This window comes from Methylobacterium sp. A52T (assembly GCF_053346095.1).
In genome coordinates this window covers 1-45,461 of the sequence record NZ_JBKFBI010000034.1, presented here as the reverse complement: position 1 = coordinate 45,461, position 45,461 = coordinate 1, and the positions used below count along the sequence as shown (strand labels likewise).

Here is a 45,461-nt window from a genome sequence, read left to right as displayed (position 1 = left end):
GAGCCCGTGCCGAACGAGGCGCGGGTCCCCTCTCCCGTGCGGGAGAGGGACAGGGTGAGGGATGAGAACAGTCCGGAAGAGTCGCGGCCTGTACGCGCATCGGCGGCCTGTTCAGTCCTGATCCTTCTCGACCCTCACCCCAACCCTCTCCCGCACGGGAGAGGGGGCCTGGCGCGGCTGGCGAGACCGGGCTCGCCGTCCTTCCCGACCGTTGCAACAGGGTCGGATACGGCTCTAGGCCGGCCGACGGCGCGCTCACGCGTCACCCTCGCGCGTCACCCTCGCGCGTCACCCGCGCAGGTTCGGCGCGGCCAGGATCAGGTCGCGCAGGTGCGTGCGGGCCGTGAAGCTGCGGCGCATCAGGTCGACGAAGGTGGCGGCCGGTCCGTCCCAGTCGTGGCGCGCCGCGTGGGCCCGCGCGGCGCAGGCGTCGAAGGGCAGCCGCCCCTCGACCGCCGCGCCCATCAGCTCCGCGAGACGGTCGACCCGGTCGGGCGCGTCCGGGTCGAAGTAGCTCGCCGCGCTGCCGCCGGCTTCCGGGATGGCCGTCAGGCTCGAGGCGATGACGGGGGTTCCCCGGGCGAGGCTGTCGAGCACCGGGATGCCCCAGCCCTCGCCGCGGCTCGGGAAGACCAGGGCGGCGGCCCGGGCGTAGAGGTCGGACAGGCCCCGGTCGTCGATGCCGGCGATGTGCACCGCGTCCGGCGTCCGGGCGAGGCGGTCGAGGGTCTCGGGCCGCTCGCCGTCGCCCTTGCCGACCACGATCAGCCGGGCCGCGCCCTGCGGCAGCCGCGCGAAGGCGTCGAGGACGAGGCCGAGATTCTTCCGCGGCTCCAGCCGGCCGACCATCAGCAGGTAGGGGCGCCCGTCGGCGAGCGGCGTCCGCTCCGTGACCGCCTGCGGCGGCGTGGAGCCGCAGCGCACCTCGGCGATGCGCTCCCGCGCGATGCCGTAGACGTTGGCGATGGAGTCGCGGCTGTAGTCGGAGATGGTCAGGACCAGCTTGGCGCGCCGCGCCGAGAGCCGGGTCAGGATCCTGTTCCGCCAGCGCATCGACCAGGGAAAGAACTCGGGATGCGTCTCGAACAGGATGTCGTGGACCACGACCACCTGCCGGTCGCCCGGCACCAGCGGCGGGGCGATGTAGGTGGTCAGCAGCGTGTCCAGCCGGTCGCGCAGGAACAGCCACGGCCAGACCAGGGTCAGCCGCACGGTCGCGGGCACGCGCGGCAGCCGTTGGTGCTCGATGTTGTCGCCCGAGACGATGCGGGCGCAGGCCTCCGGGTCGCCGGAATAGACCACGTAGGTGGCGTCCGGGTGGCGGGCGGCGGCCCGCCCGATGATGTTCACGAGCCAGGTCCGGCTGCCCTGCGGCTTGCCGGTGAGCACGTGCGCGTCGATGCCGATGCGAAGCATGTTACGGGCTCCTGTAGGCGCCGAAGGTCGGGGCCTCGCCGGGGGCGTAGGCCTGGCCGGCGATGTCGCGGGTGGCGCCGAGCGGGATGCCGGCGCGGGCCGGGGGCGCCGTCAGGGCGAGCCCGCCGGCCATGGGGTTGGCGGGATCGCGGAAGGCGGGCGTGCCGGTGAGGTCGGGACCCTGGCCGTTGAGCGGCAGGCTCGCCCCGTCGCCGGTGGCCTGCGTACCCCAGCGGTAGAGCGGGGCGCCGACGGCGCTGCCGAGGAAGTTCGGCCCGATCGCGTTGTTGTTGTCGGTGGTGGTCGCCTCGACCACGATCGCGGCCACGTTCGGCCGGGTCGCGTAGGCGATGTTGTTGAGCACCCGGTTGTTCGACGTGCGGTCGACCCGCTTGGTGTAGTCGGAGGCCAGCACGATCTCGCCGCGGTAGACGTGCTTGCCGCCGGAATCGCGCATGTTGCCGGTGGTCGTGTTGTTGACCACCGTGTTGGAGCCGGCGTCGAACAGGTTGATCCCGGCGCCGTCATTGTCGGCCGCGACGTTGAACGCGACGATGTTGCCGTCGCACCACTGGTCGATCTGGATGCCGTTGCCGTCCTGGCCGGTGGTCTCCTTCTGGCCGGTGACGATGTTGTACCGGATCGTGTTGCGGTCGCCGGCGTCCTGGGCGGCGTCCTTGGCGTAGACGTGGATGCCCGAGGTGCCCGACATCCCCACGCCGTTGCCCGAGACGCGGTTGCCCTCCACGACGTAGCCGGAGCCGTTGATCTCCATCCCGTGGATGCCGTTGCCGGTCACGGTGTTGTCGAGGATGTAGCTCGGATCCTCCGCGGGCGCGTTGATCACGTCGACGGCCACGCCGTGGGTCTGGTTGTCGGCGAGGGTGTTGCCGGTGATGCGGTGACCCGCCCCGGCGCCGTCGCCGATCCAGATCCCCAGGCCGGAGCGGGACACGGTCGAGCCCGCGACCGTGACGTGGCTCGATCCCCGGCGGATGATGAAGCCGGAATTCACCGCGCCCTGGACGGTGAGGCCCGTAACCGCGACGTAGGCGGCGTTCTCGAACACCACGGAGTTGGACAGGCGCGGCTGCGTGCCGGGTTCTGCCGCCACCGTCACGGGTGCCGCCGCGGTCCCGCGGGACCCGACGAACACGACGTCGCCGTAGCTGCCGCCCCGGACCAGCACGCTCGATCCGGGACCGAGACTGGCGAAGGGCACGTCGGCGAGCCGCGCCACCGTGGTGTAGCCGGGCTTCGCGCCGCCGGCGGGATCGACCAGGATGTTCTGCTGCACCTGCGCGTCGGCCGGCCCGCAGGCGGACAGGACCGGCAGGAGCAGGGCCGACAGGGCGCCGCCGAGGATCGTGCGGGGCCACCTCATGCCGCGAGCGCCCGGGCGATGGCGAGGCGCTTGCGCCGCTGGAACAGCCGCCGCCACACGCTGCGGCCGGCCTCGGGGCTGATCCGCGTCAGCGCGCGCGCCGCCATCTGCCAGCCGGGCAGGAGCGCCTGCGGCATGGCGAGGTCGGCGACCCGGTGGCGCGCCGCCGCGCCGAGCGGCGGCGGCCCGACGAGGCCGAGCCGGCCGAGATCCGCCACGAGGTCCGGGCGCTTGCGGTACCACAGTACCAGGGCCGCGCCCTCGCGCTCGGCGATCCGCAGGTAGGCCGCCTCGTCCAGGAGGTGGTGGTGGTAGCCCAGCGCCTCGGGCGCGTAGAACAGGCGCATGCCGCGCCGGGCCAGCCGCTCGCCGAGCTCGATGTCCTCGTGCCAGAACAGCTTCGGGTCGAAGCCGCCCGCCTCCTCCAGGAAGCGCCGGTCGACACTGACGTTGCAGGTCAGGAACGCGTCCCAGCCGACCTCGTCGCGGCCCGCCAGGGCGTCGTAGGAGGCGTCGTGGTGGAGCGCCGAGAAGGGCGAGAAGGGCAGGGCGGGGTCGATGGTCATCCGGCCGAGGATCGCTGTCTCACGACCGCCCCGCCGGGCGTGGGCGAGCCGGTGCGCCTCGACGAGGCTCGGGACCGGGATCGTGTCGTCGTTGACGATCAGGAGGCGCGCCCCCCGCGCCGCCGCGATGGCGCGGTTGCGGGCGGCGTTCGCCCCGGCATTCTCCTGGCGCAGGTGCACCACGGGGATCCGGGCCGTGGCGACGGCGCGGCTGACGACCGTCCCGGTGTGGTCGGTGGAGCCGTCGTCGCAGACGACGATCTCGAAGGGCGCGTCCGTCTCCTGCCGGTCGAAGGCCCTCAGGCACAGGCGCAGCGTGTCGGCGCGGTTGTAGGTCGGGATGATGACCGAGAGCACGGGTCGATCGCTCATGAGGAGGCTTCCGGGAGCGGGAGGTCGAGGGGATCGGTCGGGGCGCGGCGCAGGCACAGCCACCCCGCGAGGGCGGCCGAGAGGGCCGCGGCGGCGGGCACCGCCGCGGGCGCCAGGGCGGCGGGACCGGCGGCCCAGGCGAGGGCGGTGAGGAGGGCCGGCGCGACGAGGATCGGCACGTCGGCCAGGGCGAGGGGCGGTCCGGCCTCCCGCCAGAAGGCCTGGGCCAGGACGCCGAGCATCGCCGCCTCGGCGAGCAGCGCGGCGATGCCCGCGCCGAGGAGCGGATCCCAGGGGATCAGCAGCGTGCAGGCGAAGAGGTTCGTGGCGCAGGCCGCCGCGCTCCCGCGCACCGCGAAGCCGGTCCGGCCCAGCGGGACGAGGCCCGCGAACAGGATCGTGGCGGCGATCAGCAGGACGCTCATCCCGGTGGCGATGCGCAGCACCGGGACGGCGCGGCCGAAATCCGGGCCGAAGGCGAGCCGCACCAGGGGCTCCGCGAGGGCGCAGGTCGCCACCGCTCCGGCGCAGGACGCGGCGAGGATCGGGACCAGCGCGCCGCGGACCCGCGCGCGCAGGGCGGTCGTGCCGGCGCGCGACCGTCCGTCGACCAGGGGCCCGACGGCGCGCCCGAAGACCGGCACCAGCGGGGCGCACAGGGTGATCGCCACCGCGGCGCCCAGCTCGAAGAACCGGAAGCCGGCCGTGAACTGGCCGAGCTCGGCCGCGCCCGCGAAGGCGGCCAGCATCATCAGGCTGATCCGGCCGTTGAGCGAGCCGAGGGCGTTCGAGACGCCCACCCCCGCCGCGGCCCGGATCGTCGCGAGCGCGTGCGGCAGCGAGGCGGGGCGGGCGGGCACGAGGCGCAGCGCCAGCGCCAGCCCGACCGCGCCGTACGCGATGCCGGCGGCCACCGCCACGAGGCTGAGCGCCGCCTCCGGAAGCTGCAGCCAGAGCGCGAGTGCCGTCCCGCCGATCAGCAGGGCGGCGTTGGCGAGCGACGGCCAGACGGACCAGCCCGGCCGCCCGCAGACCTGGAACAGGGCGTCGAGGAAGCGAGCGGCCGCGAGCGGCATCAGCAGGGCGGCGAGCGCCAGCCCGGGCCGGATCGCGTCCGGCAGCACCGGCAGGACGCCGAGGAGCGCGGCACCCGTCCCGAGGCCGAGGACGAGGCGCGCCGACAGCATCCGGCCGAACTCGGCCGCCCGCATCTCCGGCCCGACCGCGCCGAGCCGCGCCCCGAAGGTCAGCGTGGTGCCGAAGTCCGCCGCGATCAGCGCGACCGCGAGGATCGCCAGGGCGAGGCCGTAGCGGCCCAGCGCCGCCGGGCCGGCGAAATGGCCGACCATCACGAAGGCCGCGAAGCCGGCCGCGAGGTAGACGCCGCGCCCGGCCGCCTGACCGAGCAGGTTCGCGCCGTAGCGCAGCCCGCCGGCGCGCCTCCGTCCCGACAATCGGTTTACCAAGCGAAGCATCTCTCGGTGAAGCCTGACTGAAAACTGCGACCTACGATTGCATCGTGGCAGGCTGCGTATGGCTTGCAACCGCGAGCTCAATTTATGGTTGCAGAGTTGTCGCGTTGGGAAAAACCGGAGGACTGCGTATGTCCGAGACAGCCGCTGGACCGGATCTGCGTCTCTCGCGCGGAGCCGACGCGGAGGCGGGCCGTCTCCGGTGGGTCGAGGTGCGGGCTGCCCTGTCCGCCGACCGCGATCACTGGCGCCGCCGCGGCGGCGGGCCGGCCCGCCTGCGCCGGGGCTACCACGCGGTCTGGCTCTACCGCCTGTCCCGCTACGCCCACGAGCGCGGCTGGCGGATGGCGGCGTGGCTGCTGTGGCTGGTGAACGGCTGGTGGACGGGCGCCGACATCCCGCCCTCCAGCCGCATCGCCGGCGGCCTGTTCCTGCCGCAGCCCTACGGGACGGTCATCGCCGGCGCCGTGGGCCGCGACGCCGCCTTCGGGATCCAGGCCTCCATCGGCGGCCTGCTGAAGGAGCCCGACCAGGACATCGGCGGCGGCCCCGGCCTGCCGGTGCTGGGCGACGACGTCGTCCTGGAGGCGGGCGCCATCGTGCTCGGCGCCGTGCCGATCGGTGACCGGGCCCGGATCGGCCCGCGGACGATCATCCTCAAGCCCGTCCAGGCCGACGAGGAGGTGATGCCGCAGCCCTGGCGGCCGCTTCCCGGCCGGGGGGTCGCGGCGTGAGCGGCCCGATGACCGACCACGTCACCCTGCCGGGCCTGCGGCGCCTCCTGGCGGCCGACTTCGCCCGCGTCCTGCGCCAGACGACGGGCGGCAAGCCGACCTCGCGGCTGCGGCGCGCGATGCACCTGACGCTGCCGGCCATGCAGGTGGCGATCCTCCACCGGACCGCGCACCTGCTGCACGGCCGGGGCTGGCGCCGCTGCGCCGCCCTGGTGGCGGACCTGTCCCTGCGGCTGACCGGCGCCTGCCTGCATCCGGGCTCGCGCCTCGGGCCCGGCCTGTTCGTGCCGCACCCGGCGCGGGTCGCGTTCTGCGGCACCGGGGGCGCCGACCTGACGCTCCTGCCCGGAACCCTGGTCGGGCCGCGGGACTGGGTCTTCCCGAGCCAGCCGTTCCCCGCCGACGGCCCCCATCTCGGCGACGGCGCCGTGGTCGGCGCGCACGCCGCCGTCCAGGGGGCGGTCGCCATCGGCGCGGGCGCGACGATCGGGATCGGGGTCTGCAGCCTCCGGGACGTCCCGGCCGGCACCGTGACGATGCTGGTCCAGCGGCAGCTCCGCAGCGGCGGGCGCGGCCCGGAGGCGGGCCGTGGGCGCTAGATCCGGACGCGCCCGGCCGGCGCCCGCCTCACGCGCGCCCGTGCTCCCGCCGGACGGCCGGCCGCGACTCCCGGCCCTCCCGCCTGGGCGCGAGCTGGCGGCGCAGGACGCGCTCGTAGGCGTCGAAGATGCCGCGCCACGTGAACGCCTCGCCGTGGCGGCGACGGGACGCCTCGCCCATGACCTCGAGGCGGCGCGGCCCGGCCCGCACCAGGCCGAGGATGCCCCGCCGCAGCTCGGTCTCGTCACCGAAATACAGCGCCTGCGGCCCCGCCACCCAGCGGTTGAACGGGTTGTCGTGGGCGAGGATCGGCGAGCCCGCCCCCAGCGCCTCGACCAGCGACGGGTTGGTCCCGCCCACGGTGTGGCCGTGGATGTGGAAGCGGGCGTGGAAGCGGAGCGTGGCCACGCGCTCGGCCTCGTAGATCGCGCCGGCGAAGATCACGTCCGGCCCGCCCGCCGCCCGGACGGCGCGGTGGTAGGGGTCGGACTCCGCGAGCTTGCCCAGCACGAGCAGCGGCAGGCCCGGCCGGACCTCGCTCCAGGCCCGGACGATCTGGAGCACGAGGTTCTCGGGCACCACCCGGGCGATCAGCAGGCCGTAATCCCGCGGGCGCAGGCCGAACTTCGCCAGCGGCTCGGTCGCGGCCTCCAGCACCGGGTCGGCGCCGTACGCGATGGTGGTGATCCGGGCGGCCGAGGTCCTGCGGGCGAGGTGCCGGGCGATCTCCGGGTGGTCCGCCACGAGGTGGGTCGAGAACAGGCTGCCGAGCCGCTCGTTCAGCCAGAACCAGGCCTTGGCGGGCTTCGACCAGCGGTCGCGCTTCCACTCGATGCCGTCCATGTTCATCACGCTGCGCTTGGCCGTCAGCCGGTAGAGCAGCGAGAACACCGCGGTGTTGTAGCCGAGCACGAGGGGCAGGGCCGGCCGGAAGGCCGCCCGCAGGGTGCATTTCAGGTCGAACACGATCGTCGAGACGGCGCCGTCGCCCCGGACGGCGACCGGGATCAGCAGGATCCCGCGCCAGACCATCGGCGGCGCCGGCTCGCGCACCTGGCAATAGACCTCGACCCGCCAGCCGCGCGCCACGAGCTCCAGCGCGAGGCGCTCCGCCAGCGTCTCGAACCCCCCGTGCGCCGCCGGCACCCCGCGGGTGCCGAGGATCGCCACCGCCGGGCGCCCGCCCGAGCCCCCGGATTTCACATGCGCCGTCGGCGCAGCACGTTCAGAGGAGCCTGAGGCATGGTCACGGTCGAACAGCGTCTGTTCCGGGAGATGGGAGCCGGGGGCTATTCCCGGCACGACCACCGGATGGAGTACATCGTGCGCGTCAACGCGCTGCTCCGGTCCGACATGCGGGTCATGGAGTTCGGCGCGGGGCGCGGCAAGTGGAGCGATGACCCGGTCCCACTGCGGCGGCACCTCGGCGACTTCCGGGGGCGCTGCGCCCAGGTCGTCGCCTGCGACGTCGACGAGGCGGTCCTCGGCAACCGGTCGGCCGACGAGGTCCGGCTGATCGGTCACGACGGGGTGCTGCCATTCCCGGACGGGAGCTTCGACCTGATCTCGGCCTTCTCGGTCCTCGAGCATATCGAGCACCCCGAGGTCACCGCGGCGGAGCTCGGCCGGGTGCTCGCCCCGGGCGGCTGGCTCTGCGCCTGGACGCCGAACCGCTGGGGCTATGTCGGGATCGGGGCGCGGCTCGTGCCGAAGCGGCTGCACGCCCGGGTGCTGCGCCTCGTCGAGCCGCGGCGGGTCGAGATCGACTCGTTCGTGCCGCTCTACACGATGAACACGGAGGCGGCGCGGAAGCGGCTTTTCCCAACTAACCGGTTCGAGCACTTCACCTACAGTTTCGACGGGCAGCCGTTCTATCATGGCGAGAACATCGTCCTGGGCAAGTTCTGGGAGCTGCTGTTCCGGCTCACGCCGGGTCCCTTCAAGGGCTACCACATGGTGTTCATCCGCAAGCGGCCGTGACGGTTCACCTCGGTCGGAGACGAACACTGCGCAGGTGCCCGGAGAACCTGCGCATGTCCTCGGCCTTGCGGGCGAGGTCCGGCTGCCGGCGCAGCCGGGCCGCGACTCCGTAGGCCACGGCCCGCAGGGTGAAGCCGAGCCGGAGCGGTCCGGAGAAGAAGGCGGGCGACGACAGGAGCCGCCCGGCATTGCGTAGGCTGTAGATGGCCGCCAAGCCGTCGAGCCAGCGGGCCGAGCGGGCGCTTCCCGAGCCGCCCTGGAGATGGGTGACGGCGATGTCCGGGCGGTAGGCGACCCGCAGGCCGGCATCGCGCAGGCGGCAGCCCCAGTCCACGTCCTCGCCGTAGAGAAACATCGGGCTCTCCAGGCCGCCGATCGCGGCGATCGCCGAGCGGCGCAGGAGCAGGCAGGCCCCGCAGATCCAGTCGACGTCGAGGGCCCGCGCCCCCCTGGCCTGGCGGCCGGCGAGGTAGAGGCCGCGCAGCCCGAGGCGGCCCGACAGGCCGGCGGCGTGCACCAGGATCGAGAGCGGGCGCGGCTCGTAGCCGGCGTCGCCGACCTGATGCGTCCCGTCCGGGAAGGTCAGGCGCGGGCCGACCGCCCCGACATCCGGATGCCCGTCGAGATGGTCCAGGAGGCCCGCGAGCGCGTCCGGGTCGTGCAGGAACGCGTCGGGGTTGAGGAGCAGGATCGCGGTGCCGCGCGCGTGCTCCAGCGCGCGCGCGTTGCCGCCCGCGAAGCCGTGATTGGTCGGTTCGGCGATGACCCGCACCCAGGGAAACGCCCGCGCGACGCGCTCCGGCGTCCCGTCGGTCGAGGCGTTGTCGACGAGGATCACCTCGTAGGAGCGTCTCACCCGGCTCGCCGCCAGCAGGTCCAGGCAGGTCTCGATGTCCCGGCCGGCATTGTAGGTGACGATCAGGACGCTGAGGCTGACGGCGCTCACGGACGGTCTCCGTACGCTGCGAGGGATGGGCGACGCCCGGACGGCGAGGGGATCCGCTCCGGTGGGGCGCCCGCCGCGCCGATCGGGCCCGTCGACGCCACCGCCCGGGACGCTGCGACGGCCCTGCGCCGCTGCGCCGCCCGCACCCCGGCGATCAGCCCGAGGCCGGTGTAGAGCAGCTCGGCGATGCCGAGATTCAGGCGGAAGCCCGGATCGACCAGCCCGTGCAGCAGGTGCGCGATCAGGCCGACCGCGCAGGCGGCCGCGATCGCCGCGAGCGGATCGCCCACCGGCGCGCGGCGGGCGGCGCGGAAGCCCCGGGCGATGCCGATGCCGAAGACCAGTGCGAAGGCCGTGTAGCCGACGATCCCGACCTCGGTGAGGATCAGGATGTGCAGGTTGTGCACCACGTGGTTCGACCGGTCGAACAGTCCGGCGAGCCGGGACAGGCCGGTCCTGTCGAGGACCGCGAACTGGTTGCCGAAGTTGTTCAGGCCGACGCCGAAGATCGGGAACTGCCCGAACAGGGCGAGGGCCGCGGCGTTCAGCGGGCCGCGCTGGGCGGCCGAGCCGCCGTCGTCGGCGGTGAGCCGCTCCCAGATCAGCGGGCCGGCGTAGAGCGCCGCGACGGCGCCGACGACCGTCAGCAGGCCGAAGACGATCAGGCTCGTCCGGGAGAACAGGCGGTCGCGGTAGACCAGCAGGATCAGGAGGGCGGCCGAGATCGGGAAGGTCAGCCAGGACGCGCGCGACAGGGTCAGGACCACGCCGACCAGGGCCGAGGCGGCGCCCGCCGCCCCCGCGAGGCGCAGGAGGAGCGGGCCGCGCGACAGCGCCAGCGCCAGGGCGAGCGGCCAGACGAACTCGTAGTAGTAGCCGAGGATGTTGGGGTGAACCTTCAGTCCGCCGGCGCGGCGCTGGGCCGAGAAGTTGATGTTCTCCTCGACGATCTGTTCCTCGCCCAGCACCGACAGGCCGAGTTCCGAGCCCGAGACGTATTGCAGGCCCGCCACCGCGGTCTGGACGAGGCAGAGGGCGCAGATCGCCAGTGCCAGGGTCCGGATGTCGGATTCGGACAGGTTCGAGACCGCGACCGAGACCAGGAGGAGTCCGGCGAAGCGCCACGTGTCGAACCAGAGATAGGCCGGGTCGGTGGCGTTGGAGAGCGAGAGCAGCCCCGCGATCAGGAAGCCGAGCTGCGTCAGCACGAGGGGCCGGTCGAGCCGCAGGCCCGGGGCGTCCTCCCCGAGGCCGGTGAGCTTGGCGACGATCAGCGCCACGGCCACCAGCAAGGCGACGCTCACCGTCAGGCCGGCGCCGCCGCCGATGCTCGGCAGGTACTGCCCGACGGCCTCGAAATGCTGGAGGAAGCTGACGTCGAGCTTGACCGTCAGCCCGACCGCGAGGGCGACGAGCAGGAGCGGCGTGAGGCGATAGAGCCGCCCGACGATCAGGGCGCCGACCCCGCCGAAGGCCGCCGCGAGGCCGACGACGGCGAATTTGAGCGGCGCCGCGCTCAGGGCGATCGCCGCGGCCGCGGCCGCGAAGCCGATCCCGGCGAGCGGCAGGACCCGCAGCGCGCGGACGGGCGCCGCGCTCATCCGAGCCACCGGTAGAGCCATCGCGGGATCGGCCGCCGCGTGCGGTTGAGGACGACGCCGAGCGGCGCCCCGCCGGCGGCCTTGAGGTCGGCGAGCGCGCGCTGCGCCACGGCCCGACGGGTGCGCTCGGCGCCGATCACCACGATGAAGCCGTCCACGAAGGGGGAGAGCGCGGCGGCGTCGCCGATCTCGGTGATCGGCTCGCAATCCACGATCGCGAGCTCGAAGCGGTCGTCGACGAGCGCCAGGAAATCCTCCACGCGGCCGTCGTCCAGGGTCGCCTGGCGGATGGCCGACGGGCTGCCCGCGGGCACGACGCTGAGGTTGTCGGCGACCGGGTGGACGCCGCGGCTCGGGGCGACCGTGCCGGCGACGATGTCGGCGAAGCCCGGCTGGCCGGTCAGGCCGTAGGCCTCGGCCAGCGACGGGCGGGACCAGTTCGCCTCGATCAGCACGGCGCTGCGGCCTCGCCGGGCGTAGGCGCCGGCGAGTTCGCGCGCGAGGGTGCTCACGCCCTCGCCGGGCTGGACCGCGGTGAGGCCGACCCGGCGCACGCGCGCCTCGTGCCGGGTGAGCTGGACGAGGGCCGGCTCCAGGATCGCCGGATCGATCTTCGGCGCGATGGCGGCGGCCATCATGCGGCGGCTCCCGTCTGCAGCGGCACCGCGGCCAGCACCGGCACCCGCAGCGAGCGGGCGACCTCCGACGCGCTGCGGTAGGTCTGGGCCAGGATCTCCGCGAGGGCGACGTAGGCCAGCGCGGCGAGCAGGCCGAGACCGGCCGCGAGCCCGAGGATCAGCGGCCGGTTCGGGCCGGAGGGCAGCCGCGGCGGCACGGCGCGCGCCACGAGGGCCGAGGAGGTGACGGCCTGCGCGTCGAGACCGGTGCCGGTCTTCAGCGCGTCGATCCGCTTCTGGGTCTCGGTGATCTCGTCGGTGAGCAGGCCCTTCTGCTGGGTCAGCCGGCCGTAGGCCAGGGCGGCGTCGCTCTGGCCGATGGCGGCCCGGCGGCGACTCTGCTCGATCCCCGTGATGCTCTGGATCTTCTCGGCGAGGATGGCGAGCTTCGCCGTGTCGGCGGCGAGGAGCGCCTGATACTTCTGCCGGGCCAGGGCGGCGAGGTCCCGATCGAGGCTCACGAACTCGGGGGCGGTCGGCCGGAACCGCACCGCCAGCTCGGCGCGCTTCGTCCGCAGGTCCGCCCAGCGCTGGTCGAAGGCCGTGACCGTCGGGTCCGCGTCGGGCGGCGTCGGCTGCCAGCGGTCGGGGCCGGCCTCGCGGGTGCGCTTGAGCCGGGTCTCGACCACCTCGCGCTCGATCTGCGCCGCCGATTTCTGCTTGGCGAGGTCGGCCAGGGTGCCGAGGTCGTTCTGCTGCTCGATCTCGAAGCTCGCGGTGTTGTTGCCCTTGAGGTAGGTCGAGAGCTGCGCGTCGATGGCGGCGAGGTCGGCCCGGGCGCGCTCCAGCTTGCTCTGGTAGAACGAGGCGGGAGTCTCGTCGGCGTAGACCTCCACGTGGCGGCGCTTGTAGGCGTCGAGCAGCCGGTTCAGCGCCTGGGCGGCGAAGTGCGGGTCCGTCCAGGTGAAGCCCGTGAGGATCACGTCCGTCTCCTTCACGAAGACGACCTTGAACGCCGCGAGGTACGCCTCGTAGAGCTTCTCGTCCGGGGTCAGGTGGCGCAGCAGGCCCACCGCCTCGAACGGGATCCGCACCGTGTCGACGATCCAGGTCTTGACCGCCTTCGCGCTCCGCACGGCCTGACGGCCCTGGTAGATCAGCCAGTCGGTCCAGTCCGCCGGGGGCGGCCCGAGGTCGCCGGTCGGGGTGATCGCCTTCAGCGTCGCGAACTCGTCGCGCACGATGCTGGGATCGCGCAGGATCTCGATCTCGTTGTTCACGTTCTGCGCGCGCTCCGAGAACATGTAGTTCTGGTTCGCGCCGCCCTGGAGCGGGGCGCCCGCCTTCTCGCGGCCGAGACGGATGATCAGCTTGGCGTCGGCCGTGTACTCGGCCGGCGTCAGCAGGAGGTAGATCCCGGCGCCGAGGATCGCCGCGACCAGGATCAGCAGCGCCGGCCGGATGTGCCGGAACAGGGCCGCGAGGGCGTCGCGGAGGTCGAAGGCCGGGCCCTCGACCGCGTCGGCGGCGGTCAGGTCGCTCTGCCTCACGTGCCGGACCTCACGGTAGCGCTGGTGGAGGTGCTGGCGGACGGGCCGGTGATGTAGTTCACGCCGAAACCGGTCCCGTTGAAGAGCAGGATCTGGCGCACCACGAGGTCCACCGCGCGGGCGGTCTTGGCCAGCAGCGAGGGCGGCACGTAGACGGTGGCGTTGGGCGGCACCACGATCGAGTCCGCCAAGCCCGGCTGGCCGATGTCGACGATGCGCACGCTGCCGGCCGCCTCCGCATCGAAGCGGATGATCCGCACGGCCTCGCCGGCCGCGGTCGGCAGGACGCCGCCGGCCGAGCCCAGGACCTGCGCCAGCGTCCGCGGCCCCTGCAGGGTAACGGGACCCGGGGCGCGGACCTCGCCGAACACCATGGTGTTGGCCGGGACGAGGCTCGCGAGCCGGACGCTGGTCGTCACCGAGGCCAGCTGGTGCTTGTAGGCGGCGTTCAGGCTGCCCATGACTTCGTGGACGGTCCGGCCCGCCGCCTGCACCGGGGGCACCATCGGCAGGTTGATCTTGCCGTCCGGCTCGATCGCCAGGACCTTCACGCGGCCCATGTCGGCCCGCTGGGTGAGGTCGCGGAAATCGTCGGTCACGGTGCGGAACCGGCGCAGCATCAGGGTGACGACCGGGTCGATCAGCACGTCGTCGTAGGTGCTCTTGATCAGCGCGGCGGCCGCCTCCGGCGACAGGCCCGCGACCTTGATGCCGTTCTTGCCCGGCAGCGAGATCCGGCCGTCCGGCCGGACGATCACCGTGCGGTTGTATTCCGGGTGCGTGCGGAAATCGACGTCGAACTCGTCGTTCGGGTTCAGGCGGTAGGTCGGCTGGACCACGCTGGAATCGATCAGGAACGAGACTTCCAGGTTGTCGCCGACGTTGAGCCGGTAGTTCGCCAGCCCGAGGCGCATGGTCCGCCCGACCTCCTCCTGGGCGGCCGCGACCAGCGCGGCCGGGAGGCCCTCGGTGACCGAGCCGGTCTGAGCCACGTCGAGGCCGGAGCGCGCCGCGCTCTGCGGGCGGCCGGAACTGCAGCCGGCGAGCAGCGGCGCGCAGGCGAGGAGCGCGAGCGCGACCGCCGCGGCGCCGGATGGCCGGCCGGGGCGCCGGCGCGCGACGCCGAGGAACGCAGACAGGGTAAACGCCATCGACCTTCAGCCGCATCCTGCTCGAGTGCGCTCGTCCCATCACAACTCGTGATCGAACCGCGCACCGCGATACAATCGCCAAGCTTGGTTAACGAGGCTTGAACCCGGCTATCGGCAACTCTATCAGAAGTTGTGTCTGGCAAGCCGTGGCAAAGTGCTGAGGCGCGGCCCGGCCCGCAGAGGGGGGCCGGGTTCCGGCGCAGGCCGAGCCGGCGCGCGCGGCCGGGGCGCCGTCGATCCCGCCGCCGGCGGGTCGGCGCGCGGATCCCGAGGCGGCGGTGCCGTCTCCCGACAAGTCCCGCGCACCCTCCCGCCGATCTAAACCTGTAAATCGAGGGATGCTTGCCGGGATTTAAGAACGTGATCTATAGTTCGACGGTATGGAGCCGTACCGAGTAGGGGCGAGAGTTCGGCGAGCCGGCGCGGGGCGCCAGTATCCGGCGCGGCGGAGGCGCGTCACATGTCGGGCGTGAGGCCGGATCTCTTCGCCCGCCTGCACGACGACCTGGAGTCCGGCTTCCGCGAGGACCTCGAGGAGGCCGTGATCGATCCCGCGCGCTGGCCCGACTTGGCCGAGCGCGTCGTGCGGGCTTCCGGCAGCGAAGGCGCCCTGCTGCTGCGCTCCGACCGGACCGGCCTCGAATCGCTCTGCACCGCCTCCCTCGCCGACGCCTCGCGCCGCTACTTCGACGAGGGCTGGCACCGCGACGACCATCGCCTCCGCGGCGTCCCGCTCATGCGGACGCGCGGCATCGCGGTCGATCAGGACTTCACCACGCCGGAGGAGATCGCGCGCCTGCCCTTCTACCAGGACCTGCTGGCCTCCCGCGGCCTGCGCTGGTTCGCCGGGATCGGCTTCTCCGTGAAGGGACGCCTGTGGTGCCTCTCCCTGCAGCGGACCGTGGAGCAGGGACCGTACGAGCCGCACGAGCAGCGGCGCCTCGCGACCCTGTCGCCGCTCCTGCAGCGCGCGGGCCTGCTGACGTCGATGGTCGAGCGGGCCCGGCTCGCGGGGCTGACGCAGGCCTTCGAGCTGATCGACCGCGCCGCCCTGATCCTCGACGCCGACGGACGGGCGCTCCGCTGGAACGACGCGTTCGGCGCCCTCCTCGGGCGCGACCTGAAGCTCTCCGGCGGCCGCCTCACCGCGGAGGATCCGGATGCCGCGCGGCAGCTCGAAGCCCTGGCGCGGCCCTCCGGCCGGCCGCCGATCTCGGCGGTCGTCGCGGCGCGACGGGACGGGCCGCCGCTCGTGATCCACGTCGTGCCGCTGGTCGGGCCGAGCCGCGGCCTCTTCGCCGGGGCGAGCACGCTGCTCCTCGGGAGCGTGCCCGGGGCCCCGGCGCCGCCCGCGACCGCGATCCTCCAGGCGGCCTATCGGCTGACCCCGGCGGAGGCGCGCCTCGCCCAGGCGCTGTCGAGCGGGATCTCGCTGGCCGAAGCCGCTTCGCGGTTCGCGATCACCGCGGCGACCGCCCGCTCGCAGCTGAAGGCGATCTTCGCCAAGACCGGAGCGACGCGCCAGTCGGATCTCGTGCGGCTCGTGGCCGGGCTCGCGCGCTGACGGGTCACGGTCCCGAGAGGTGGGCGGCCCTGTCGGGTCGGCGCCGGAACGGGTCGGGCCGGCCGCCCGTTGCAGCAGGAACGACAGGAGAAGCCTCGATGACGAATCGGATCGCACTCGTTTCCGCCCTGGCCGTCGCGGGCCTGCTGGCCGGCGCGCCCGCACAGGCGAAGGGCTGCCTCAAGGGCGCCGTGGTCGGCGGCGTCGCCGGGCACATGGCCGGACACGGCAAGATGGGCGCGGCCGCGGGCTGCGCGATCGGTCACCACAACGCCAACAAGAAGGCCAAGCAGGGCTGACCGTTCCGACGCCGTCTACTTTGACGGCGATCGGATCGACCAGAGGGTGATGACCAAGTCATCGCCGCTTCTCCGAAGCCGGATTCCCAGCGGAATCCGGCTTCGCTGCGTTCTGGGCCATGGCGCCAGCGAGATCGGTTCGCGCGGCACCTGACCTTCTCACCCAGATGACGGGACCGTCGGCGCGGCGCCCGCCGACCCGGACCGCCCGCGCGTCCACGTCTCCAGTCGCCCTCGCTCCACCCTTTCGCACCGCGTCGCGCTCGGCCCCCCGCCCGCAAGCCCCGCGCAAGCCGGCCGTTGACCTTACTTTCGAGCTATTCTAATTAAGAACTGTGGAGGGCGCGCTGCCGAGGCGGTCCCCTCCCTCCGAGATACCCGATGGAGAGACCCGATGGCCGGTTCCGCGAATGCCGCTTGCGAAAGCTGCCGCTTCTTCGACGATCACAAGCTCAACGGTGCCCAGGCGAAGGGTGACGAGGGCCTCTGCCGCTTCAATCCGCCGGTCAGCCAGCCGGCCCCCGAGTCGAAGGGTCTCTGGCCGGTCGTGGCCTCGAAGGACTGGTGCGGCCACTTCACGGCCGAGATGTCCGCCGCCGAGTAAGTCATCGCATCCTCGCGCCTCGGCGGGATCTGCGCCGAGGCGCCGGTCCCGCCGAGGCTCCGCCACCGTCCGCGGGATCGAGCCGCGCCCGGCTCGTGCGGGGCAGATTGCCGGAGCCGCGCCGCCTCGCGTAACCTGCGGCCGTGACAGACGTGATACGCCCGGCCACGGAGGCCGACCTTCCCGCCATCGCGGCGATCTACGGCGACGCCGTCGCCTCCAGCACGGCCAGCTTCGAGACGGAGCCGCCGACGCTGGCCGAGATGACGCGCCGCTTCGAGGTGCTGCGCGCGGGCGGCTTTCCCTACCTCGTGGCCGAACGGGACGGCGCGGTCGCGGGCTACGCCTATGCCGGCCCCTATCACCAGCGCGCCGCCTATCGCTCGACCCTCGAGGATTCGATCTACGTCGCCCGGACGGCCCGCGGCGGGGGGGTCGGCCGGCGCCTGCTCGCCGCCCTGATCGCGGCGAGCGAGCAGATCGACTGCCGGACCCTGGTCGCCATCATCGCCGAGAGCGGCTCACCCGCCTCGATCGCGCTCCACACGAGCCTCGGCTTCACGCCCGTCGGAACGCTCGCGGGAGTCGGCCACAAGCACGGGCGTTGGCTCGACGTGACGCTCATGCAGCGCAGCCTCGGACCCGGCCGCAGCCTTCCGCCGACCCGGATCTGACCGTCCAACGCGCGCCGATCCCAGTATCGCCGGGTCGATTCCCGTCCAGAGCCCCGGCTGAGTTGTCATGATGCGGACAACTTCGCGCGGGAGAGGGCGGGCATGACGCGCACGCCGTCCGGTTCTCGGCGCGGGCGCGATGACGCGGAGGGAGCGATCCTTCCTGCGCGGAAGCGGCACACGCGAGGACGGGCGGTCAAGGCTCCATCACGACTCGCGAGGGATGGGAGTTCGGGTATGCGGTTTACATCGATCGGTCGCCGGGTTGCGCCGCTCGCGATCCTGGCGCTCTCGGCGCTGGCGGGCACGGCCCAGGCCAAGACGCCGACCGATCCCAGCGGCACCTATCTCACCGAGGACGGCCGCGCGCGCGTGCGCCTCGAGAAGTGCGGGACCGCGGGTGACCGGCTCTGCGGATACGTGGTCTGGCTGAAGGTCCCGCTGAACGACAAGGGCGAGCCGCGGATCGACTTCAAGAACCCCGATCCCAAGAAGCAGGCCCGGCCGTCCCTCGGACACCAGCTGATCCTGGGCCTGAAGCCCAATGCCGACGCCCATTACGAGGGCAAGATCTACAATTCCGAGGACGGCAAGTCCTACGACGTCACCATCTGGACCGAGACGGCCGGCGAGCTGACGGTGCGCGGCTGCCTGATCGCGTTCCTGTGCAAGTCGCAGACCTGGACCAAGGTGACCGATCTCGCGCCGGGCCAGCTCCCCGGCCCGACCAACGGTGCGAACGGTCCGCGCAGCGATCCCGAATACGCCACCGCCGCCCCGAAGCCGACCGCCAAGGCCGGCGCGAAGCCGGCCCAGAAGCCGGCCGCCGAGGCGCCCAAGGAGGAGTGACCGGCGCGGACCCGCGCGTGGCCGGCCCTCAGTCGGCCAGGGCCGCGTAGGTCAGGACGCGCAGCTCGCGCCGGATCGGCAGGGCCGAGGACGGGACGAGCTGCGTCATGAGCACCACCGACAGGTCCTCGGCCGGGTCGATCCAGAACGCCGTCGAGGCGAGGCCGCCCCAGGCGACCTCGCCGGGCGTGCCGAGGATCTGGGCCCGGGCGGGGTCGAGCATCACCGAGAAGCCCAGGCCGAAGCCGATGCCGGTGTAGGCGGTCTCGGCGAAGCGCGGCGTGCCCATCGCCGCGAGGTCGCCCGGCAGGTGGTTCGCCAGCATCAGGTCGACCGTCTTGCGGCCCAGCAGGCGCGCGCCGTCGAGGGTGCCCCGGTTGAGGATCATCCGGCAGAAGCGCTGATAGTCCGCCGCCGTCGATACGAGGCCGCCGCCGCCCGACGCGATGGCGGGCGGGCGCGCGAAGGCCGTGTCCACGGAATCGTCGAACAGGCGCAGCTGCCGCGCGCGGTCGTACGCGTAGGTGGCGCAGAAGCGCGGCATCAGCTCGGACCGCACGTGGAAGTCGGTATCGACCATGCCGAGGGGCCCGATCACCGCCTCGCGGAGGTGGTCGGCGAACGGGCGGCCGGTCAGGGCGGCCACGTACTGGCCGAGCACGTCGGTGGCGACGCTGTAGTTCCAGGCGCTGCCCGGCTGGGCGAGGAGCGGCAGCTTCGCGACCCGCGCGGTCATCTCGGCGAGGGTGCCCTCGCGCGCCAGGAAGTCGACGCCCTGCTCGCGGTACTGCGCGTCGACCAGGGTCGCCTCCATGAAGCCGTAGGTCAGCCCGGCCGTGTGGGTCAGCAGGTCCCGCACGGTGATCGCCCGGCGGGCCGGGTCGGTCTCGAGCTTCGCCCGGTTGCCGCCCGCGGCGACGCGCATCTCGGCGAACTCGGGCAGGACCCGGGAGATCGGATCGTCGAGCTGGAACAGGCCCTGCTCGTAGAGCTGCATTACCGCCACCGAGGTCAGCGGCTTGGTCATCGAGTAGATCCGGGTGACCGTGTCGAGGGTGAACGGCGTTGCCCGGGCGAGGTCGGCTTGCCCGCAGGCGCGCGCGAAGGCGATGCGCCCGCGCCGCGCCACGGTGACCGACAGGCCGGCCAGCCGGCCGTCGCCGACGAGGCGGTCCATCCACGGCACGATCCGGGCGAGCCCCTCCGGGCTGAACCCGGCGCCGGTCGGATCGGTCTCGGTCAGCGCGCTCATGCGGTCTCCTCGTCGTGGCTTTCCGCGAACGTAGAAGGGGCGGGGGACGAAATCACCAGCCCATCGTCCCGGGACCGCCCTTGAACGGACCGACGATGCCGGGCGTGATCCAGCCGCCGTAGAAGTTTCCCGGTTGCGGCATCACCGGCTCCGCCCCGACGAAGCAGGCGTCCATCGGGCCGGCGTAGAACGCGACGTAGCCGGCGATCGCGCGGAAATCCGGGGTCGGATCCGGGTAGGCCCAGGCCGCCCCGGGCACGAGACAGTCGCCGCCGTGCACGTCGAACAGGACCGCCTGTCCCTTCCACTCGCAGATCCCGCCGCGCCGCCGGTTCACGAGCGTCCCGTCCGCGATGTCGGCGGGCGGCAGGTAGTAGGTCGGCGGGTGCGAGGTCTCGAGCACCCGGAACCCGGAGCCCGTCTCGGCGATGACGCGGCCGCCGAGCACGACCCGCAGCCGGTCCGGGACGGATTCGAGCCGGGGCGGCCGCGGATAGTCCCAGACGCTCTCCTCGCCCGGTCCGATGGGATCGGGAACGGGCCGAAAGGGCGATCCGCGCATGGAGAACCTCGTGCTGTGCCGGTGCGGATCCAGATAGGGCACTGCGGCCGGCGTTTGTCGTCCGGCGCGCCCGTGCTAGCCCGTCGCCGAAACTCGAGCCCGGGATCGCCCGCGATGGACATCGCCCTCTTCCTCGACTTCGACGGCACGCTCGCCGAGATCGCGCCGCGTCCGGACGCCGTGCGGGTCGAGCCCGGTCTCGTGGAGGATCTGGAGCGGCTCCGGGCGCGCCTCGACGGCGCCCTCGCCATCGTCACCGGCCGGCCGGTCACGGTGATCGACGGCTTCCTGGCGCCGTCCCGGTTGGATGCGGCCGGTCTCCACGGCGTCGAGCGCCGGGTCGCCGGCGCGCTCACGGGCGGCCGCGCCGAGGACCATCCGGATCTGCGCCGGCAGGTCGCGCGCCTGCAGGCCGAGACCGCCGCGCTGGCGCAGGTCCTGATCGAGGACAAGGGCGCCTCGGTGGCGGTCCACTGGCGGCTCGCGAACCCGGACGATGCCCTGCGGGCCGAGACACTGGTGAAGGGCGCGGCCGAGGCGCTCGGCGCCGAATACCGCCTGCAACTCGGCAAGGCGGTCGGCGAGATCGTCCCGGCGCAGGCCACCAAGGCCCACGCGATCCGCGCCTTCATGGCGCAGGCACCCTACGCCGGACGGGTCCCCGTCTTCTTCGGCGACGACCGCACCGACGAGATCGCCTTCGCGTCGATCAACGAGGACGGCGGCGTCGCGGTGCGCGTCGGTGACGGCGAGACCGTCGCCCGGCGGCGCCTGCCCGACCCCGCCGCCGTCCGTGCCCTGCTCAGCAACTGGGCCGCCGGTGGCGCGATCGACCCGGACGCGCTGCCGCCGGCCTGACGCGCCGCGCTGTATAAGGGGAGGTCGCGATGTCGGGGCGTTCCGTCACGGGCTGGCCGCGCCTGCTGCTGCGGCTGGAGGGGGGCTGCATCCTGGTCGCTGCCCTGCTCGCCTACGGTTGGCTCGGGCCGTCGTGGTGGCTCTTCGCGGCGCTGCTCTTCGTCCCCGACCTGAGCATGCTGGGCTACGCGGCCGGTCCCGTGGTCGGCGCCGTGCTCTACAACGCGGCCCACACGCTCGCGCTGCCGCTCGTCGGCCTGTCCCTGGCGATCGCTTCAGGCCGTCCCGAGGCCGTCGGGCCGGTGCTCATCTGGCTGGCCCATATCGGCCTCGACCGCGCCCTCGGATACGGTCTCAAATACGGCAGCGGCTTCGGCGATACCCATCTCGGCGTGATCGGCCGGCCGCGTGACAAGACGATCGCGCAATCCTGAGCGGCGGACGCCGCCGATTGGGACTTGCCCGCGCGGGGTCGCGCGGCCGATGAATCGCCGGAGCCGTGCTGGACGCGAGTCCCGTCGCGGCGGGTCAGAGAGCAGAGGCAAGTTGCGATGTTCGAGTTTCCGGTTCTGGTCGGCGACATCGGCGGGACGAACGCGCGGTTCGGTCTGATCGAGAAGTCCGGCGACCAGCCCCGCCTCCTCGCGCACGAGGCGACCGCCGACCATCCCGATCCGTCGAGCGCCATCAAGGCGTCGCTGACCAAGGGCGGCGGCCCGGCACCGCGCTCGGCGATCCTGGCGATCGCCGGCCGGGTCGACGGGCCGGAGATCCAGCTGACGAACGCGCACTGGAAGATCGCGGGCCAGCGCATCGCCGAGGATTTCGGGCTCTCCTCGGCGACGGTGGTCAACGACTACGTGCCGGTGGCGGCCGGCGCCGCCGATATCGAGCCCCACGACCTGACGCCGGTCGGGCCCTGTCCCCCCGTGCCCGGCGGCGCCCGCGTGGTGCTGGGCCCCGGGACCGGCTTCGGCGCGGCCGCGCTGGTCCCCTATGCGGCGCATCTCGCCATCGTCTCCACCGAGGTCGGCCACACCGATATCGGTCCGGCCGACGCCTTCGAGGAGAAGGTCTGGCACGCGCTGGAGCGGGTCGAGGACCGGATCACCGTGGAGACGGTGCTGTCGGGACCGGGCCTGTCGCGGCTCCACGCGGCCGTCGCCCATGTCCGGACCGGGCAGCCGCACGAGAAGATCGAGCCGGCCGCGGTCACCGAGGCCGGTCTGAACGCCACCGATCCGCACGCCGCGGAGACGCTCGCGCTGTTCGGCCGGGTGCTCGGACGCGTCTGCGGCGACCTCGCGCTGACCTTCCTGGCGACGAGCGGGGTCTATATCGGCGGCGGGATCGCGCCCCGGATCCTCAAGGTGCTCGAGGAGAGCGGCTTCCGCGACGCCTTCGAGAAGAAGGCGCCCTTCGCCGCCATGATGCGCCGGATCCCGACCAGCGTGATCACGGTCCACGACCCCGCTTTCCGGGGCCTGGCGGCCCTGGCGAACGAGGGCGCCAAGTTCGTCTACCACGGGCAGGTGTGGCGGAAGGGGGCGTGAGCGCCCGCGGCGGCGTCGGCCGGGTGCGGAGCGAGGCCGGACGGCTCCGCTCCGCGCGCGTCCCGCTGTCGCCGCGGGCCCGCCTTCAGGCCGCCGCCAGCGGCTTCGAGACCTCCTCGAGGGACTTGCCCTCCGCGGCGGTGCCCCAGATGCCTCCCACGACCGCCGCGATGAGCATCAGCACCGCGCCGAGGCCGTAGCCGAACAGCACCCAGTCGCGCGAGCCGGTCTCGACCAGCGTGCCGAACAGGAGCGGGCCCGAGACGCCGCCGATGCCGGTGCCGACCGCGTAGAAGGCCGCGATGGCGAGCGCCCGGATCTCCAGCGGGAAGGTCTCGGAGACCGTGAGATAGGCCGAGCTCGCCGCCGCCGAGGCGAAGAAGAACACCACCATCCAGGCCGCGGTCTGGCCGACCGGCCCGAGGATCTCGAGGCGGAACAGCAGCCCGACGCCGGCGAGAAGCAGCGCCGAGATGCCGTACGTGAAGGCGATCATCTTGCGCCGACCGATCGTGTCGAACAGCCGCCCGAGCAGCAGCGGGCCGAGGAACGAGCCGAGCGCGAAGGGCAGCAGGTACCAGCCGACGTGGTTGCCGGGCACCTGATAGAAGCGCTCCAGCACCAGCGCGTAGGTGAAGAACAGCGCGTTGTAGAAGAAGGCCTGCGCGATCATCAGCGCGAGGCCGACCATGGTCTCCTTGCGGCTCGTCACGAACAGCGCCTTGAACACCTCGGAGAGCGGGGTGTGGTCGCGGGTGCGGACCTTCATGCGCTTGCTCTCGTCCACCGGCGGCAGGGTCACGCCCTCGTCGGTGAAGCGCTTCTCGATGCCGGTGACGACGCGGTCGGCCTCCGCCGCGTAGCCGTGGGTCGCGAGCCAGCGCGGGCTCTCGGGGATCCAGGTGCGCAGGAGCAGGATCACGAGGCCGATGGCGCCGCCGGTGAAGAAGGCGACGCGCCAGCCCCAGGCCGGGTCGATCACCTCCGGCTTCAGGAGCACGATCGACATGAACGAGCCGAGCGCCGCGCCGATCCAGAACGAGCCGTTGATGACGAGGTTGGTCCAGCCGCGGACCCGGGCCGGGACCAACTCCTGGATGGTCGAGTTGATCGCGGTGTACTCGCCGCCGATCCCCGCGCCCGTGAGGAAGCGGAAGAAGCAGAAGCTCCAGATGTTCCACGACAGGCCGGTGGCCGCCGTGGCGACGAGGTAGAGGGCCAGCGTGATGAAGAACAGCTTCTTCCGGCCGATCCGGTCGGTGAGCCAGCCGAAGCCGATCGCGCCGGTCACGGCGCCCACGAGGTAGCAGGAGGCGGCGAGCCCGACGTCGAACTCCGAGAACGACATCGGCGGCTGGCGCAGCGCGCCCACGAGGGAACCGGCGAGCGTCACCTCGAGGCCGTCCAGCACCCAGGTGATGCCGAGCGCCACGATCACGAGGACGTGGAAGCGGCCCCAGGGCAGCCGGTCCAGGCGCGCGGAGATGTCGGTGTCGATCACGCGGCCGATCTCCGCGCGCTCCGGCGTCCCGGATCCCCCCTCGACCTTGCTCGCCATGTCCGCGTGTCCTCCCGATTCACCTGTTTAACCGTGCCTGGACAGCGGGCATTTACCGCGACTGTAGGCAGGTGTTGGGAACGGGTTGGAAATCGATTCGGTTCGATTTCGTCTTCACGGGCGCGGCGCAGAACAGGGAGGTTCACGCGGTGCCCCTCCCATGCTCTCCTGCTCCACCCGGTCTCGCCGATCCTGGCCCCGCTACGCCCTGCTGGCCGCGATGACGCTCGGCGGGCTCGCGACCGCCCCCACCGAGGGCGCGGACCGGCACCTCGAACGGCCCAAGCCCCGCGTCGCCATCCAGGCGGCCGAGCGCTGGCGCCTGCGGCCGACCGAGCCCGTCGTGGCGGCGACGACCGGCAGCATCCGCAAGCGGCCGGAGACCGCGATCCCCGAGGACCGGCGCAACGTCCGCCTCGTCTACCCGGCGCTGATCGAGGCGCGCTGACCGCGCCGGCGCCCGACCCATCTCGACGATCCGGATCCCGTCAGGCACAGCGCCTGCTTCGCCCGCGCGTGGACGGGCGGAGCGGTACGGTGCGGAGGACGCGGATGGCGGAGGCGATCGGCCTGGTCGGGTGCAAGGGGCCGGCTCAGGAGGCGGAGTACCTGCGGATCCTCGCGGCAGCCATGCCCGAGGAGCGCCTGATCCCGTTCCGGGCGATGGACGAGGCGGCCCGGGCGGCCGCGCGGGTCGCCGTCGTGGCCAACCCCGATCCGGCCGAGGTCGCGGCGCTGCCGGGTCTCGTCTGGGTGCAGAGCCTGTGGGCCGGGGTGGAGAAGCTCGTCGGCGCCTTCGACCGGCCGCTGCCGATCGTCCGCTTGGTCGACCGCGAGATGGCCCGCACCATGGCCGAGGCCGTGCTGGCCTGGACCTACTATCTCCAGCGCGACATGCCGGCCTACGCCCGCCAGCAGCGGGACCGGGTCTGGCGCCCGCACGCCTACCGCAAGCCGACCGACACCACGGTCGGCCTGCTCGGCCTCGGGGCGCTCGGGACCGCCGCGGCAGAGCGGCTCACCGGGGCGGGCTTCCGCGTCGTCGGGTGGAGCCGCAGCCCCAAGGCGGTGCCGGGCCTCGAGGCGGTCCACGGCGCCGACGGTCTCCCGGCGATGCTCGGCCGGTGCGACATCCTCGTCTGCCTCGTGCCGCTCACGCCGGAGACGCGGGGGCTCGTGAACGCCGAGCGCCTCGCCGCCCTGAAGCCCGGCGCCGCGCTGATCAACTTCGCTCGCGGACCGATCGTCGTCACCGAGGATCTGATCGCCGCCCTGGACAAGGGCCACCTCGCCCACGCCGTGCTCGACGTCTTCGCGGTCGAGCCCCTGCCGGCGGAATCGCCGCTGTGGTCGCATCCCGGCGTGACGGTGCTGCCGCACGTCTCGGGGCCGACCGACATGGATTCGGCGGCCGCCACGGTGGCGGCCAACCTGCGGGCCTATCGGCGGACCGGTCAGGTGCCGGACGGCGTCGACGCGGCGCGCGGATACTAAGGCGCGCGCCTCACAGCTTCGGGAATGTCGCCGCGAGGTGGTCGATCAGCACCCGCACGGCCGGCGGCAGCCCGCGCCGGGTCGTGAAGACGATGTGCACGATCCCGGGCTGACCCTGCCAGTCCGGGTAGACCGGCGCGAGCCGGCCGGCCGCGATCGCGTCGGTGCAGGCATGGTCGGGCAGGAACGCGACCCCGAGGCCGTCGGCCGCCGCGTCGCAGAGCGCGGCGAAGTCGCCGCAGGTCAGGCGCGGCTCGTGGCGCAGGGTGAAGATCGTGCCGTCCCGGTGCTCCAGCCGCCACTCCGCCTCGCCGGGATCGTCGCGGGTGCCGAGGGTCGGGACCGCGCCGAGCGCGGCGATGTCGGAGCCGAGGCCGCGCGCGACCCGCGGCGCGGCGACCAGGATCCAGCGCGAGGTTCCGAGCGTGCGCATCGTCAGCGACGCGTCGCTCGTCAGGTCTTGTCGGACCCGCAGCGCCACGTCGATCCGCTCCTCGATCAGGTCGACGGGCCGGTCGGTCACGACCAGCTGCAGCCGCACCTTGGGGTATCGGACGAGGAAGCCGCGGACGCGCGCCGCGACGATGTCGGTGAGGCCCGTGGGACAGCTCATGCGGATCCGCCCGTGCGGCTCGGTCTGCGCCTCCGCGACGAGCGCCTCGGCCCGGTCCGCCTCCAGCATCATCGCCCGGCAGCGCTCGTAGAAGCCCTGGCCGACCTCGGTCACGCGGAAGCGCCGGCTCGACCGCTCGATCAGGCGGGCGCCCAGGCGCGCCTCCAGGGCCGCGATGCGGCGGCTCAGCTTCGATTTCGGCTGGTGCAGCGCCCGGCCCGCCGCCGCGAAGCCGCCGTGTGCGACGACCTCGGCGAAGTAGACATAGTCGTTGAGGTCGGCGCGGATCATCGTTCCTCCTGTCGAACGCTGAGTGCCACATCCGCCGACTACCGGCATCATCGTTCCGGCGGCATGTCTCCAACCAGCGGCGCACACGGTGCCGAACAGCGGAGAACGACGATGACCGGCAGGTTTCAGGACAAGGTCGTGGTGGTGACCGGCGGCACAAGCGGCATCGGCCTCGCGGCCGCCCAGGCCTTCGTGGCCGAGGGGGCGTCGGTGTTCATCACCGGCCGCCGGCAGGAGGCGCTCGACGCGGCGGTGAGGCAGATCGGCGGCCGGATCACCGGCGTGCGCGGCGACATGGCGAACCTCGCCGACATCGACCGCCTGTACGACGCGGTCCAGCAGAAGCACGCGCAGATCGACGTCGTCTTCGCCAATGCCGGCGGCGGCAGCTTCGCGCCGCTCGGGGCGATCACCGAGGCGCACTACCAGAGCATCTTCGACACCAACGTGAAGGGCGTGCTCTTCACCGTCCAGAAGGCGCTGCCGCTCCTGCGGGACGGCGCCGCGATCGTGCTCACCGGATCGACCACCGGCAGTTCGGGCACGCCCGCTTTCAGCGTCTACTCGGCGACCAAGGCGGCGGTGCGCAACTTCGCCCGGAACTGGATCCTCGACCTGAAGGACCGGCGCATCCGGGTGAACACGATCAGCCCGGGCGTGACCGAGACCGCCGGCCTCGACGAGCTCTTCGGCGGCGGCGATCAGGCGGCGGCCACCAAGGACTATCTCGCGGGTCAGATCCCGGCCGGCCGCGTCGGCCGGCCCGAGGAGATCGCTCAGGCGGTGCTGTTTCTCGCTTCCGATGCGGCGAGCTTCGTCAACGGCGTCGAGCTGTTCGCCGACGGCGGGCAGGTCCAGATCTGAGGATCCGCGCCGGCCGGGACGCGACACCCGGTCCCGGCCGGCGGGGTGAACCCTGGCTTTATCCGCCGGTTAAAGGCCTGGCCCTCCGGTCCCGCGCTCCGCGGGCGGGCGCCGGGAAGGACGCTCGGGTTTCATGGGTTGGCCGCGCCGCATCCTGATCACCGCCGGGCTGGCGACCGTCGCGGCCGGCGTCGCCCTGGGCGTCGGCCGCTTCAGCTACGCGCCGATGCCCGACCGGGCGGACCTGCTCAACCCAGACCGCTACCCGATCGAGACCGCCTTCGACATCCTCGGACGCCGCGTCTCGCGTGCCGAGGCCGACCGGCTCGGCGGCACCGAGGCCGGACGGAAGGAGCTCTCGCCGAAGAGCGGTGCGGTCGCGATCGATCCCGCCATGGTCGAGCGCGGCCGGCAGGCCTTCTATCAGGAGACGTTCGGCAACGAGGTCTTCCTCACCGACGTCATGGGCATGCTCGACGGCGGCCTGACTCCCACGCAGGTCGCCCTGGCGGTGGCCAAGCTCGGCGGCCAGGGCACCACCGATCTCAAAGTTGCCATGGCCAGGGACGTGCGCGTCGGCGACCGCGTCTACCGGGCGGGCGAGCTGGTCCCGACCGGGCTCGACGTGCCGAAGGGCGGCGCCTTCATCATCGGGATCAAGACCTTCTACGACCGTGGCCACCTGCGGATGGGGATCACCTGCGCCCTGTGCCACGCGGCGGTCGATCCCGGCACCGGCAAGGTCGTGGAGGGCGCGCCCAACACCGACCTCAATGCCGGGCTGCTGATGGCGCTCGCGAAGAACTCCTCGGCCTACTTCATGCACGCCAGCGTGCCGGAGGCCGATGCCAAGCCGCCCGCCGATCCGCAGCATACCGGCTCGACCGGCACGGGGCCGGCGCTCCCGGACGCTGCTACCGTCGAGGCGGCCACGAAGGTTCAGGTGGCGAGCTGGCCGCCGGGCAGCTTCGACTCGTCCGCCGACCGGGTCACCAACCCGACCTCGATCCCGTCGAGCTTCTCGGCCCACGGCGAGCCCTACAGCTGGAGCGGGCGCGAGGCGATCGGGCCCTTCGCGGGCCTGTCCTCGCTCAACAACAACGTCCACGCGGCCAATTCCGACACGACCCAGCTCGCCGCCGCCGCGTCCTGGCTGTTCGGCATGGATCCCGAGACGTATCTCGGGATCGTGCTGCGCGGCGCGGCCACGGAGGCGTTCCGCTACAGGCCCGACGGTGGCCGGAGCCCGTCGGAGGTGCTGCGCAGCGTCGATCCGACCCCGGCCTCGCCGGGCCTGAACAGCTACGCGGTCCTGCCGACCTATCCGGCGACCAACTACGTCACCGACAACGGCCTGTTCACGTCCGTGCCCGGGGAGCCGGTCAACCACGCCAACAACGCCATGTCGGCCTTCCAGAACCTGCTGCACCCGCCGGCCGCCGGGCAGGATCCCGACCGCGTCCGCGCCGGCCGCGCGGTGTTCGAGAAGGCCGGCTGCGGCAGCTGCCATTCCGGCCCGGCGCTCACCAACCACCGGGTCGTCCCGGAGGCCGAGATCGGCACCGAGCCGACGCGGGCGCGGGCGGGCGCCAAGATGGAGGCGCGCCTGTCGGCGCCGGCGATGTTCGCCGCCGACACGCCATTCCCGGTCCCGGCCGATCCGGTGATCGTCCCGGTGCCGCTCGCGGGCGACGCCCTCGCCCAGGTGCAACTCGCCTGGGGGCAGGGGGGCACGGAGGGCGGCTACAAGGTGCCGAACCTCGTGGGCCTCGCCTGGACGGCGCCGTACCTGCACGATTCCGGCGTGGCGGTCGGCCGCGACGCGGATACGCAGCTCGGCGTGCCCGGCACCCTGTACAAGGGCATCGCTCCCGATCCGGCCAACAGCCTGCGCGCCCTGGTCGACCGGGACCTGCGGGCGAAGGTCATCGCCGCCAACGCGGCCTCGGATACAGCGCGCACCGCCCGCGTTACCGCCAGAGGGCACGCCTTCTGGGCGGATGCGGGCTCGGGCGTCTCCCCGGAGGAGCAGACGGCGCTGATCGCCTACCTTCTCTCGATCGATCGCCTGACCGAGCCGGCCGCGACGCCCTGACCCCGCCGCGCGAGTTCAGGATCTCCCATGACGCAGAACAGCAATCCGGTCTGGTTCATCACCGGCTGCTCCACCGGCTTCGGCCGGGAGCTCGCCCGGCTCGTCATCGGGCGCGGCTGGCGGGCGGCTGTGACGGCCCGCGACCGCGCCAAGGTTGCCGACCTGGCCGAGGGCGCCGAGGACCGGGTCCTGGCCCTGTCCCTGGACGTGACCGAGGCCGGTCAGATCGCCCGATCCGTCAGGGCCGCGGCGGACACGTTCGGGCGGATCGACGTGCTCGTGAACAATGCCGGCTACGGCTACCAATCCGCCATTGAGGAGGGCGAGGAGGAAAAGATCCGCGCCCAGTTCGACGCCAACGTCTTCGGCCTGTTCGCGCTGACCCGCGCCGTGCTGCCGGTCATGCGGGCGCAGCGCTCCGGCCACATCCTCAACATCACCTCGGTGGCGGGCTTCGTCGGCTTCCCGGCCTCGGGCTATTACGCGGCCACCAAGCACGCCGTCGAAGGGTTCTCGGATTCCCTCGCCGCCGAGGTGGCACCGCTCGGGATCCGCGTGACCTGCATCGAGCCGGGCCCGTTCCGCACCGACTGGGCCGGGCGCTCCCTGATCCAGACGCCGAACGCGATTCCCGACTACGCCGAGACCGCCGGCGCGCGACTCAAGGCCACGTCGGAGAAGAGCGGCACCCAGGCGGGCGATCCGGTGCGGGCCGGCGAGGCGATGATCCGGGTGATCGAGATGGACAACCCGCCGCGCCACCTCGTCCTCGGCGCCTGGGGCTACGACGCAGTCACGAGCCGGCTGAAGCAGCGTCTCGCCGAGATCGAGGCATGGCGCGAGACCAGCCTCGGAGCCGATTACCCGCAGGCTTAGGGGTTTTGGCAGGCGCCATGCCGTCTTTGCGAGCGGAGCGAAGCAATCCAGGAACGCTACATACTCAGATGTACTGCTGCCCTGGTGCTTCACTGCGTTCGCAAAGACGCGGCTCTGATCACCGCCTCGATCAGGCCGCGCCGCTTGGCCTCCTCGGCCTCGAGGTACCAGTTCGACGGTGCCTTCTCGAGCACCTCGTCGAGGGTGACGTCCGAGCCCGCGACGAGGTTGGCAAACCCCTCGTTCTGGATCTCGATCGAGCACAGGATCTCGTTGAGCGTCGCCTTCACGGAGGCGATGCAGGTGGTGAGCGGTCCCTCGACCTGGAGCTGCTTGTTCATCTTGCGCTCGTGGATCATCAGCCGCGTCCCGCAGGTCAGATACCGGTTGGGCCGGGCGAAGAAGCTCATGAAGGTCGTGCCGGCCGAGTAGATCGCGGCCTTGCCGAGGAAGACGAACCGCCGGTTCGGGTCCATCGCGCTGTTGAAGCGGATGTCCTCGCCCATCATCCGGGCGACCTCCGGGTCGCCGCCGAGCGTCGTCAGCTCGACGACGACGAGGTCGCGGTCCCCCGCCGCGTCGAGCTGGCGGCGGAAGTCCTTGTACATGTCGTAGTCGACCGGCCCCGAGAGCAGGACGGCCGGGGCCCGGAAGGCGGTGGGGCCGAGGGGAGTCGTGTCCATGGTCCTCCTCATCGATAGAGCGGCCCAGACCCACTCCTCCCGCGGCTCCGGCCCGGCGATCAGCGCGCCGGGTCGGGCGCACCCTGGCCCTTGCCCACGAAGGGGATGCCCTCGATCGGGCATTCCTCCGTGCCGACGCTCTGACGGGTAATGGCCCGGACGGCGTCGCGGGTCCCGTCGGGATCCTCGATCCAGCGCCGGTAGAAGTCGTAGGGGCATTCCGACATCCCGTGCCGGTTCTCCTTCGAGTTGATCATGCCCGTGTAGCCGCGGTGCAGCAGCTTGAAGAGGTGGTTCTCCGACTGGCCGTGGGCGCGGAAATCCCGGATCAGGAACTTCGACAGGGCGGCGTACTGGATGCCCATCTCCTCCTCGCCGCACTCGCCGAGCGTGCGGCCGTCGAAGCCGATGATCGCGGAGTGGCCGAAATAGGTGTAGACGCCGTCGAAGCCGGCCGCGTTGGCGACCGCCACGTAGGTGTTGTTGGCGAAGGCCATCGCCTTCGAGATGACGACCTGCTGCTCCTTCGCCGGGTACATGTAGCCCTGGCAGCGGATGATCAGCTCGGCGCCCCGCATGGCGCAGTCGCGCCAGATCTCCGGGTAGTTGCCGTCGTCGCAGATGATCAGGCTGATCTTCAGCCCCTTCGGCCCGTCCGACACGTAGGTGCGGTCGCCCGGGTACCAGCCCTCGATCGGGGTCCAGGGCATGATCTTGCGGTACTTCTGGACGATCTCGCCCCGGTCGTTCATCAGGATCAGGGTGTTGTAAGGCGCCTTGTGCGGGTGCTCCTCGTGGCGCTCGCCGGTGAGCGAGAACACGCCCCAGACCTTGGCTTCCCGGCAGGCGGCGGCGAACACCTCGGTCTCCGCGCCCGGGACCGTCGAGGCGGTCTCGTACATCTCGGCGGCGTCGTACATGATGCCGTGGGTCGAGTATTCGGGAAAGATCACGAGGTCGAGGCCGGGCAGGCCGGTCTTCATGCCGACGATCATCTTGCTGATCGCCTTGGCGTTCTCCAGCACCTCGGCGCGGGTGTGCAGGCGCGGCATCTTGTAGTTTACGACGGCGACGCCGACGCTGTCCTGGCTGGACGAGATGTCTCCGTGCATCATGGCGTGATGTCCTCCTGACCTTGATCGTCCCCCGGTTGAGCGCGGCTCAGTGGCTGATCATCCAGGGCCGCGCCTTCGGGAAGCTCTTGGCGGCGGCCGGGGCGGCGGCCTTCTTGGGTGAGCAGCAGCCGCAGCCGGCCCCGTGACTGCCCGAGCGCCTGGGCGCGTGGCGGCTGCGCTCGTTGGTGGCGTGGGCAGTCCTGAGGCCCGCATCCATGCCGGCGATGCGCGGCGCGGTGAGGAAGGCGCGCGGGCTCGCGCCGCCGCAATCCGGGCAGGCATGCGGCTCGCGGAACTCCGCCATCGGCCGCATCACCGTGAAGGGGCCGCAGGCCTCGCAGGCGTAGTCGTAGACGGGCATGGGGTGCTTCCAGAAAGGCTGCCGGATCAAGCGCGTGTCCCCTCTCCCGGACGGGAGAGGGAGCAGGTCGCGTCCGGTCAGACCGGACGCGCCCAACAATCAATTACAGATCCGGCGAGAGCGGCATCTGGATCGAGCCGTCGAGGAACTTGGTCGGTCCGTCGGCGCCCGGGTTGATGTCGAACTCGAAGATCTTGGTCGGTATCCAGAGCGTCGCGCAGGCGTTCGGGATGTCGACGACGCCCGAGATGTGGCCCTGGACCGGCGCCGTGCCGAGGATCGAGTAGGCCTGCGCGCCCGAGTAGCCGAACTTCTTCAGGTACTCGATCGCGTTCAGGCAGGCCTGCCGGTAGGCGATATGGACGTCGAGGTAGTGCTGGCCGCCGCTCTCGTCGACCGAGATGCCTTCGAAGATCAGGTGATCGTCGTATTTCGGCGTGATCGGCGACGGCTTGAAGATCGGATTCTTGATCCCGTACTTGGCCATGCCGTCCTTGATCAGCTCGACCTTGAGATGCACCCAGCCGGCCATCTCGATGGCGCCGCAGAAGGTGATCTCGCCGTCGCCCTGGCTGAAATGCAGGTCGCCCATGGAGAGGCCGGCGCCGGGGACGTAGACCGGGAAGTAGATCTTCGAGCCGCGCGACAGGTCCTTGATGTCGCAATTGCCGCCGTGCTCGCGCGGCGGGACCGTGCGGGCGCCGGTGGCGGCGGCCGCGTCCTTCGCGTCGCCCTTCAGGCGGCCCATATGGGCGGTCGGCCCGAAGGGCAGGGTGGCGAGCGCCGGCACGCGCTCCGGGTCGGTGTCGTAGAGCGCCTTCTCGCGGGTGTTCCAAGTCTCCAGCATCTTGGGATCGGGCAGGCAGCCGATCAGGCCGGGATGGATCAGGCCGGGGAAGCGCACGCCCGGGACGTGGCGCGACTTGGTGAACATCCCCTCGAAGTCCCAGATCGATTTCTGGGCCTGCGGGAAGTGCTCGGTGAGGAAGCCGCCGCCGTTCTTCTTTGAGAAGAAGCCGTTGAAGCCCCACTGGCTCTCGGGCTTGGCGCCGATGTCGAGGAGGTCGACCACCAGCAGGTCGCCGGGCTCGGCGCCCTCGACGCCGATCGGACCCGAGAGGAAGTGCACGATCGACAGGTCGATGTCGCGCACGTCGTCGGCGGAATCGTTGTTCTTGATGAAGCCGCCGGTCCAGTCGTAGGTCTCGACGATGAAGTCCGCGCCCGGCTTCACGTACGCCACCATCGGGATGTCGGGGTGCCAGCGGTTGTGCACCATGTCGTTGTCGTAGGCCGATTGCGTGAGATCGACCTTGATCAGCGTCTCGGGCATCTCGTGTCTCCAGCTCCCTGACTTAACCGGGGCAGGCCCCGTCCGCGCGCCGTTGCGCGTCTCTCACCCGCTCGCGAGCAGCTCTTTCAGCGCGTCGTCGAGGACCTTGATGTCATCCGGGCTGGTGCCGGGCCCGCCCGCGAAGTGGCCCCACCACGTGTCGATCACGCGCAGCTCCGCGTTCGGCATGGCGGCCGCCTCGATGGCGTTGTCCTCGGGCGGGAAATACAGGTCGGTCGAGGCGGGCATCAGGATCGCCTTGGCGCGGATGGCGCCGAGCGCGGCCTTGAAGTCGCCCTTGAAGGTGTCGTTGGCGCTAATGTCGCCGTGCTGCCACGTCCACAGCATGGCGAGCAGGTTGTTGGCGTCGCGCTCGTAGAACAGGCCTTCCCAGAACCCGATCAGGAAATCCTCCAGCGAGGCGTAGCCCATGTGGGTGATGTCGGCCTCGAGCCGGTAGAAGGTCTGCGACAGGCCCCAGCCGGCGTAGACCCGGCCGAAGGCGCGCAGGCCCCGCGTCGGCGGGCTCGTGTACCAGCCCTCGGCCCAGGCGGCGTCGGCCTGCAGCGCCGCCTTGGCGCCCTCCAGGAAGACGTAATTGTGCCGGGAGCACTTGGCCGAGCCCTGAAACGGCAGGATCCTCGGCACCATGTCGGGGTACATCGACGCCCAGTGGTAGGTCTGGAGCGCCCCCATCGACCAGCCGGTGACCAGGACCAGCTTCTCGATGCCGAAATGCTCGGTGACGAGGCGGTGCTGGGCGCGGACGTTGTCGTAGGCTGTGACGTTGGGGAAGCGCGGCCCGTTCCAGGGCGCGGGCGTGTTGCTCGGCGAGGACGACAGCCCGTTGCCGAACATGTTCGGGATGATGATGAAGTACTTGGCCGGGTCGAGCGCCTTGCCGGGGCCGATCAGCCACTCATTCTCTGTGTGCTGGCCCGAGTACCACGTCGGATAGACGATGGCGTTGTCCTTGGCTGGGCTCAAAGTCCCGAACGTCTTGAAGGCGAGCTTGGCCGCGCGCAGCGTCATGCCGCACTGGAGCACGAAGTCGCCGAGTTCGAAGATCTCGTGATCGGCCATGCTGTGCTCCTAGACCGACAGGAACCGGGCCACCGCCGCCTCGTCGATCCCGTCGCGCGGGGCTTCGTGGACGATGGCGCCGTTCTCCAGCACGATCACCCGGTCGGCGACGTCGAGGGCGAAGCTCAGGACCTGCTCGGACACGACGATGGAGAGGCCGCGCGCGTCGCGGATCGCCTTCAGTGTCCGGCCCATCTCGCGGATGATCGAGGGCTGGATGCCCTCGGTCGGCTCGTCGAGGAGCAGGACCGTCGGCCGGCTCGCCAGGGCCCGGGCGATGGCGAGCTGCTGCTGCTGCCCGCCCGAGAGGTTGCCGCCGCGCCTGCCCTTCATCTCCAGGAGCACCGGGAACATGTCGTAGAGGTCCTGCGGGACCTTGCGGGCGCCCGTGACCGTCAGGCCGGTCTCGATGTTCTCCTGGACCGTCATGGTCGAGAAGATCATCCGTCCCTGCGGAACGTAGGCGAGGCCCTTGGCGACCCGGGCGTGGCTCTTGAGGCCGGCGACATCAGCACCCTCGACCTGGATCGACCCGGCCTTGACGGGCACGAGGCCCATCAGGGTCTTCATGAGCGTGGTCTTGCCCATGCCGTTGCGGCCCATCACGGCGACGATCTCGCCGGGGGCCACCGAGAAGGTCAGCCCGTGCAGGACCTCGCTCTGTCCGTAGGCGGCGTGCAGGTCGTCGACGCCAAGGGCCGGCGTCGCGGACGGGGCCGCGGTCAGCGGGGGCGCCTGGACGCCGGGGATGTGCGCAGTCTGGAGCGACGCCATCGTCAATGTCCCAGGTACACTTCGATGACCTTCGGGTCGTTCTTGACCCGCTCCATCGAACCTTCGGAGAGCACCTTGCCCTGGTGCAGGACGGTCACCCGGTGGGCGATGTCCTCGACGAACTTCATGTCGTGCTCGATCACCAGCACCGAGCGGCCCTTGATGATCTGGTTGAGCAGTTCGGCGGTCTTGATCCGCTCGCCGACGCTCATTCCGGCCACCGGCTCGTCGAGCATCAGCAGCTCCGGGTCCTGGATCAGCAGCATGCCGATCTCCAGCCACTGCTTCTGGCCGTGGCTCAGGAACTCGGCCCGCTCCCTGAGCTGGTCCTTCAGGAAGATCGTCTCGGCGATGGCGTGGATGCGGTCGCGGACCTCCGCGTCCCGCTTGAACGTGAGGGCGCCGAACACCGAACGGCCGCGGGGGAACGAGATCTCCAGGTTCTCGAACACCGTCAGGTCGTCGTAGATCGACGGCGTCTGGAACTTGCGGCCGACGCCGGCCTGCACGATCGCGCTCTCGGAGAGCTTGGTCAGCTCCTGGCCCTTGTACTTGATCGAGCCGGCGCTGGCCTTGGTACGCCCGCAGATCAGGTCGAGGACCGTGGTCTTGCCGGCGCCGTTCGGGCCGATGATCACCCGGATCTCGTCCGGATCGACGTAGAACGACACGTCGTTCACCGCCGTGAACCCGTCGAACGAGACCGTGAGCGCCTCGACGGCGAGGAGGTAATCGGGCGGGGCGGACTCGGCGCCGACCACGGGGGAGGAGAGGATCGCGGCGTTCATGGCATGCTCACTCGGCCGGGGCGCCGTGGGGCGGGGCGATGGCGGGCGCGGGCGCCTGCAGGCTCTTGGCGCGGCGGGTGAGGCGGGGCTCGATGTGCTCGCGCCAGATGCCCGCGAGACCGTTGGGGAAGGCCAGCACCACCGCGATGAACAGGGCGCCGAGGCCGAACAGCCAGAGGTCGGGGAAGCTCTCCGAGAAGCTGGTCTTGGCCCAGTTGACGAGCAGCGTGCCCCAGACGGCGCCGAACAGCGACAGGCGCCCGCCGACCGCGGCGTAGATCACCATCTCGATCGAGGGGACGATGCCCACGAAGGAGGGCGACATGAACCCGACCTGCAGGGTGAACATCGCGCCGCCGATCGCCGCCAGTCCGGCGGCGAAGCAGAAGGCGAAGACCTTGAAGCCCGCCACCGAGTAGCCGGAGAACCGGACCCGGTCCTCCTTGTCGCGCATGGCGACGAGGATGCGACCGAGCTTCGACTTCTTCACGTACTGCGCCGCCAGGATGCAGGCGATCAGCAGGCCGCCGTTGACGAAGTACAGGATGAACTTCGCCGAGTCGGTGCGGATGTCCCAGCCGTGGAGGGTGCGCAGGTCGGTGATGCCGTTGATGCCGCCGGTGTAGCCCTGCTGGCCGACGATCAGGATTGTCAGGATCGCGGCGATCGCCTGGGTGATGATGGCGAAGTAGGTGCCGCCGACCCGGCGCTTGAACATCGCGAAGGAGATCAGCATCGCGAACAGGACCGGGACGGCCACCGCCAGGATCAGTGTCAGCGGCAGGCTCTTGAACGGCTGCCAGAACCAGGGGAGCGCGGTGATCTGGTTCCAGTCCATGAAGTCCGGGATGCCGGGCGTGGACTGGATCTTCGTATTCTCGATGCTCGAAGCTTCCAGCTTCAAGTACATCGCCATGCAGTAGCCGCCCAATCCGAAAAAGACGCCCTGGCCGAGGGAGAGGATGCCCGCGTAGCCCCAGCAGATCACCAGTCCGAGGGCGACGAACGCGTAGGTGAGGTACTTGCCGACGAGGTTGAGGCGGAAGCTGTCGAGCACCAGCGGCAGGACGACCAGGATCACCCCGGCCAGGAGGAAGAGGCTCAGCCACTCCACCGGCTTCATGAACGGGTTGTCGTTGACGGAGACGGATTTGGTGAGGGTCTGGACCGGGTTCGTCATGGTCGAAAATCCTCAGCGCCGGACCTTGAGGGTGAAGAGGCCCTGCGGCCTCAGCATCAGGATGCCGACCACCGCGAGCAGGGTGATGACCTTGGCCATCGAGCCGGAGAGGAAGAACTCCAGGGTCGACTGCGTCTGGGAGATCGAGAAGGCCGACGCGATGGTGCCGAGCAGGCTCGCGGCGCCGCCGAACACGACGATCAGGAAGGTGTCGACGATGTAGAGCTGGCCCGAGGTCGGCCCGGTCGAGCCGATCATCGTGAAGGCGGAGCCGGCGATGCCCGCGATGCCGCAGCCGAGGCCGAACGTGTAGCGATCGACCTTCTCGGTATCGATGCCGACTGCCCCCGCCATGGCGCGGTTCGACATCACGGCGCGGACCTGCTGGCCGAAGCGCGAGCGGAAGATCAGCAGCGCGACGCTGACCGTGATCAGGATGGTGACGGCCATGACGAACAGGCCGTTGATCGGGATCTCGATCGTGTCGGTGACCTGCACCGAGCCGATCAGCCAGGACGGCAATTCGACGCCGACCTCGCGGGCGCCGAAGATCGACCGGTAGGCCTGCTGGAGGATCAGCGACAGGCCCCAGGTGGCGAGCAAGGTGTCGAGCGGGCGCTTATAGAGGAACCGGATCAGGCCCCATTCCACCAGCATGCCCAGAGCGCCGGAGGCGAGGAACGCCAATCCCATCGCGATGAAGAAGTAGATCGGGAAGAGCGCCGGCAGGTAGGTCTGGAAGAAGGTCGAGCAGAGATAGGTGACGTAGGCGCCGAGGATCATGAACTCCCCGTGGGCCATGTTGATCACGCCCATCTGGCCGAAGATGATCGCGAGCCCAAGCGCCATCAGCAGGTAGACGGAGAACAGGATCAGGCCGGCGAAGCCCTGCATGGCGAAGATCGCGCCGAGGTCGCCGAGGGAGTAGTCGCCGAGCATGTCTTGGTCTTCCGCAAAGCGAGTTCGATTGGTGCCGGCTCGTCACGGCCTTCGGGCCGGGCCGTCTTCGCGAGCGGAGCGAAGCGAGCCAGGGACGCGCGACGTCTCGGTAAGTCCCGCTGCCCTGGGTCGCTTCGCTTCGCTCGCGATGACGGGGAGGGGTGATTTCACCCCTCCGGACAACGGATTACTGGTACCCCTTGGGGAACGGATCCGGCTTGATCAGCTCGGGACTGGTGTAGACGATCTCGAATTGGCCGTCGGGCTTGGCCCGGCCGACTCGCGTCTTCGACCAGAGGTGGTGGTTCTCGTCGATCTTCACGTAGCCTTCCGGCGCGCCCTTGAACTCGATCCCGGGCGAGGCCGCCACGACCTTGTCGACGTCGAACGAGCCGGCCTTCTCGCAGGCCATCTTCCACAGGAACGGGCCGAGATAGGCCGCCTGGGTCACGTCGCCGATGACCGTCTTCTCGCCCCACATCTTCTTGAACGCGGCCACGAACGCCTTGTTGTTCTCGTTCTGGATCGACTCGAAGTACTTCATGCAGGCGTAGGCCCCGGCGATGTTCTCGCCGCCGATGCCGTCGATCTCGTCCTCGGTCACCGAGATCGTCATCAGCACCTGCTTCGACAGGTCGATGCCCGCCGCCTTGAGCTGCTTGTAGAACGCCACGTTCGAGCCGCCGACCACGTCGGCGAAGATCACCTTCGGCTTGGTCAGCTTGATCTTGTTGATGACCGAGTTGAATTGCGTGTGCCCGAGCGGGAAGTACTCCTCGCCGACGACCTTGCCCTTGAGCACGTTCTCCACGTGCTTGCGGGCGATCTTGTTGGAGGTGCGCGGCCAGATGTAGTCGGAGCCGATGAAGTAGAAGCTGTCGCCGCCCTTCTCCTTGTGGACCCAGTCGAGGCCGGCGAGGATCTGCTGCGTGGCCTCCTGGCCGGTGTAGAAGACGTTCTTGGACTGCTCCAGGCCCTCGTAGAAGGTCGGGTAGTACAGCAGGCCGTTGTACTGCTCGAAGACCGGCAGCACTGCCTTGCGCGAGGCCGAGGTCCAGCAGCCCATCACGGCGGCGCAATGGTCGTTGACGAGGAGCTTCTTGGCCTTCTCGGCGAAGGTCGGCCAGTCGGAGGCGCCGTCCTCCTGGATGATCTTGATCTTGCGGCCGAGCACGCCGCCGGCGTCGTTGATCTGCTGGATCGCGAGCTTCTCCGCTTCCTGCGCGCCCGTCTCCGAGATCGCCATCGTGCCGGTGACCGAGTGCAGGATGCCGACCGTCACCTCGCTGTCGGTCACCGCGAGGCCCGTGGTGTTGACCGCCGAGTTCGGCGGCGCCGCCCAGGCGGTGCGCGGCAACAGCGCCAGCGCCGGGGCGCCGGCCAATCCCATCAGCAGCCTGCGCCGCAGCGGGGAGCGCAAGCCGTGATCGGCGCCGGTCTCGGTGTCGTCTGCCATGTGCCTGACCCTGTTCGCGTCCGGGCCTTGAGAGGCAGCCCGGATCGACGAGCGCAGGCTAGGTCCTGGGTTGCGGTGCGGCCTATACGCGATTTTGCGTATGGCCGTGGTCTTGCATGCGCCGCACCATCGCGGCGGAATACTTTGAGGTCGGGGTGGCTGAGAGCGCGAATAGTGGGAGCACCGCTCCGGTGCCCGGTCTTTCGCGCGCGCGCGCGTCGCGCGGCCGCCCGTGCGCGACGCAGCCCGGGCGTGGCGGCCGGATCGCCCCGGCCGGGGCCCGATGAGCGGTCCGCAGCGCATCATCCCCATCCGCCGGGACTACAACCGCTTCGTCGCCGACGAGACGCTGGAGGATTACGCCCTCCGCTTCACCGCCAAGAAGGCGCGGCGCTGGTCGAGCCTCGAGGTGGCGCAGACGGCCCTCGGCTCGATCTCGTTCCTCGCGCTGGAGGCGATCGGCGGGACGCTGGCGCTCACAGCGGGATTTCCCAACACGGTGGCGGCCGTGCTGGTCGTCGGCCTGATCATTTTCGCCACGGCGGCGCCGATCACGGTCTACGCCGCCCGCTACGGCGTCGACATGGACCTGCTCACCCGGGGCGCCGGCTTCGGCTATCTCGGCTCGACCGTCACCTCGCTGATCTACGCGAGCTTCACCTTCCTGTTCTTCGCCATCGAGGCGGCGATCATGGCTCTGGCGCTGCAGCTCTGCTTCGGGCTGCCGCTCGGCGTCGGCTACCTGCTCTGCGCCGGGGCGGTGATTCCCCTCGTCGTCTACGGGATCCGGCTGATCAGCCGGTTCCAGATCTGGACGCAGCCGATCTGGATCGGGTTGAGCCTGCTGCCGCTGATCTTCGTGGCGGCGCAGGGCGCGGGGCCGCTGCGGGCGCTCGCCGGCTATCCGGGCCTCGACGGCGGCGGGAGCGGCTTCGATCTCGCGCGCTTCGGCCTCGCCACCGGCGTCCTGCTGGCGCTGCTCGCCCAGGTCGGCGAGCAGGTCGACTTCCTGCGCTTCGTGCCGGAGCCGCGGGGCCCGCGCGACCGCCGCTGGTGGCTCGCCGTCCTGTCGGGCGGCGCCGGCTGGATCCTGCCCGGGATGCTGAAGATCCTGCTCGGCGCCGCGCTGGCGGTGCTGGCGCTGGGCCACGGCGTCCCGGCCGAGCACGCCGCCGAGCCGACCCGCATGTACGCGGTGGCCTTCGGCTACCTGACGGGGGAGGGGAGCCGGGCGGCGCTGCTGCTCACCGGGCTGTTCGTCCTCGTGTCGCAGCTCAAGATCAACCTGACCAACGCCTATGCCGGCTCGATCGCGTGGTCGAACTTCTTCTCCCGCCTGACGCACAGCCATCCGGGGCGGGTGGTCTGGCTCGTGTTCAACGTCGCCATCGCGGTGCTCCTGATGGAGCTCGGCATCGACAAGACCATCGAGAGCACGCTGCCGCTCTACGCCTCCGTGGTCTCGGCCTGGGTCGGGGCGCTGGCCGCCGACCTCGCGGTCAACAAGCCGCTCGGCCTCTCGCCCTCGGGCATCGAGTTCAAGCGCGCCCATCTCTACGCGGTGAACCCCGTGGGGACCGGCGCCATGGCGCTATCCCTCGCGGCCGGGGGCGCGGCCTATGTCGGCTGGCTCGGCGCGACCCTGCAGCCTTTCGCGCCGCTTCTCACCCTCGCCATCGCGTTCTGCGCCGCCCCGGCGATCGCTTGGGTCACCGCCGGACGCTGGTACCTCGCCCGGACGCCGAAGCGGGATTGGGGCGCGGCCGAGGTGGTCTGCCGGGTCTGCGAGCTGCCCTTCGAGGGCGAGGACATGGCCCATTGCCCGGCCTACGACGCGCCGATCTGCTCCCTCTGCTGCTCGCTCGACGCCCGCTGCAGCGACCTGTGCAAGCCCCACGGGCGCCTGGAGGTGCAGGCGCAGGCTGCCGTCGCGCGGATCCTGCCGGGCCGCACCGCCGCCTGGATCGGCGCGCCGCTGGGCCGCTACCTCGCGGTGATGCTGACGCTCTGCGCGGTGATCGGTCTGATCCTCGGCATCGTGCACGCGGGCGCGACGATCGCCCACCCGGAGAATCGCGAGTTCCTGCGCACGGCGCTGACCAGCGTGTTCTTCACCCTGGTGGTGATCCTCGGCGTCGTGGCGTGGCTGTTCGTGCTCGCCCAGGAGAGCCGGCGCGTCGCCCAGGCCGAGACGATGCGCCAGACCGCGCTCTACCAGGCCGAGATCGCCGCCCATAAGGTCACCGACGCCAAGCTCCAGGAGGCCAAGGAGCGGGCCGAGGCCGCCAACCAGGCCAAGAGCCGCTACGTGGTCGGGATCAGCCACGAGCTGCGCACGCCGCTCTCCACGGTGCTCGGCTACGCCCAGCTCCTCGAATCCGACCCGGCGATCCCGGCCCACCGCGTCAACGGCCTGCGGGTGATCCGCCGAAGCGCCCAGCACTTGTCGGGCCTGATCGACGGCCTCCTCGACATCTCGCGCATGGAGGCCGGGCGCCTCCAGATCCACCGCGACGAGGTCCGGCTGACCGACTTCCTCGACCAACTGGTCGACATGGTCCGCCTCCAGGCGCGGGAGGCCGGGCTCGAATTCCGCTTCGCGCGGCCCGAGATCCTGCCGGCGGTCGTCGCCACTGACGAGAAGCGCCTGCGGCAGGTGCTGCTCAACCTCCTGTCGAACGCCATCAAGTTCACGGAAGCCGGCACCGTCTCGCTGGACCTGAGCTACCGGAGCCAGATCGCGGTGTTCACGATCCGCGACACCGGGCCGGGCATCCCGGAGGCGGACCTCGCGCGGGTCTTCGAGCCGTTCGAGCGCGGCTCGACGCCGGCCGCCCGCAGCACGCCGGGGACCGGACTCGGGCTCACCATCGCCAACCTGCTGGCGCAGCTGCTGGGCGGCGAGATCACCGTGACCGCCGCCCCCGGCGGCGGCACGCAGGCCCGGCTGCGCCTGATGCTGGCCTCCGTGGCCCAGCCCGCGCCGATCGCACCGGCCGCGCCGGTCGCACCGCCGGAGCGGGCCTACGCGGGTGCGCGCCGGACCGTCTTGGTCGCCGACGACGACAGCGCCCACCGCGCGCTGATGCGGGCGATCCTGGAGCCGCAGGGCATCTCCGTGCGGGAGGCCGGGTCGGGGACCGAGTGCCTCGCGACGGTCGCGCAGGGCGGCGTCGACCTCGTCCTCCTCGACATCGCGATGCCCGGGATGAGCGGCTGGGCGGCGGCGGCGGCCCTGCGGCAGGCCGGGCATACCGGCCCGATCGCCATGATGTCCGCCAACGTCCACGAGATCAGCCCGATTCGGGGCGACGACGCCCCGCACGACGCGATCTTCGCCAAGCCCTTCGACCTGCGCGACGTGATGGAGCGGATCGGCAAGCTCCTGCACCTCGAATGGACCGAGGGTGCCGCGCCGGCGCGGTTCGGGGCGGCCGCGGCCACGGCGGACATCCCGGGGCCGGGGCCCGAGCATGTCGGCGAGCTCCTGCGCCTCGGCCGGATTGGGCATATCCGCGCCATCGAAGCCAAGCTGACCCAGATGGAGGAGGACGCGACCGTGCCGCCCGCTTTCGTCGCCCGGATGCGCGGGCTCGTCGAGGGCTACGACCTTCGCCGCTACCTCGCGGTCCTGCAGGAACTCGCCCGCCATGACTGAGGCGTCGAAGGTCCAGCCGCACCGGGACATCGTCCTGGTGATCGACGATTCGCCCGACACGCTGAGCTTCCTTACCGAGGCGATCGAGCGGTCCGGCGCCACCGTGCTGGTCGCGGTCGGCGGCGATCTCGCCCTGAGCCTAGTGGACGAGATCACGCCGGACGTGATCCTCCTCGACGCGGTGATGCCGGGCCTCGACGGGTTCGAGACCTGCCGCCGGCTCAAGGCCAAGCCGCATCTCGCCGGCGTGCCGGTGATCTTCATGACCGGGCTGAGCGAGACCGAGCACATCGTGAAGGGGCTCTCCGCCGGCGGGATCGACTACGTCACGAAGCCCATCGCCCCCGACGAGATCCTGGCCCGGATCCGCGTGCATCTCGCGAGCGCCCGCGCCGCGCAGAGCGCCCGGACCGCCCTCGACACGGCCGGGCGGACCCTGTTCGCGGTCGCCGAGGACGGCACGATCCTGTGGTCGACCCCGCAGGCCGGGCGCCTGCTCGCCGGGCTCGGCGCGGTGCCCGCCGGCGCCCCCGCGCTGCCCGCCGGCGCCCGCGAGTGGCTGCGCTCGTGCCTCGCCGGCGCCGCCCAGCCCCTCGCGCTGACCGATCGCGACGGCGTCGCCTACGCCCTGAGCTTCATCGGCCGCACCCCGGACGAGATCCTGCTCCGCCTGTCGCGCGACGCGCTGTCGGCGGGGGTCGAGCGGCTGCGGGTGCGCCTGCCGGTCACCGGGCGCGAGGCCGAGGTCCTCCTCTGGCTGTCCCGGGGCAAGTCGAGCCGCGACATCGGCGAGATCCTCGGGCTCAGCCACCGGACCGTGACGAAGCACCTCGAGAGCATCTACGCGAAGCTCGGCGTGGAGAACCGCACGGCCGCCTCGATCATCGCGGCGCGGCACCTGCAGGATTGAGCCCGCGCAGAGGCCGGTCGGCAGGGTTGCGCCGGCCGCGGATCCCCAAGCTTGTCCACAGGCGTCGATCCCCGGCGAAACGCCTTGGTAAGCCCCGCCGCCCCACGGTCCCGCCTCAGCCCGACAAGCCGAGTCCGGATGCGATGATGACCAGCCAGCAGCTCGCCGACGAACTGAAGCGGATCGCCACCACCCAGGTCAGCGACATCACGCGGGCGGTGAAGGAAGGCCAGAAGTCGATCGCCCTCAACGAGGTGCGGGACATGGCGCGGCGCCTCGGCCTGCTCGCGGACGCCTTCGATCCGAAATCCGCGGCCGAGAGATCCGAGGCCGACGGCGCGAGCGTCGCCGAAGCGGTCGACGACGCCCAGGCCGCCTGACACCCGTTGCCGGCGGCGCCCCGCCGGTCCCCTCCCAGGAGCGCTCCATGGTCCGCGCGCACTTCACCATCCGCCTCGGCAACGCCTCGCTACCGGCCTCGGCGGCCCAGTGGGTCGAGGATGTCGAGGCCGCCCGGTCGACCGCGCGCACGATCGTGCAGGGGCTGATGCGTCAGCACGGCGGCGACCCGCGCCTCATGGAGGCCGCGATGGTGATCACCGGCGACGACGGTGCCGTGCTGCTCGAGATGTCCTTCTTCGACACGCTGTACCTGCCGGTCGAGCCGGTGCCCGACGCCGACCGGCGCCGGCCGCGCGCGCCCCGCGGGGCCGCGCCGCGGGGACTGACGGCCGCCCTCGGCCCGGTCCGGCGCCTCGCCGGCGCGCTGGGCATGCGCGCGCAGCC

General features: G+C 71.5%; 44 protein-coding genes. 20 read left to right on the top strand and 24 right to left on the bottom strand.

What is annotated here, in order from left to right; genetic code table 11:
- Window positions 1-288: 288 nt before the first annotated feature.
- The 4 genes from ACLBYE_RS11080 to ACLBYE_RS11065 are packed head-to-tail and all read right to left on the bottom strand — an operon-like array spanning window position 289 to window position 5,213.
- A complete protein-coding gene (locus tag ACLBYE_RS11080) occupies window positions 289-1,416 on the bottom strand; it encodes a glycosyltransferase family 4 protein (RefSeq protein WP_447694226.1) in 1,128 nt (375 codons plus the stop codon).
- A 1-nt stretch (window position 1,417) separates the two neighbouring features.
- On the bottom strand, window positions 1,418-2,800 hold the full coding sequence (locus tag ACLBYE_RS11075; protein WP_447694225.1) for a right-handed parallel beta-helix repeat-containing protein: 1,383 nt from the start codon (window positions 2,798-2,800) through the stop codon (window positions 1,418-1,420).
- On the bottom strand, window positions 2,797-3,738 hold the full coding sequence (locus ACLBYE_RS11070; protein ID WP_447694224.1) for a glycosyltransferase family 2 protein: 942 nt from the start codon (window positions 3,736-3,738) through the stop codon (window positions 2,797-2,799). The genes ACLBYE_RS11075 and ACLBYE_RS11070 overlap by 4 nt, the downstream gene beginning before the upstream one ends.
- A complete protein-coding gene (locus tag ACLBYE_RS11065) occupies window positions 3,735-5,213 on the bottom strand; it encodes a lipopolysaccharide biosynthesis protein (protein WP_447694223.1) in 1,479 nt (492 codons plus the stop codon). The genes ACLBYE_RS11070 and ACLBYE_RS11065 overlap by 4 nt, the downstream gene beginning before the upstream one ends.
- 128 nt (window positions 5,214-5,341) lie before the next feature.
- Between ACLBYE_RS11065 and ACLBYE_RS11060 the strand changes: the two genes are divergently transcribed.
- Entirely contained in the window at window positions 5,342-5,944 is a 603-nt protein-coding gene (locus ACLBYE_RS11060; RefSeq protein ID WP_447694222.1) for a serine acetyltransferase, read from the top strand.
- A gap of 8 nt (window positions 5,945-5,952) precedes the next feature.
- Window positions 5,953-6,543 (top strand): hypothetical protein, encoded by a 591-nt coding sequence (locus tag ACLBYE_RS11055; protein ID WP_056531827.1) that lies wholly within the window; start codon window positions 5,953-5,955, stop codon window positions 6,541-6,543.
- A 28-nt stretch (window positions 6,544-6,571) separates the two neighbouring features.
- Here the strand turns inward: ACLBYE_RS11055 and ACLBYE_RS11050 are convergent, their stop codons facing one another.
- Window positions 6,572-7,747 (bottom strand): DUF1972 domain-containing protein, encoded by a 1,176-nt coding sequence (locus tag ACLBYE_RS11050; RefSeq protein WP_447694221.1) that lies wholly within the window; start codon window positions 7,745-7,747, stop codon window positions 6,572-6,574.
- A 39-nt stretch (window positions 7,748-7,786) separates the two neighbouring features.
- Here ACLBYE_RS11050 and ACLBYE_RS11045 point away from each other — a divergent pair, with 39 nt between their 5' ends.
- On the top strand, window positions 7,787-8,524 hold the full coding sequence (locus tag ACLBYE_RS11045) for a class I SAM-dependent methyltransferase (protein ID WP_447694220.1): 738 nt from the start codon (window positions 7,787-7,789) through the stop codon (window positions 8,522-8,524).
- A gap of 4 nt (window positions 8,525-8,528) precedes the next feature.
- On the opposite strand, the gene ACLBYE_RS11040 is transcribed toward ACLBYE_RS11045, so the two are convergent.
- Genes ACLBYE_RS11040 through ACLBYE_RS11020 form a run of 5 tightly spaced genes read right to left on the bottom strand, consistent with a single transcriptional unit; the run spans window position 8,529 to window position 14,389 of the window.
- Window positions 8,529-9,470, bottom strand: a complete 942-nt coding sequence (locus tag ACLBYE_RS11040) for a glycosyltransferase family 2 protein (protein WP_447694219.1) — start codon at window positions 9,468-9,470, stop codon at window positions 8,529-8,531.
- Window positions 9,467-11,071 carry an O-antigen ligase family protein gene (locus ACLBYE_RS11035; protein ID WP_447694218.1) on the bottom strand — a complete coding sequence of 535 codons (1,605 nt, stop codon included), beginning with the start codon at window positions 11,069-11,071 and terminating at the stop codon, window positions 9,467-9,469. The genes ACLBYE_RS11040 and ACLBYE_RS11035 overlap by 4 nt, the downstream gene beginning before the upstream one ends.
- On the bottom strand, window positions 11,068-11,709 hold the full coding sequence (locus ACLBYE_RS11030) for a CpsD/CapB family tyrosine-protein kinase (RefSeq protein ID WP_447694217.1): 642 nt from the start codon (window positions 11,707-11,709) through the stop codon (window positions 11,068-11,070). The genes ACLBYE_RS11035 and ACLBYE_RS11030 overlap by 4 nt, the downstream gene beginning before the upstream one ends.
- Entirely contained in the window at window positions 11,706-13,238 is a 1,533-nt protein-coding gene (locus ACLBYE_RS11025; RefSeq protein ID WP_447694216.1) for a GumC family protein, read from the bottom strand. The genes ACLBYE_RS11030 and ACLBYE_RS11025 overlap by 4 nt, the downstream gene beginning before the upstream one ends.
- A complete protein-coding gene (locus ACLBYE_RS11020) occupies window positions 13,235-14,389 on the bottom strand; it encodes a polysaccharide biosynthesis/export family protein (protein WP_447694215.1) in 1,155 nt (384 codons plus the stop codon). Before ACLBYE_RS11020 ends, ACLBYE_RS11025 begins: the two co-directional genes overlap by 4 nt.
- Before the next feature lie 460 nt (window positions 14,390-14,849).
- Here ACLBYE_RS11020 and ACLBYE_RS11015 point away from each other — a divergent pair, with 460 nt between their 5' ends.
- From ACLBYE_RS11015 to ACLBYE_RS10995, 5 genes are all read left to right on the top strand, one after another.
- The gene (locus tag ACLBYE_RS11015; protein ID WP_447694214.1) at window positions 14,850-15,953 is read left to right on the top strand and encodes a helix-turn-helix transcriptional regulator; all 1,104 of its coding nucleotides are present in this window, start codon (window positions 14,850-14,852) and stop codon (window positions 15,951-15,953) included.
- A 98-nt stretch (window positions 15,954-16,051) separates the two neighbouring features.
- Window positions 16,052-16,252 (top strand): hypothetical protein, encoded by a 201-nt coding sequence (locus tag ACLBYE_RS11010; RefSeq protein ID WP_012322375.1) that lies wholly within the window; start codon window positions 16,052-16,054, stop codon window positions 16,250-16,252.
- A gap of 394 nt (window positions 16,253-16,646) precedes the next feature.
- Complete coding sequence (locus ACLBYE_RS11005; RefSeq protein ID WP_012322376.1) at window positions 16,647-16,856, top strand: hypothetical protein; 210 nt, start codon at window positions 16,647-16,649, stop codon at window positions 16,854-16,856.
- A 143-nt stretch (window positions 16,857-16,999) separates the two neighbouring features.
- The gene (locus ACLBYE_RS11000; protein ID WP_447694213.1) at window positions 17,000-17,530 is read left to right on the top strand and encodes an N-acetyltransferase family protein; all 531 of its coding nucleotides are present in this window, start codon (window positions 17,000-17,002) and stop codon (window positions 17,528-17,530) included.
- 237 nt (window positions 17,531-17,767) lie between these two features.
- On the top strand, window positions 17,768-18,379 hold the full coding sequence (locus tag ACLBYE_RS10995) for a DUF2147 domain-containing protein (RefSeq protein ID WP_020090565.1): 612 nt from the start codon (window positions 17,768-17,770) through the stop codon (window positions 18,377-18,379).
- A 28-nt stretch (window positions 18,380-18,407) separates the two neighbouring features.
- Here the strand turns inward: ACLBYE_RS10995 and ACLBYE_RS10990 are convergent, their stop codons facing one another.
- Together ACLBYE_RS10990 and ACLBYE_RS10985 are read right to left on the bottom strand one after the other, a co-directional pair.
- Entirely contained in the window at window positions 18,408-19,631 is a 1,224-nt protein-coding gene (locus ACLBYE_RS10990; RefSeq protein WP_447694212.1) for a serine hydrolase domain-containing protein, read from the bottom strand.
- Between the two features lie 52 nt (window positions 19,632-19,683).
- The gene (locus ACLBYE_RS10985) at window positions 19,684-20,193 is read right to left on the bottom strand and encodes a DUF427 domain-containing protein (RefSeq protein ID WP_447694211.1); all 510 of its coding nucleotides are present in this window, start codon (window positions 20,191-20,193) and stop codon (window positions 19,684-19,686) included.
- 114 nt (window positions 20,194-20,307) lie between these two features.
- Between ACLBYE_RS10985 and otsB the strand changes: the two genes are divergently transcribed.
- The 3 genes from otsB (at window position 20,308) to ACLBYE_RS10970 (ending at window position 22,604) form a co-directional block, all read left to right on the top strand.
- The gene (otsB, locus tag ACLBYE_RS10980) at window positions 20,308-21,051 is read left to right on the top strand and encodes a trehalose-phosphatase (RefSeq protein WP_091925265.1); all 744 of its coding nucleotides are present in this window, start codon (window positions 20,308-20,310) and stop codon (window positions 21,049-21,051) included.
- A gap of 29 nt (window positions 21,052-21,080) precedes the next feature.
- A complete protein-coding gene (locus ACLBYE_RS10975) occupies window positions 21,081-21,485 on the top strand; it encodes a DUF4260 domain-containing protein (protein ID WP_447694210.1) in 405 nt (134 codons plus the stop codon).
- 117 nt (window positions 21,486-21,602) lie between these two features.
- Window positions 21,603-22,604 (top strand): glucokinase, encoded by a 1,002-nt coding sequence (locus ACLBYE_RS10970; protein WP_447694209.1) that lies wholly within the window; start codon window positions 21,603-21,605, stop codon window positions 22,602-22,604.
- Window positions 22,605-22,689: 85 nt separating this feature from the next.
- On the opposite strand, the gene ACLBYE_RS10965 is transcribed toward ACLBYE_RS10970, so the two are convergent.
- Entirely contained in the window at window positions 22,690-24,162 is a 1,473-nt protein-coding gene (locus ACLBYE_RS10965) for an MFS transporter (RefSeq protein ID WP_447694208.1), read from the bottom strand.
- A 160-nt stretch (window positions 24,163-24,322) separates the two neighbouring features.
- Here ACLBYE_RS10965 and ACLBYE_RS10960 point away from each other — a divergent pair, with 160 nt between their 5' ends.
- Both ACLBYE_RS10960 and ACLBYE_RS10955 read left to right on the top strand, forming a co-directional pair.
- The gene (locus ACLBYE_RS10960) at window positions 24,323-24,610 is read left to right on the top strand and encodes a hypothetical protein (protein WP_447694207.1); all 288 of its coding nucleotides are present in this window, start codon (window positions 24,323-24,325) and stop codon (window positions 24,608-24,610) included.
- A gap of 104 nt (window positions 24,611-24,714) precedes the next feature.
- Complete coding sequence (locus tag ACLBYE_RS10955; protein WP_447694206.1) at window positions 24,715-25,656, top strand: 2-hydroxyacid dehydrogenase; 942 nt, start codon at window positions 24,715-24,717, stop codon at window positions 25,654-25,656.
- Between the two features lie 10 nt (window positions 25,657-25,666).
- On the opposite strand, the gene ACLBYE_RS10950 is transcribed toward ACLBYE_RS10955, so the two are convergent.
- Window positions 25,667-26,560, bottom strand: coding sequence for a LysR substrate-binding domain-containing protein (locus ACLBYE_RS10950; protein ID WP_447694205.1), 894 nt, complete (start codon window positions 26,558-26,560; stop codon window positions 25,667-25,669).
- Between the two features lie 111 nt (window positions 26,561-26,671).
- Here ACLBYE_RS10950 and ACLBYE_RS10945 point away from each other — a divergent pair, with 111 nt between their 5' ends.
- From ACLBYE_RS10945 to ACLBYE_RS10935, 3 genes are all read left to right on the top strand, one after another.
- Window positions 26,672-27,424 carry an SDR family NAD(P)-dependent oxidoreductase gene (locus ACLBYE_RS10945; RefSeq protein ID WP_447694204.1) on the top strand — a complete coding sequence of 251 codons (753 nt, stop codon included), beginning with the start codon at window positions 26,672-26,674 and terminating at the stop codon, window positions 27,422-27,424.
- Between the two features lie 133 nt (window positions 27,425-27,557).
- Window positions 27,558-29,519 (top strand): cytochrome C oxidase Cbb3, encoded by a 1,962-nt coding sequence (locus tag ACLBYE_RS10940; RefSeq protein ID WP_447694203.1) that lies wholly within the window; start codon window positions 27,558-27,560, stop codon window positions 29,517-29,519.
- A gap of 27 nt (window positions 29,520-29,546) precedes the next feature.
- Complete coding sequence (locus ACLBYE_RS10935; RefSeq protein WP_447694202.1) at window positions 29,547-30,395, top strand: oxidoreductase; 849 nt, start codon at window positions 29,547-29,549, stop codon at window positions 30,393-30,395.
- Between the two features lie 89 nt (window positions 30,396-30,484).
- Here the strand turns inward: ACLBYE_RS10935 and ACLBYE_RS10930 are convergent, their stop codons facing one another.
- The 10 genes from ACLBYE_RS10930 to urtA form a co-directional block, all read right to left on the bottom strand.
- On the bottom strand, window positions 30,485-31,078 hold the full coding sequence (locus ACLBYE_RS10930) for a ClpP family protease (RefSeq protein WP_447694201.1): 594 nt from the start codon (window positions 31,076-31,078) through the stop codon (window positions 30,485-30,487).
- A 59-nt stretch (window positions 31,079-31,137) separates the two neighbouring features.
- Window positions 31,138-32,193 (bottom strand): aliphatic amidase, encoded by a 1,056-nt coding sequence (locus ACLBYE_RS10925; protein ID WP_447694200.1) that lies wholly within the window; start codon window positions 32,191-32,193, stop codon window positions 31,138-31,140.
- A gap of 46 nt (window positions 32,194-32,239) precedes the next feature.
- Complete coding sequence (locus ACLBYE_RS10920) at window positions 32,240-32,554, bottom strand: FmdB family zinc ribbon protein (protein WP_447694199.1); 315 nt, start codon at window positions 32,552-32,554, stop codon at window positions 32,240-32,242.
- Window positions 32,555-32,657: 103 nt separating this feature from the next.
- Window positions 32,658-33,887, bottom strand: coding sequence for a formamidase (gene fmdA / locus ACLBYE_RS10915; RefSeq protein WP_012322394.1), 1,230 nt, complete (start codon window positions 33,885-33,887; stop codon window positions 32,658-32,660).
- 63 nt (window positions 33,888-33,950) lie between these two features.
- The gene (locus ACLBYE_RS10910) at window positions 33,951-34,970 is read right to left on the bottom strand and encodes an alpha/beta fold hydrolase (protein WP_447694198.1); all 1,020 of its coding nucleotides are present in this window, start codon (window positions 34,968-34,970) and stop codon (window positions 33,951-33,953) included.
- Window positions 34,971-34,979: 9 nt separating this feature from the next.
- Window positions 34,980-35,744: an urea ABC transporter ATP-binding subunit UrtE gene (gene urtE, locus ACLBYE_RS10905; protein ID WP_447694197.1), complete on the bottom strand. Its 765-nt coding sequence runs from the start codon at window positions 35,742-35,744 to the stop codon at window positions 34,980-34,982.
- 2 nt (window positions 35,745-35,746) lie between these two features.
- Complete coding sequence (gene urtD / locus ACLBYE_RS10900) at window positions 35,747-36,532, bottom strand: urea ABC transporter ATP-binding protein UrtD (protein ID WP_447694196.1); 786 nt, start codon at window positions 36,530-36,532, stop codon at window positions 35,747-35,749.
- Window positions 36,533-36,539: 7 nt separating this feature from the next.
- Window positions 36,540-37,712 (bottom strand): urea ABC transporter permease subunit UrtC, encoded by a 1,173-nt coding sequence (gene urtC, locus ACLBYE_RS10895; protein ID WP_447694195.1) that lies wholly within the window; start codon window positions 37,710-37,712, stop codon window positions 36,540-36,542.
- Window positions 37,713-37,724: 12 nt separating this feature from the next.
- A complete protein-coding gene (gene urtB / locus ACLBYE_RS10890) occupies window positions 37,725-38,651 on the bottom strand; it encodes an urea ABC transporter permease subunit UrtB (protein WP_012322399.1) in 927 nt (308 codons plus the stop codon).
- Window positions 38,652-38,838: 187 nt separating this feature from the next.
- Window positions 38,839-40,107 (bottom strand): urea ABC transporter substrate-binding protein, encoded by a 1,269-nt coding sequence (urtA, locus tag ACLBYE_RS10885; protein WP_447694194.1) that lies wholly within the window; start codon window positions 40,105-40,107, stop codon window positions 38,839-38,841.
- A gap of 283 nt (window positions 40,108-40,390) precedes the next feature.
- Between urtA and ACLBYE_RS10880 the strand changes: the two genes are divergently transcribed.
- The 4 genes from ACLBYE_RS10880 to ACLBYE_RS10865 all read left to right on the top strand — a co-directional run.
- Entirely contained in the window at window positions 40,391-43,765 is a 3,375-nt protein-coding gene (locus ACLBYE_RS10880; protein ID WP_447694193.1) for a hybrid sensor histidine kinase/response regulator, read from the top strand.
- Window positions 43,758-44,675 (top strand): response regulator transcription factor, encoded by a 918-nt coding sequence (locus ACLBYE_RS10875; protein ID WP_447694192.1) that lies wholly within the window; start codon window positions 43,758-43,760, stop codon window positions 44,673-44,675. The genes ACLBYE_RS10880 and ACLBYE_RS10875 overlap by 8 nt, the downstream gene beginning before the upstream one ends.
- A gap of 146 nt (window positions 44,676-44,821) precedes the next feature.
- A complete protein-coding gene (locus ACLBYE_RS10870) occupies window positions 44,822-45,055 on the top strand; it encodes a hypothetical protein (protein ID WP_042669484.1) in 234 nt (77 codons plus the stop codon).
- A 47-nt stretch (window positions 45,056-45,102) separates the two neighbouring features.
- A partial coding sequence (locus tag ACLBYE_RS10865; RefSeq protein WP_447694191.1) for a DUF6894 family protein occupies window positions 45,103-45,461 on the top strand: 359 nt, incomplete at its 3' end.

Excerpts from the sequence above, each read along its gene's own strand:
- ACLBYE_RS11080 (WP_447694226.1), bottom strand. The coding sequence starts at position 1,416 with ATGCTTCGCATCGGCATCGACGCGCACGTGCTCACCGGCAAGCCGCAG.
- ACLBYE_RS11075 (WP_447694225.1), bottom strand. The coding sequence starts at position 2,800 with ATGAGGTGGCCCCGCACGATCCTCGGCGGCGCCCTGTCGGCCCTGCTC.
- ACLBYE_RS11070 (WP_447694224.1), bottom strand. The coding sequence starts at position 3,738 with ATGAGCGATCGACCCGTGCTCTCGGTCATCATCCCGACCTACAACCGC.
- ACLBYE_RS11065 (WP_447694223.1), bottom strand. The coding sequence starts at position 5,213 with ATGCTTCGCTTGGTAAACCGATTGTCGGGACGGAGGCGCGCCGGCGGG.
- ACLBYE_RS11060 (WP_447694222.1), top strand. The coding sequence starts at position 5,342 with ATGTCCGAGACAGCCGCTGGACCGGATCTGCGTCTCTCGCGCGGAGCC.
- ACLBYE_RS11055 (WP_056531827.1), top strand. The coding sequence starts at position 5,953 with ATGACCGACCACGTCACCCTGCCGGGCCTGCGGCGCCTCCTGGCGGCC.
- ACLBYE_RS11045 (WP_447694220.1), top strand. The coding sequence starts at position 7,787 with ATGGTCACGGTCGAACAGCGTCTGTTCCGGGAGATGGGAGCCGGGGGC.
- ACLBYE_RS11035 (WP_447694218.1), bottom strand. The coding sequence starts at position 11,071 with ATGAGCGCGGCGCCCGTCCGCGCGCTGCGGGTCCTGCCGCTCGCCGGG.
- ACLBYE_RS11030 (WP_447694217.1), bottom strand. The coding sequence starts at position 11,709 with ATGATGGCCGCCGCCATCGCGCCGAAGATCGATCCGGCGATCCTGGAG.
- ACLBYE_RS11020 (WP_447694215.1), bottom strand. The coding sequence starts at position 14,389 with ATGGCGTTTACCCTGTCTGCGTTCCTCGGCGTCGCGCGCCGGCGCCCC.
- ACLBYE_RS11015 (WP_447694214.1), top strand. The coding sequence starts at position 14,850 with ATGTCGGGCGTGAGGCCGGATCTCTTCGCCCGCCTGCACGACGACCTG.
- ACLBYE_RS11010 (WP_012322375.1), top strand. The coding sequence starts at position 16,052 with ATGACGAATCGGATCGCACTCGTTTCCGCCCTGGCCGTCGCGGGCCTG.
- ACLBYE_RS11005 (WP_012322376.1), top strand. The coding sequence starts at position 16,647 with ATGGCCGGTTCCGCGAATGCCGCTTGCGAAAGCTGCCGCTTCTTCGAC.
- ACLBYE_RS10995 (WP_020090565.1), top strand. The coding sequence starts at position 17,768 with ATGCGGTTTACATCGATCGGTCGCCGGGTTGCGCCGCTCGCGATCCTG.
- ACLBYE_RS10990 (WP_447694212.1), bottom strand. The coding sequence starts at position 19,631 with ATGAGCGCGCTGACCGAGACCGATCCGACCGGCGCCGGGTTCAGCCCG.
- ACLBYE_RS10985 (WP_447694211.1), bottom strand. The coding sequence starts at position 20,193 with ATGCGCGGATCGCCCTTTCGGCCCGTTCCCGATCCCATCGGACCGGGC.
- otsB (WP_091925265.1), top strand. The coding sequence starts at position 20,308 with ATGGACATCGCCCTCTTCCTCGACTTCGACGGCACGCTCGCCGAGATC.
- ACLBYE_RS10975 (WP_447694210.1), top strand. The coding sequence starts at position 21,081 with ATGTCGGGGCGTTCCGTCACGGGCTGGCCGCGCCTGCTGCTGCGGCTG.
- ACLBYE_RS10970 (WP_447694209.1), top strand. The coding sequence starts at position 21,603 with ATGTTCGAGTTTCCGGTTCTGGTCGGCGACATCGGCGGGACGAACGCG.
- ACLBYE_RS10965 (WP_447694208.1), bottom strand. The coding sequence starts at position 24,162 with ATGGCGAGCAAGGTCGAGGGGGGATCCGGGACGCCGGAGCGCGCGGAG.
- ACLBYE_RS10960 (WP_447694207.1), top strand. The coding sequence starts at position 24,323 with ATGCTCTCCTGCTCCACCCGGTCTCGCCGATCCTGGCCCCGCTACGCC.
- ACLBYE_RS10955 (WP_447694206.1), top strand. The coding sequence starts at position 24,715 with ATGGCGGAGGCGATCGGCCTGGTCGGGTGCAAGGGGCCGGCTCAGGAG.
- ACLBYE_RS10950 (WP_447694205.1), bottom strand. The coding sequence starts at position 26,560 with ATGATCCGCGCCGACCTCAACGACTATGTCTACTTCGCCGAGGTCGTC.
- ACLBYE_RS10945 (WP_447694204.1), top strand. The coding sequence starts at position 26,672 with ATGACCGGCAGGTTTCAGGACAAGGTCGTGGTGGTGACCGGCGGCACA.
- ACLBYE_RS10940 (WP_447694203.1), top strand. The coding sequence starts at position 27,558 with ATGGGTTGGCCGCGCCGCATCCTGATCACCGCCGGGCTGGCGACCGTC.
- ACLBYE_RS10935 (WP_447694202.1), top strand. The coding sequence starts at position 29,547 with ATGACGCAGAACAGCAATCCGGTCTGGTTCATCACCGGCTGCTCCACC.
- ACLBYE_RS10930 (WP_447694201.1), bottom strand. The coding sequence starts at position 31,078 with ATGGACACGACTCCCCTCGGCCCCACCGCCTTCCGGGCCCCGGCCGTC.
- ACLBYE_RS10925 (WP_447694200.1), bottom strand. The coding sequence starts at position 32,193 with ATGATGCACGGAGACATCTCGTCCAGCCAGGACAGCGTCGGCGTCGCC.
- ACLBYE_RS10920 (WP_447694199.1), bottom strand. The coding sequence starts at position 32,554 with ATGCCCGTCTACGACTACGCCTGCGAGGCCTGCGGCCCCTTCACGGTG.
- fmdA (WP_012322394.1), bottom strand. The coding sequence starts at position 33,887 with ATGCCCGAGACGCTGATCAAGGTCGATCTCACGCAATCGGCCTACGAC.
- ACLBYE_RS10910 (WP_447694198.1), bottom strand. The coding sequence starts at position 34,970 with ATGGCCGATCACGAGATCTTCGAACTCGGCGACTTCGTGCTCCAGTGC.
- urtE (WP_447694197.1), bottom strand. The coding sequence starts at position 35,744 with ATGGCGTCGCTCCAGACTGCGCACATCCCCGGCGTCCAGGCGCCCCCG.
- urtD (WP_447694196.1), bottom strand. The coding sequence starts at position 36,532 with ATGAACGCCGCGATCCTCTCCTCCCCCGTGGTCGGCGCCGAGTCCGCC.
- urtC (WP_447694195.1), bottom strand. The coding sequence starts at position 37,712 with ATGACGAACCCGGTCCAGACCCTCACCAAATCCGTCTCCGTCAACGAC.
- urtB (WP_012322399.1), bottom strand. The coding sequence starts at position 38,651 with ATGCTCGGCGACTACTCCCTCGGCGACCTCGGCGCGATCTTCGCCATG.
- urtA (WP_447694194.1), bottom strand. The coding sequence starts at position 40,107 with ATGGCAGACGACACCGAGACCGGCGCCGATCACGGCTTGCGCTCCCCG.
- ACLBYE_RS10880 (WP_447694193.1), top strand. The coding sequence starts at position 40,391 with ATGAGCGGTCCGCAGCGCATCATCCCCATCCGCCGGGACTACAACCGC.
- ACLBYE_RS10875 (WP_447694192.1), top strand. The coding sequence starts at position 43,758 with ATGACTGAGGCGTCGAAGGTCCAGCCGCACCGGGACATCGTCCTGGTG.
- ACLBYE_RS10870 (WP_042669484.1), top strand. The coding sequence starts at position 44,822 with ATGACCAGCCAGCAGCTCGCCGACGAACTGAAGCGGATCGCCACCACC.